Here is a 56,068-nt window from a genome sequence, read left to right on the forward strand (position 1 = left end):
GGCGATCAAGCGCACCTGGGCCTACTCGCGGGCCGACGGCGTCGCCATGCTGGCGACGCTGCTGCTGACGCTCTTCCATGGCGTGGAGAGCGGCATCCTGGCGGGCGTGGTCCTGTCGCTGGGCCTGCATCTGTATCGTACCAGCCAGCCGCACAGTGCCGTGGTGGGACGCGTGCCGGGTACCGAGCACTTTCGCAATGTGCGTCGCCATGAGGTCGAAACCGATGAGCGGTTGAGCATTCTGCGGGTCGACGAGAGCCTGTATTTCGCCAATGCGCGCTATCTCGAGGATACCGTGATGGCACTGGTCGCGCGGCAGCCGGGGGTCGCGGATATCGTGCTGGCCTGCCAGGCGGTCAATCTGATCGATGCCTCGGCGCTGGAGAGCCTGGAAGCCATCAACAGTCGGCTCCGGGATGCCGGGGTGAGCCTGCATCTCGCCGAGGTCAAGGGGCCGGTCATGGACCGCCTGGAGCAGACCGATTTTCTTCACGAGCTGACGGGGCAGGTCTTCCTGAGCACCTTCAGTGCCTGGTGCGTCCTGCATGTGGCGGACGACCGGGAAACCAGCGGACGGGGCGTTTCCCCGGCCACTTCATGCCACACGGAGTCTTCGTATGAAACACAATATCGGTCGCCTTGATAAATGGCTGCGGATTGCCTTCGGGGTGGTGCTCATTGGGCTGACGCTTTCGGGCACGCTGGGTGTCTGGGGGTGGTTGGGGGTGTTGCCGATCCTGACCGCCCTGATCGGCTCCTGCCCGCTCTACTCTCTCCTGGGCATCAGGACATGTCGCACCAAGTGACCATGAAGGAGGGCAATTGATGGAGTCGAGTCTCGTGCACGGCCTGGTCGGGGGTGTCCTGATCGGGCTTTCGGCGACCTGGCTGATGGCCACCCTGGGCCGCGTGGCGGGCATCAGCGGGATTATCGGCACCCTGCTGACGGAGCGGCCGAGGGGCGACAGCGCCTGGCGTCTGGCCTTCGCGCTGGGGCTGGTGAGTGGCCCGCTGTTGGTCGTGCTGCTGGGCGGTGAGCTGGGCAATGTGGCCGGTCGTGCCGGTGCCGTCGTCGGTGAGCCGGCGGGTGGCGTGGCCCTGATGCTGGTGGCCGGCCTGCTGGTGGGCGTGGGCACCGGGATCGGCAGTGGCTGCACCAGTGGTCATGGTGTCTGCGGTCTGGCGCGTCTTTCGATGCGCTCGCTGACGGCTACCCTGGTGTTTCTGCTGACCGCGATACTCACGGTGATGGTCGTTCGGCATCCATGGGGAGGAGGCGCATGAAATCCCTGATGGCGTATCTTGCCGGGCTGCTGTTCGGCCTGGGCCTGGCGATCTCGGGCATGACCGACCCCGCGCGGGTGCTTGGCTTTCTGGATGTGCTCGGGGACTGGGACCCGACGCTGATGTTTGTGCTGGGCGGGGCCGTGGTGACCAACTTTATCGGCTATCGGTTGGTGTGGCGGCGTTCTCATCCCCTGCTGGCGGCGCGTTTCCAGTTGCCGACTCGCCAGGACCTGGATGCCCGATTGCTCTCCGGTGCCGCCCTGTTCGGCATTGGCTGGGGGCTCTCCGGGTATTGTCCCGGGCCGGCGTTGGCCTCGCTGATCGGGCTTTCGGTGCCGTTGGCCGCCATGTTGGTGGCCATGGTAGTGGGCTGGTTTGTGGCCCGGGCAGTCGCTGCGGATGACTAGCGGCCAGAACCTGGCCTGACATCTCCCTGGCGGATATGAAAAAGCCGCCTCCCGGTCGGGAGGCGGCTTACATTCGGGCCCGTCATCTGGGGCTGTGTCGTCGAGGCTCAGGCCAGGTCGAAGCGGTCGGCGTTCATGACCTTGTTCCAGGCGGCGACGAAGTCCTTGACGAACTTCCGCTGGGCATCGTCCTGGGCATAGACCTCGCTCAGAGCGCGCAGCTGCGAATTGGCACCGAAGACCAGGTCGACCCGGGTGGCGGTCCACTTGACCTCACCGGTCTTGCGGTCGCGGCCCTCAAAGACGTCTTCCTCGTCGGAGACCGCCTTCCAGTCGATGGCCATGTCCGTCAGGTTGACGAAGTAGTCGTTGGTCAGGGTGCCGGGACGGGTCGTCAGGATGCCGTGCTTGACGTCACCGTGGTTGGCTCCCAGGGCACGCATGCCGCCCATCAGCACCGTCATTTGCGGGGCGCTGAGGCCCAGCAACTGGGCGCGGTCGAGCATCATTTCTTCGTCACGAACGGCAAACTTCGTGCGGCGATAATTGCGGAAGGCGTCCGCTTCGGGTCGCAGCACCTCGAAGGAGTCGGCGTCGGTCTGCGCATCGCTGGCGTCGGTGCGACCCGGCGAGAAGGGCACTTCGATGTCCTGACCGGCCTCGCGGGCGGCCTTCTCGATGGCCGCGGCACCGCCGAGCACGATCAGGTCGGCCAGCGAGACGCGCTTGTTGCCGGACTGACCGGCATTGAAGTCGTCCTGGATGCCTTCCAGGGTCTCGAGCACCTTGGCGAGCTGCTGCGGCTGGTTGACCTCCCAGTCCTTCTGGGGCGCCAGGCGGATGCGTGCGCCGTTGGCGCCACCGCGCATGTCGGAGCCGCGGAAGGTGCTGGCGGAGGACCAGGCGGTATAGACCAGCTCGCTGACCGTGAGGCCGGAACCCAGCAGCTTGCGCTTGAGCTCGGCGATATCCTGGGCATCGACCAGCTCATGATCCACGGGCGGTACCGGGTCCTGCCAGATCAGGTCTTCACTGGGAACTTCCGGTCCCAGGTAGCGGTCCTTGGGGCCCATGTCGCGGTGTGTCAGCTTGAACCAGGCCCGGGCGAAGGCATCGGCGAATTCCTGCGGGTTCTCGTGGAAGCGCCGCGAGATCTTCTCGTAGGCCGGGTCGTAGCGCAGCGACAGGTCGGTGACCAGCATGGTCGGGGCACGACGCGGGGAGTCGGGCTCGGGCCCGGGCATCTCGTCGCCTCGCGCATCCTTGGCGACGAACTGGTAGGCACCGGCCGGGCTCTTGGTCAGTTCCCATTCATAGCCGAAGAGGTTGTCGAAGAAGTAATTGCTCCACTGGGTGGGCGTCTGGGTCCAGATGACCTCGGGGCCGCCCCCCATGGTGTCTTCGCCCATGCCCTTGCCGTGGCGGCTCTTCCAGCCCAGGCCCATCTGCTCGAGGGGCGCGGCTTCCGGTTCGGCCTCGACCTGTTCTTCGGTGCCGGCGCCATGGGTCTTGCCGAAGGTGTGGCCGCCGGCGATCAGGGCCACGGTCTCTTCGTCGTTCATGGCCATGCGCTCGAAGGTCTCGCGAATATCATGAGCGGCCTTGGCCGGGTCGGGTTCGCCTTCGGGGCCCTCGGGGTTTACATAGATCAGCCCCATGTGGGTTGCGCCCAGCGGGTTCTCGAGCTCGCGCCCCTGGTTGTCGGTGATACGCTCGTCGCTGCCGAGCCATTCCTTCTCGGCGCCCCAGTAGATGTCGTCCTCGGGTTCCCAGGTATCCACGCGCCCACCGGCAAAGCCGAAGGTCTTGAGGCCCATGGATTCCAGGGCCACATTGCCGGCGAGGACATAGAGGTCGGCCCAGGAGAGCTTGTTGCCGTATTTCTGCTTGATCGGCCAGAGCAGGCGGCGCGCCTTGTCGAGGTTGACGTTGTCGGGCCAGCTGTTGAGCGGCGCGAAGCGTTGCTGGCCGCCACCGGCGCCGCCACGGCCATCGCCCATGCGGTAGGTGCCGGCGCTGTGCCAGGCCAGGCGAATCATCAGTCCGCCATAATGACCGAAGTCGGCCGGCCACCAATCCTGAGAGTCGGTCATCAGGTTGGTGAGGTCCTTTTTGACCGCGGCCAGGTCGAGCTTCCGGAATTCCTCGGCGTAGTTGAAGTCCTCGCCCAGCGGGTTGGTGTGGGCGGTGTGTTGATTGAGGATGCCGAGGTTCAGCTGATTCGGCCACCAGTGGCGGTTTTCCGGCCCCTGGCCTCGAACACTGGTATTACTGCCGTGCATGACGGGGCACTGGCCGGCGGCCCCGCTGTTATGTTGCTCGCCCATGGTGTATCTCCTTGTTGCTGACGGTCCTGGATATGACGCCGCGTATAGGGTCGGCTGCCGGGTTCGGCGCGCTGCTCGTGAGCGCTCGAAGCCGGGGCGTTGGCTTTCAATCTCAATGTACTCGCTATACTTAGGGTCTGACCAACTGCCTTTGCCAACCATCGTGATAGTGGCGCTTTATAGTTGGCGAGAGCCTGGCTTGCCGACGTCGTCCCTGAGACCCTGGCTCGAGGCACCGACTATTGGCGCGTTGTCCGGGGCCAAGCCGTGTGGGTAGACTCTATTGCCTCCGCTTTTCTATCAGAGTGGTACAAGATGTCGCGCTTGGACTGTTGAACCCGTGCAAGCACGACAATGCCCCGGCAACCCTTGGAGGATCAGGCTCATGAGCGTGCGCGATATTCCCCTCTACCTCGATGGCGAGCCCGTCATCTCGCGAAGTCAGCAATGGCAGGATGTGGTCAATCCGGCCACCCAGGCCGTGGTGGCCCGAGTGCCCTTCTGTACGCTGGAGGAGGTCGATCACGCCGTGGCGAGTGCCCGGCAGGCCTTCAGGAGCTGGCGCAAGGTACCGCTGGCCCGCCGTCAGCGCATCATGCTCGAACTGCAGGCGTTGATTCGCGAGCACAGCGAAGAGCTGGCCGAGCTGATCACCGAGGAGCACGGCAAGACGCTGCCGGATGCCGCCGGCGAGGTGGGGCGGGGCCTGGAAGTGGTCGAACATGCCTGCTCTATCACCTCCCTGCAGCTCGGCGAGCTGGCCGAGAATGCCGCCAGCGAGGTGGATGTCTATACCCTCAATCAGCCGTTGGGTGTTGGTGCCGGTATCACGGCGTTCAACTTCCCGATCATGCTGCCCTGTTTCATGTTTCCGCTGGCCATCGCCACCGGCAATACCTTCGTGCTCAAGCCTTCCGAACAGGACCCCAGCGCCACCATGCGGTTGGTCGAGCTAGCCCATGAGGCGGGGGTGCCGCCGGGTGTGCTGAATGTGGTGCATGGTGGGCCGGAGGTCGCCAATCGGCTGTGTGACCATCCGGACATCAAGGCGATGTCGTTCATTGGCTCGACCCATGTGGGCACCCAGCTCTATCGGCGAGCCAGCGAGGCCGGCAAACGCGCCCAGGCGATGATGGGTGCCAAGAACCACTGTGTTGTCATGCCGGATGCCAATCGCAGTCAGGCCATCAATAACCTGCTGGGTTCGGCCTTCGGCGCCGCCGGGCAGCGCTGCATGGCCAACTCGGTGGTGGTGCTGGTGGGCGAGGCCCGCGAGTGGCTGGCGGAACTGGCCGAGGGCGCGCGCCGCATGGTGGTCGGGCCCGGTACGCAGCGCGATGCCGATCTCGGGCCCCTGGTCTCGCCGGCGGCCAAGGAACGGGTGGAGGCGCTGATTGCCGCGGGGCAGGGCGAAGGGGCCACGCTGCTGGTCGATGGTCGCGGCTGCCAGGTGGAGGGCTACCCGGACGGCAACTTCGTCGGCCCGACACTGTTCAGCGATGTCACCGCGGAGATGACGATCTATCGAGAGGAAATCTTCGGGCCAGTGCTCTGTGTGGTGGCGGTCGAGACGCTGGATGAGGCCATCGACTTCATCAATGCCAACCCCAATGGCAACGGTACCTCGATCTTCACCAACTCCGGCTGGGTCGCGCGGCGCTTCGAGTCCGATATCGATGTCGGTCAGGTGGGCATCAATGTGCCGATTCCGGTGCCGGTGGCCTATTTCAGTTTCACCGGCTCGCGTGGTTCCAAGCTCGGTGACATGGGCCCCAACGGCAAGCAGGCCGTTGCCTTCTGGACACAGACCAAGACCGTTACCGCCCGTTGGTTCGAGCCCGAAAATGTTTCCAGCGGCATCAACAGCACCATATCGCTGAGTTGATTCGCCGCATCATGATTCGTCTGCCAGGTAAGGTGGTATGCAGGATTCGTTATCAAAGCTGGGCCACAAGGGCACACCGGAGCTCGGGCCGTCATTGCTGGGTGGGGTGAGTCTGCCGGCGGCGGTGCTGCATGAGACGGCACTGGCTCATAATCTGGCGTGGATGCAGCGCTTTGCCGAGTCGCATGGCGCCCGGCTGGCACCCCACGGCAAGACCAGCATGACCCCGGCGCTCTTCCATCGCCAGCTCGAAGCCGGTGCCTGGGGCATTACCCTGGCCACCGCGCCTCAGTGTCGCGCGGCCTTTGCCAGTGGTGTCTTGCGGGTGCTGATGGCCAACCAGCTGGTGGGCCAGGCTAACATGGCGATCATTGCCGATTTGCTTGAGGCGGGCGCTGACTTCCATTGCGTGGTCGATAGCGAAGCCAACGTGCGGGATCTAGGGCGTTTCTTCGCCGAACGCGACCTGACGCTCAAGGTGCTGATAGAGCTGGGCATCGCGGGCGGTCGTACCGGTTGCCGCTCCGTGGAGGCGGTCAGGGAACTGGCGCGGGTCGTCGATGCCGAGCCGGGGCTGGCCCTGGCCGGCATGGAGGGCTACGAAGGCGTGGTGCATGCCGCGGACCCGGTACCGGCGATTCGCGCTTATGCCACGCGGCTGGTCGAGGCGGCGCGTTGCCTCGACGACGAGGGGCGGTTCGCCGCGGACCACCCCATCATCACCGCCTCGGGGTCGGCCTGGTACGATCTGATCGCCGAGGCTTTCGATACGGGCGAGCTGCGTCGACGCTTCACGCCGGTGCTGCGTCCCGGCTGCTATGTGGTGCATGATCATGGCATCTACCGTCGGTCCCAGCAGGGTGTGCTGTCACGCCGTCCCGATCTGCATGAAGGCTTGCGCCCGGCGCTCGAGGTCTTCGCCCAGGTGCAGTCGCTGCCGGAACCGGGGTTGGCCATCGTGGCGCTTGGCAAACGCGATATTGGCGCCGATCAGTTGCCCGAACCATTGCGCCGTTATCGGGAAGGCGGCGCGGTGGGCGAAGTACTGAGCGTCGACGGCTGGGAGGTCACCAGGCTGATGGACCAGCATGCCTTCATGCGCCTGCCGGACTCGGCCGATGATGTGCACATCGGCGATGTGCTGGCCTTCGGCGCCTCGCATCCCTGTCTGACCTTCGACAAGTGGCGACGCCTCTGTCTGGTCGATGAACGTCTGGCTGTCACGGAGGTCATGGCCACCACCTTCTGAATCCTGGATTCATAGAATAACGGCAGCATCCTGGAGCATGAGGTAGGGGCAGGGCGGCCGTTTCTCGACGCGATCGGTCGCTCAGTTAGCATTGTGCTGCGGATGTGGCATCATGGGCGCGTCGTTGTCGCCGACCTGTCCCGGTCCTGATCCGGTCAGGTGCCGCGCAACGCCTCACAATTCAATTCACTGTCGCCAGGGGAGCCCTACCGTCAAAGCGGGGCTGAGAGAGCGCACGACGCTGACCCTGGAACCTGATCCGGTTGATACCGGCGGAGGAAGTGCGACATGCCTTACCTGACGTCTGCCGTGCTGGGCGCGGCACTGCTGTGTTTTGCCTACCTGGGCCTGCGGGCTCGACGGGCCGATGGCCCCCTCGATGACTATGTCACGGCGCGCAACTCGCAGAGCGCGCGCTCGCTGGGCGTCTCCTTCCTGGCCTCCGGCATGGGAGCCTGGATTCTCTTTGCACCTCCCGAAATCGGCGCCATGGTGGGGCCGCTGGCGTTGCTCGGCTATGCCCTGGGATCGGCCCTGCCACTGATCGTGCTGAGCTTTTATGGCCCGGTGATCCGACGTCATCTGCCCGAGGGGCGCAGTATCGGCGAGTTTGCCGAAGCCTGTTACGGAGCCGGGGTACGCCGCTGGGTCACCCTGGTGTCGATTCTTTACATGGGCTGTTTCCTGGCCGCCGAGCTGACCGCGATCGGTGCCATTGCGGCGCTGCTCTCTGAGGTGCCGGCAAGCGTGGTGGTCATCGGGGTGGCTCTGGTCACCCTGGTCTACACGGCGGTCGGCGGGCTGCGTGCCAGCCTGGCCACGGATCGCTGGCAGGGCTGGTTGTTGCTGGCGTTACTGATCCTGGTGACGGCGGTGGTGCTGTGGGTGCTGCCGCCCATGCCCGAGCAGGCCAGGATGCCTCAGACACCGCCGCTGGATGCGCTGTCGGTGGCCCTGACCCTGGTGATTGCGGTGACCGCGGCGGAGCTCTTCCATCAGGGCTACTGGCAGCGGGTCTGGGCTGCCGAGGATCAGCGCGCTCTGGGCCGTGGCGCCCTGCTGGGCGGTGCCGGTGTGCTGATGGTGGTCATGGCCATCGGTGGCCTGGGCATGCTGGCGGTCATGCATGGACTGCCGCTCGGCGAGCCGCCCATTCCCTTCTTTGCCCTGCTGTCCGAGGCGCCGGGCTGGTTGGCCATTCCGGCCCTGGTGCTGGCCGTGACGCTGGTTTCCTCGAGTGTCGATACGCTGCAGACGGCCATTGCCTCGCTAGTGGTGGCCGGCTCGGGGCGCCGCGGCCTGTCGGTCGCCACGGCGCGTCTGGTGACGGTCGGGCTGATGGTGCCGGTGGTGCTGATCGCCCTGCAGGAGCTTTCGGTGCTGCGCCTGTTCCTGATTGCCGATCTGCTGTGCGCGGCGACCATCGTGCCGGTCCTGCTGGGTGTCTGGCAGCGCATGGGGTCCCCGGCGGCCATGGTCGGTGGCCTGGCCGGGCTGGTCGGTGCCATCCTGCCCGGCTGGTGGGCTCAGGGTAGCCTGCTGGCCGGGATTCAGGCGGCCAGTTTCCCGGGTGGCATACCGGCGCTGGCCCCCTTTGTCGGGGCGCTGCTGGCGTCGGCGCTGGTCAGCGTGGTGATCGCCCTGGCCTGGCCGGCGAAGCCGCGCACGGCCTGAGCGAGGGCGGCGGCCAAATACCGGCTCCATGGGGTTGCCAGATGGCCCGTGTCGCGCCACCCTTCAACGTTTGATCCGTGACTCGAGGAGACTCCCCCATGAGCGATGCACCAGGTGACTCACGCCGTCGTTATTCCGCCCCGGTGGTCGACGGCGTCGGCAAATCGGCCAGCCGCGCCATGTTGCGTGCCGTCGGTTTTACCGATGAAGACTTCACCAAGCCCCAGGTCGGCATTGCCTCGACCTGGAGCCAAGTGACGCCGTGCAACAGCCATATCGCCGAGCTGGCCGATCAGGCTCGAGACGGTGCCGATGCGGCCGGTGGCAAGGGCGTGATCTTCAATACCATCACCATTTCCGATGGCATCGCCAACGGCACCGAGGGCATGAAGTATTCTCTGGTATCGCGGGAGCTGATCGCGGATTCCATCGAGGCCGTGGCGGGCTGTGAAGGATTCGATGGCGTGGTGGCACTGGGGGGCTGCGACAAGAACATGCCGGGCTGTGTGATGGGCCTGGCGCGTTTGAATCGCCCGGGTGTCTTCGTCTATGGCGGTACCATCATGCCGGGTGCCAACCATACCGACCTGGTGTCGGTGTTCGAGGCCATGGGGGCGCACAGCCGCGGCGACATGGATCTGATCGACGTCAAGCAGATCGAGGAAACGGCGATTCCCGGCCCGGGTTCCTGCGGTGGTATGTACACCGCCAATACCATGGCTTCGGCCATCGAGGCGCTGGGCATGAGCCTGCCGGGAAGCTCGGCGCAGAACGCCATCTCGGACGACAAGCGGGCGGACAGCCAGGCGGCCGGCGAGGCGGTGCTGAATCTGCTCGAGAAGGACATCAAGCCGTCGGACATCATGACCCGTGAGGCCTTCGAGAATGCCATCACGATGGTCATCGCCCTGGGTGGCTCGACCAATGCCGTGCTGCATTTGATCGCCATGGCCGACACCATCGGCGTGTCGCTGAGTCTCGAGGATTTCACCGAGATCGGCCGCCGGGTGCCGGTGCTCGCCGATCTGCGCCCCAGTGGCCATTACATGATGAGCGAGCTGGTCGCCATCGGTGGAATTCTGCCGTTGATGAAGATGCTGCTGGAGGCCGGGCTGCTGCATGGCGACTGCCTGACGGTCACCGGCAGGACCCTGGCCGAGAACCTGGCGGACGTGGCGCCGTACCCGACTGACCAGTCGATCATCGCGCCGCTGGAGGCTCCGCTGAAGAATGAAAGCCACCTGCGCATTCTCTATGGCAATCTGGCGCCGGAAGGGGCCGTGGCCAAGATTACCGGCAAGGAAGGCACGCACTTCACCGGCAACGCTCGGGTCTTCGGTTCCGAGGAGGAGGCGCAGGCGCGCATCAATGACGGCGTGGTGGTGGCCGGGGATGTCGTGGTCATTCGCTATGAAGGGCCGCGGGGCGGCCCCGGCATGCGCGAGATGCTGACGCCGACCTCGGCGATCATGGGGCGTGGCCTGGGCGATCAGGTGGCGCTGATCACCGACGGGCGCTTCTCGGGCGGCAGCCACGGTTTCGTGGTCGGCCATGTCACGCCGGAAGCCTTCGATGGCGGCCCGCTGGCGCTAGTGGAGGATGGCGACACCATCACCATCGATGCTGAGGCCAATACCATCGAGGTGAGCCTTGACGAGGCGGAGCTGAAGCGGCGTCGGGCGGCCTGGCAGCGCCCCGAACCGCGCTATACCCGTGGCGCCCTGGCCAAGTACGCCAAGGTGGTCAGCTCGGCTTCCATGGGGGCGGTGACCGACCGGCTGGACTGAGCCGCAAGACGCACCTTGCAGCAAAAAAGGGCCCGATGAGCGGGCCCTTTTTTGTGATTGCCCGGTACCGGGCGCGCGCAGGTCGCTTACTCCGAAACGGCGGAGCGCATCATGTCCTCGAAGGACTTGGCGTTCTCGGGCAGCTCGAAGATATCTGCCGCCGGGGTGCTGTCGGACAGCTCGGCAAGCTGGAAGCGCTCGCCGAAGCGCAACATGCCCAGTTCACGGTCTTCCAGCTCCTGGGCAATGGGGTCCGGTTCATCGGTCATGCTGCGCTGGTAGTCATGGAAGGCCGCCATCATTTCGCGTACCTGGGCGTCATCCGTCAGTACGAGCTCGTCGTCATGGCTGGTGCCGCTCTTGTCGGTCCACTGAATGTTGTAGACCTCACCTTCCAGCTCGGCAATGGTTTCGGTCTCGCCGGTAGCTTCCAGTGAGTCGACCTGCTTGGCCTGTTGGCCGGTCATGGTGTCGGCCTGTCCGTTGCCCATGCTCTCGGCCATTTCCTTCATTCTGGCCATGTCCATGACCATGGTCTGCCCCTGCATCTCGGTGACCATGTACCCCTTGCCGTCACGCAACAGCATGAATCCCGCCTGGGACTGGTCGGGAAAGTCCATGCGCAGCTTGTCGTCGGCCCAGCGGACCTGCATGTTGACGTTGCCCTGGTCGGACTGGGCATTCAGCGTGGCCTGGCCGTCGGCCAGGGCCGGGGTGGCAACGGCCAGGGCCAGGCCGCAGGCGATCAGGCTGGTGGCGAAATATCGCATGGCGCGTTTCCTCTTGAAGCAGGTCGTGGCATGGCGTTTGAGCCGGGTGTGCGGGCGTTGAGACTGCGCACGCAGGTTCAGCTCGTCGAGAGTTCATGGTCGATGGCTTCCCGCAGGGTCTGCAGTTCTTCCAGCGAGAGCTGTTCCAGGCGGCCGGAAAGCAGGTCACTGACCTTTTGCATCGGCAGGCCGGCGCGGCGAGCGATGTCGCGGCTACCCAGGTCGGAGACGGCAATCAGCCGGGTGATGATGCGCATCAAGCGGGCGCGTTGCTCCAGGTCCCTGACATCGAGGTCAGGGCAACTTCGTGGAGGGGGATCACTGGGATCCGATTCGCAGGTCTCACTTACCGTACTCATGAGGCTCCAGTTGAACGAGTCGATGGTGACAGCATGCATATTTTTTCACACGTTCGCCAGCCTTGTGCAAGCTTGTGGTGTCACGCGCTGATGAGTAGCGTTGTAGCGTCGGTCACCGGGCCTTTCTGCCCGGTGCTGGGGACGCGAGGCAGACAATGCACGATTTCATCATCATCGGTGGCGGCATCCTCGGGATGTCGACCGCCATGCAGCTCCAGCAGGCCCATCCGCAGCAGCGCATGGTGGTCCTCGAGAAGGAAGAGCAGCTCGCCCGGCACCAGAGCGGCCACAACAGTGGCGTGATTCATGCCGGGGTCTATTACACGCCGGGCAGTCTCAAAGCGCGCTTCTGTCTGGAGGGTAACCGGGTGACGCGTGATTTCTGTGCGTCACATGGGGTTGACTACCAGGTCTGCGGCAAGCTGCTGGTGGCCACCAGCGAGACGGAAATGCAGCGCATGCGGGCGCTCTGGGAGCGCACCGCGGCCAATGGGCTGCAGCGCGAGTGGTTGAGTGCCGAGGCGCTTCGCGAACGCGAGCCCAATGTCACCGGTCTGGGCAGCATCTTCGTGCCTTCCAGCGGCATTGTTGATTATGCGGCCGTGACCCGCGCCATGGCCGACGAATTTCAGCGACTGGGCGGTGAGATTCGTCTGGGAGCGCCGGTCAGCGCGCTGCAGGAAAGGCGCCGGGAGATGGTGGTGACCACCCCTCGGGAGGAGTTTACGGCACGCTATGTGGTCAGCTGTGCCGGGCTGATGGCCGACCGGGTGGTGCGCATGCTGGGGCGTGACCCGGGATTCTCCATCTGCCCCTTCCGTGGCGAATACTATGCCTTGCCGGCGCGCCACAACCGGATCGTCGACCATCTCATCTACCCGATTCCCGATCCGGCCAGGCCGTTTCTCGGTGTGCACCTGACGCGCATGATCGATGGCAGCGTAACCGTTGGCCCCAACGCCGTGCTGGCCTTCAAGCGTGAGGGGTATCGGCGCCGGGATCTCTCCTGGCGGGATCTGGCGGCCATGGCCAGGGATCCGGGGATTCGCCGTGTGCTGGCCGACAACCTGGGCCCCGGACTGGTCGAGATGAAGAACTCCCTGCACAAGCGCGGCTATCTGGAGCTGGTACGCCGTTATTGCCCGAGCCTCGAACTGGACGATCTGACGCCCTATCCGGCAGGGGTGCGTGCCCAGGCGGTATCACCGGATGGCAAGCTGGTCGACGACTTTCTGTTCGTGCAGACGCCCCGCAGCCTTCACGTCGGCAATGCGCCCTCGCCGGCGGCGACCTCGGCGCTGCCGATCGGGGCGCATATCCTCGCCACCCTCGAGCAGCAAATGGTGGATTGACGCCCTGTCAGCCTCGCTCTACGACCTTGGGAGACTTGCGCGAAACGCGCTGACGGGTGCAAATGATCGGGTTATCACTTGTTTCTGCGGCGGCCAGCGTGGAATGACGGACTGGCTGTCCGGGTGAGGGCCTGCTAGCGTTTTCCAGGGTAGCCGCGGCTGCCGCCGACATCACCACCACAGGACGTGATCGGGCCCTTGTCCGATTGCATCGAATGCCAGATCGCAACGGAGGTCACACATGCGCGTTATTCATTACGCTCTCGCGGCATCAATGCTGGTTGCCGCGCCGGCGGCCATCGCTCAGCAACAGCTGTCCATCGCCACCGGTGGCACCGGTGGCACCTATTATCCCTATGGCGGTGGCCTGGCCGAGCTGATCAATGAACACATTGAGGGCTATGATGCCGTGGCCGAAGTGACCGGCGCCTCGGTGGAAAACATGGGCCTGGTCTGGCGCGGGGATTCCGACATGGCGCTGGCGCTGGCCGATACGGTGTATCAGGCCTACAACGGCACCGGTGACTTCGAGGGGCGCCAACTGGACAACATTCGCGCCCTTGCGTCCGTCTATCCCAACGCCGTGCAGATCGTGACCATGGCGGACTCGGACATCGAGTCGCTCAGTGACCTGACGGGCAAGATCGTCTCGGTCGGGGCCCCCGGCAGTGGCACCGAACTCAATGCCCGTGCGCTGCTGGAGTCCAACGGCATCAGCTATGACGACTTCGAGGAGCGCCGCCTCAATTTCAACGAAACAGCCGATGCCCTGCGTGACGGCGATATCGATGCCGGCTTCTGGAGCGTGGGGCCGCCCACCAGCTCGATCATGAACCTCGCCACCACCCGCGACATCCGCTTGATCGGGCTGAGCGACGAGGAAATGGCCAACGCCCAGGATGAAGTGCCGGTGTTTGCGCCCTATGAGCTGCGTGCCGACCTCTATGAAGGCATGGAGTCAGCGGTGCAGACCATCGGCATCCCCAACATCCTGGCAACCAGCTCCGAGCTGGACGAGGAACTGGCCTACCAGATCACCAAGACCCTGTATGAGCACACGGATCAGTTGATCGCCATTCACCCGGCGGCCAATGACACCACCGTGAAGTTCAGCGTCGACTCCACGCCGATTGCCTTCCATCCGGGCGCGCTGCGCTATTACGAAGAGCAGGGTGTCGAGATCGCCGACCGTCAGCGTCCCTGATGGACCCATGGCCATGGCAGTCCGGTCGGGCGGCGAGATCCGCTCGGCCGGCGCTTTGGGTGCAGGTCGCTTGCCTGGCGGTGCTGTTGACGGCAGGGCCGGCCGTGGCCGGCGCCCCTGCGCATCAGTTGCGGGTCATCGATGCGCGGGGCGACCTGCTGGTCAGCCTGCCCATGCCGCCGGGCGCTGGCTGGTGCCTGGCCTGGAATCATTCGGTGGAAGGCTTCACCGTGCATGACTGTTATCGCAACCGCGATGGCCGCATGGTGCTCGAACGCAGTCATCTACCGGACTTCGCGGCCGGGCTCGATCATATTCCCGGTCGCGGGCGCCAGGTATCCGACGGGCAGGGCGGTTACTGGATCGAGGGAATCGACGAGCCGGTGCCCGGCGATCAGTACCGTTTGCGCGTGGGCGACGAGGCGGTCAACCACCGCCTGGTCAGCCATGGCGAGCCGAGCCTGCGCCGCCTGGTCCAGTGTGGTCGGTCGGCCGGGGGCGAGGTGGTGCTCCCTAATCCGGTGGGGCAGGCACCGCTGACCATCCGCCTCAGCCGTCTGGCGGCCGACGAGGCGGTTACCCTGGGGCTGTATCCGCCCGACTAGTCCCTGCCAGGGCCTGGTTTCGCAATTTTCTTGATCACTCCGCAGAAGCCGGGGTGATCCGACCATTCGCTGCTGCGAGAGAACCTTCATGAGCGAAACGGGCAATTCTCCCATCGTCCCCGGCAGCCAGGCCCCGCATTCACGCCCCGTGTTGTGGCTGATCACCCTGGTGGCCGTGGTGTTGTCATTGTTTCAGCTGTATTCCGCGGGTATCGAGCCGTTGGGGCTCTTCTATCAGCGCAGTATCCACCTGGCGCTGATCATGATGCTGGCTTTTCTGATGTTTCCGGTCTTCGGGCCGGGCCGGCCGCGCGGCGCCATCGGCTGGCTGGTCGATGTGCTGTTCTTCGCCGGGGCGGTGATCACCGGGGGCTACCTGGTGCTGTATCTTGACGAGATCATCAATCGCGCCGGTTTCTGGACCCAGACCGATATCATGATCGGCTGTATTGCGACGGTGACCGTTCTCGAAGCCAGCCGTCGAGCGGTTGGTCTGGGCATGACGATCATCGGCCTGTTGGCCATTCTCTATGCGTTCGCCGGGGCGCGGGGGGAGCTGCCCTGGCTGGGCGAGTGGCTGCCGGGGATCCTCGAGCATCGCGGTTACAGCCTGGACCGCCTGGTGGGCCAGCTCTACCTGGGTCAGGAAGGCATCTTCGGCCTGCCCATCGGGGTGGCGGCCACCTATATCTTTACCTTTGTGCTCTTTGGCGCCTTCCTGGAGATCACCGGCGCGGGCAAGTTCTTCATCGACCTGGCCTATGCCGCCACCGGCAGGCAGCGAGGCGGGCCGGCCAAGGCCGCCGTCATCGCCTCGGCCGGCATGGGCTCGATCTCGGGCAGTGCCATCGCCAATGTGGTGACCACCGGCGCCTTCACCATTCCCTTGATGAAACGCCTGGGCTATCGGCCGCACCAGGCGGGCGGCATTGAGGCGGCGGCATCCACCGGCGGGCAGATCATGCCGCCGTTGATGGGCGCCGGGGCCTTTCTGATCGCCGAGTACACCCGCATGCCCTACCTGGAGGTGGTCAAGGTCAGCATCCTGCCGGCGGTCATGTATTTCGGCACCGTCTATCTGTTCGTGCACATCATCGCGCTCAAGCAGGGCATGCAGGGCATGAGCAGGGACGAGCTGCCCAAGGTGCGGGATGTCATGGGTACTGGCTGGCATTTTCTGCTGCCCCTGGCGGTGCTGATCTGGTTGCTGGCCATCAACCTGTCGCCCTCGCGGGTGGGCTACTACGCCATTCTGACCATTCTGCTGGTGACGGCCCTGCGCTTTATCATCTGGATGGTCTTCGTGGGCCCCAGAAAGGGCCAGCCGGTCACGGCGAGTGCCGTCATGCTGGCGGTGCGCAATGGGGCGCTCAAGGTGCTCGAGGGTCTGGAGCTCGGCGCGCGCAATGCCGTGGCGGTCTCCATGGCCTGTGCGGTGGCCGGCATCATCGTCGGGGTGGTGGGCCTGACGGGCCTGGGCCTGAAGTTCTCGGCGATGATGATGGCCTTCTCCAACGGCCATCTGCTGCTGGCGCTGGTGATGGTGCTGCTGGCCAGTCTGGTGCTGGGCATGGGGCTGCCGGTGACGGCGAGCTATATTGTGCTGATCGTCCTGGTGGGGCCGGCCCTGACCGCCGAGTTCGGCGTGCCGCTGCTGATCGCGCATCTGGTGGTGTTCTGGTACTCCCAGGATTCCAATGTCACGCCTCCGATCGCCCTGGCAGGTTTTGCGGGCGCGGCGATCGCCGGGTCCAAGCCCATGGACACCGGCTTCCAGGCCTGGAAGTTTGCCAAGGGGCTTTATCTGATCCCGTTGTTCATGGTCTACAACCCGGAGATCATTACCGGGGGGCCGGTGCCGTTGCTGGTGTGGACGGCGCTGACCGGCTTCCTGGCGCTGGGGGCCTTCGCCGCGGCCCTGGAAGGCTATCTGTTCACGCGCATGTCGTGGCCCGTCAGGGTCATCCTGGCCCCGGCCATGGTCGCGGTCTTTTACCCCAGCCTGGTCGCCGAGATGGTGGGCGCGGCCGTGATGCTGGCGCTGATCGTCGGCAACTGGCTGGCCAGCCGGCGCGAGGTGGCGGTCGCCGGCTGATTCAGTCGGCCATGTAACAGTTTGGCGCCGCGTGGCGGGGCCGGGCTGAAGCCGGTCAGGAAGTGCCGCTCACTGAGCCGGTTGTTCCGCCTCGCCGGAACTGTCCGGCGTGGGCTCCTGCATGTCGGTGGCCTGCTCGTTGACCTCGTCCAGCGAGTCGGCCGTGTCACCGGAGGCTTCGGCGTTTCGGGCTTCTTCCTGGAGCATGGCTTGCTGGGCTTCCTGCAGGCTGCTGCCATCCGGGGTGGCATTGACGGGCTCCAGCACCAGGGTCACCGGGCCCTGTTGGGCCTCGGCGCCGACCTGAACAACATGCCGCGATGTGGTGGTCCACAACAGTTCGCCCTTGTCGCCATGCAGGGCGGCGCGCAGGCTGTGGGTGTGCTCGGGGGTCACCTCGCCGCTGGCGTAGTCCAGCCCGAAGGTCACCGGTCCTCGGTTGCCGGGGGTGACCTCGGTTTCGGCGATGGTGGTCGCCGGGCTGTCGGCACGCGAGATATCGCGCAAGCTGATGGTAATGCTGGCGCCGTCCGGCAGTGGAATATCCGTGGCGGAGAACTCCAGTTCGCCTTCCAGGCGACGGGCCACGGATTCGCTCGGGGTGTCGTTCGAGGTACCGGCGGTCTGGGTCGAGTCCGATTCCGTCGAGGTGGATTCCGAGCCAGAGGTGTCGGCAGTGTCCTGCTGCGCCTGCTTGGCGTCATCGCAGCCCGCCAGGGCAAGTGTCCCGGTCAGGGCGGCGATCATTAGCAGGTGGCGTTTCATGGGCATACTCCGTGACGGCATTGAATCCTGGACTCGCTTTGTGACCAGATATTAACAATCTAGTTCGCTGAAGGCATGCCGTCAGTGCCGCCAGTGTGCTGGAGTGAGCAGCATCGCCTCGATGTCGTTCGAGTTGGCCCGACATCCGGGCGCGCGGGTTAAGGAAGGCTCGCCCCGGCTCTGCTAGAATGCGGGATTTTGCACCATTCCGGCATCCGACTTTGTTTCCCGCGGTGCTGCCGGATTCGGCCAATTGTTGTTTCGCGAGGAGCCTTGAATGCCAGCTAACGACTCGCCGCGCGTCGGCGTCATCATGGGATCCCAGTCCGACTGGCCGGTCATGGAGTATGCCGTCGACATGCTCGAACGCCTCGGGGTCGCGCACGAGACGCGGGTGGTCTCGGCTCACCGTACGCCCGACCTGCTGTTCGATTACGCCAAGACGGCTGCCGAACGCGGCCTGCAGGTGATCATTGCCGGTGCCGGCGGGGCCGCACACCTTCCGGGCATGGTGGCGTCCCAGACGGCACTGCCGGTGCTGGGGGTACCGGTGGAGTCCAAGTCCCTCAAGGGCATGGACTCGCTGCTCTCCATCGCCCAGATGCCCGGCGGTGTGGCCGTGGGCACCCTGGCCATCGGCAAGCCGGGCGCCATCAATGCCGGCCTGCTGGCAGCGCAGATCGTCGGCCTGCAGGATGCCGCGGTGCGCCGGGCGGTGGAGAGCTTCCGTGCCGAGCAGACCGACAAGGTGCTGAACAACCCCGACCCGCGTCCCCATTCAGAGTGATCTCAGCGAGGTAAACCAAGCATGAATATCGGTGTACTGGGCGCCGGCCAATTGGGCCGCATGCTGGCCCTGGCGGGCTACCCACTGGGCAATCGCTTCACCTTCATGGATACCACCGGCAATCCGAGTGCCGGCATCGGTGATGTCATGGTGGATACCGATCAGCAGCACCTGGCGGAGTTTCTGGCCAAGGTCGATCTGGTGACCTATGAATTCGAGCACCTGCCGGTACCGCTGGTGCAGGCCATTGAGGAACACAAGCCGGTGCATCCCTCCAGCGAGGCGATCCGCGTCTGCCAGAACCGCGCCGAGGAAAAGGCCTTGTTCGACCGGCTCGCCATTCCCACGCCGGCTTATCGCCTGGTCGAGAGTGCCGAGGCCCTCGAGGCGGCGGTGCAAGAGCTGGGCACGCCGGTGGTCGCCAAGTCGGTGACCGACGGCTATGACGGCAAGGGCCAGGCGGTGATCAAGGATCCGGCCGATGCCGCTGAGGCCTGGCGCTCGATCAGTCACCCCCGGCTGATCGTCGAGGCCTTCGTCGACTTCGTGCGCGAGGTTTCGATCATCGCCGTGCGTGGCCGCGACGGCCAGGTGGTCTTCTATCCGATGGCCGAGAATCTGCACGTCGACGGTATTCTGCGCTATTCGCTGGCGCCCATGCCGGACCTGGATGCGGCCGTTCAGCAAACCGCCGATGAGTACATTCGCGCCCTGCTCGACGAGCTCGACTATGTCGGTGTCCTGACCCTGGAGCTCTTCCAGGCGCGTGACGGTAGCCTGTTGGCCAACGAGATGGCGCCGCGCGTGCACAACTCGGGCCACTGGACCATGGACGGCGCGGTGACCAGCCAGTTCGAAAACCATCTGCGCGCCATTCAGGGCCTGCCGTTGGGCGACACGGCGGCCCGCATGCCGTCCTGCATGGTCAATGTGATCGGTCAGGAAGGCGAACCGGCGCGCCTGCTCGAGATCGAGGATGCCCACCTGCACCGTTACGGCAAGAGTGAGCGTCCCGGCCGCAAGCTGGCCCACGTCAACCTGCTGGCACCCAGCCATGCGCAACTGGTCGACAAGGTGCAATGCTGCGCCGAACTGCTTCCCGGTGCCCCGACACCCCGTTTCAGCTTCGAATGACGCTGACGCCCGGGTATTCTGCCCGGGCGCTTCAATCCCGGTGCCGCAACAACCGCAGTCCGTTGCCGATGACCAGCAGGCTGGAGCCCAGGTCGGCGAATACCGCCATCCACAGGGTCGCCTGACCGCTGAAGGCCAGGACCAGGAAGACGGCCTTGATGCCGAGTGCCAGCACGATGTTCTGGATCAACACGCGGTGAGTGGTGCGTGCCAGGCGCAGGAAACTCGGTAACTTGCCGAGGTCGTCGTCCATCAGCGCGACGTCGGCGGTCTCTATGGCCACATCGCTGCCGGCCGCTCCCATGGAGAAGCCGATATCGGCGTGTGCCAGGGCGGGCGCATCATTGATGCCGTCGCCGACCATGCCGGTCACGCCGTGGTGGCTGTGTTCCTCGATGATGGTGAGCTTGTCCTCGGGCAGCAGCTCTCCCCGGGCGCTGTCGATGCCGGCTTCCGCGGCGATGGCGGCCACGGCGTGGCGGTTGTCGCCGGACAGCATCAGCGTCTTCACCCCCAGCCGGTGCAGGGCCTGGATGGCGGCCAGACTGCTGGGCTTGAGCGGGTCGCGCACGGTGAAGAGGGCCATCACCCGGTCGGCTGAGCCGAGCGCCACGACGCTGGCGCCGTGCCGCTCCAGCGCCTCGAGGCGTTCGGCGAGCGTCGCGTCGAGCAGGCCCCGGGCATCGGCGAGCCGGCGATTGCCCAGCCAGAGTGCCTGGCCATCCAGCTGGCCTTCGACGCCCTGGCCCGGGCGTTCGCGGAGGTCGTCCACCCGACCGTCGTGTGAATCCTCGGCGAGGGCACGCTGAATGGCGGCGGAGACGGGGTGGGTCGAGCGCCCGGCCAGCAGTGCGGCTTGCCGCGCCAGGTTCTGTCGGTGTGCCGCCGAGGTGTCGCCGAGCACTTCCCAATGCTCCAGTGCCGGCTCGCCCTGGGTCAGGGTACCGGTCTTGTCCAGGGCCAGCCAGGTCAGACGCCGCCCCTGTTCGAGGAAGCGTCCGCCCTTGATCAGGATGCCGGCCCGGGCCGCGGCAGAGAGGCCGCTGACGATGGTGACCGGGGTCGAGATGACCAGCGCGCAGGGGCAGGCGATCACCAGCAGCACCAGGGCGCGGTAGATGCCGTCCAGCCAGGCGCCGCCGACGAGCCAGGGCCAGGTCAGGGCGGTGAGTATGGCCAGCACGAAGACCACGGGCGTGTAGACGGCGGCGAAGCGGTCGATGAAACGCTGGGTGGGCGCCTGGCTGGCCTGGGCCTGCTCGACGGCATGAATGATGCGCGCCAGGGTGGTGTCGCTGGCCTCCCTGGTGGTGCGGATGTCGAAGTCGCCGTCGTGGTTGATGGCACCGGCGAAGACGCTGTCGCCCGGGGCCTTGTCGACGGGCAGGCTCTCGCCGGTGATCGGCGACTCGTCCAGGCTGGGATGGCCGCGCACGACCTCGCCGTCCAGCGGCAGGCGTTCGCCGGGCAGGATGCGCACGACTTCGCCGATGGCCACGTCCTCGGCGGCCACGCTTTCCCAGTCTCCCGCCGCTGTGCGGCGCCGGGCCTGGCGGGGCGCGCTGTCGAGCAGGTCACGGATGGCGCGGCGGGCGCGTTCCAGGGAGCCGGCCTCGATGCGCTCCGCCAGGGTGAACAGGACCATGACCATGGCGGCTTCCGACCAGTGGCCGATCAGAATGGCACCGGTCACCGCCACACTCATCAGGGCATTGATATTGAGGGTGCGATGACGAATCGCCACCCAGCCCTTGCGCCAGGTCGGCAGGCCCACCAGTGCGATGGCCGGCAGGGCAAGCAGCGGCGAGAGCCAGTCGGTCCAGAGCCAGGGCGTCCAGCCGACGATCTCGGCGGCCAGGGCCAGGAGTGCTGCCAGTATCAGCCGCCCCCAGGGCGTGTCGTCGCTTGCCGGCGGCGCGTCGCTCGAGTCGTCATCGACCTCCAGGGGGCGAGGCGTCATGCCCAGGTCGCGCACACGCGCCTGAAGCGCCTCGGTATCGGCGTCGTGATGGTGGATGCTCAGTACACGGCCCATCAGGTCGAACTCCAGGGCGGCGACGCCGGGTGCCGAGGTCAGGGCCTTGCGCAGCAGGGCTTCCTCGGTGGGGCAGTCCATTTCCTGGATACGCAGGCGCAGGGTGTCGCTGTCCGCCGGGGCATTCGCGGTCTCGCCAGGTTCAGCTTGATGGCCGCTGCAGCAGCCATCTTGCGGAGAGGTGTCATCGGACATCTCGGGCTCCGTTCGTGGTATTTTGCCGTCATCACACACCCTATAGCCTGTATAGGGTCAAGCCAGGCAGGAGGTCGACGATGAAAATCGGAGAGCTGGCGACTCGCACGGGATGCCGGGTCGTGACGATTCGGTACTACGAGCGGGAAGGGGTGCTGCCTGAGCCGGCGCGAAGCGAAGCCAATTACCGACTCTACAGTGAGGCGCATGTCGAGCGTCTGTCCTTCATTCGGCATTGCCGGGCGCTGGACATGACGCTGGACGAGATTCGGGCCCTGCTGGCCTGTCACGATCATCCGGAAGGCGCCTGCCATCGGGCGGATGCCCTGGTCGATGAACACCTGCAGCACGTCGAGGCGCGTATCGAGCAATTGCAGACGCTCAAGGCCTCGCTCGAGGCCCTGAAGGGGCGTTGCCAGGGCCAACGCCCGGTGGCGAAATGCGGCATTCTTTCCGCGCTGGCACAGCCACCGCAAGCCGAGCATGCCGCAGACGCGGCCGACCATGTTGCAGGGACTCATCCGCGTTTCTGACAGCGAAAGCCGTCGTTATACTCTGAACGCAAAACGGCCCCGCCGAGGCAGGGCCGTTGGATCATGACCGGGTGGTCATGAGGTCATGGCCGAGGCCATTATTCGCTGAAGTACCTGGTGTGAATCTCTTCGTAGGTGCCGTTTTCCTTCAGCGTTGCCAGGGCCTCGTTGAAGGCTTCCGCGAGGGCTTCGTCACGCTGACGGAAGGCGATGCCGAAGCCTTCCCCGAAGTATTCCTTCGGTTCGGTGATCTTCTCGCCGACGGTCTGGTAGTTACCGGCCTCACTGTCGAGCAGGGTGGACTTGCCAATCGGGAAGTCGAGGAAGACGATGTCGAGGCGGCCGGAGTCCATGTCCAGCACCATGTCATCGGCGGTGGCGTAGCGGTTGACGTCGGCCACGTCGCCGTACATGTCGGTTACGTAGTTGTCCTGCAGGGTGCCACGCTGCACGCCGACGGTCTTGCCTTCCAGGGTTTCCTCGTTGGGCGTCTCGATTTCGGTGTCGGTCGGCGCGAACCAGGCGGAAGGCGGCGTGATGTAGGGCTCGGAGAACAGCACCTGTTCACGACGCTGCTCGTTGATGGTCATGGACGACATGATGGCGTCGTACTTGCGTGCCTGGAGGCCGGGGATGATGCCGTCCCAGCCCTGTACAACCCACTCGCACTGAATGCCGATCTCGGCGCACATGGCGTTGCCCAGGTCGATATCGAAGCCGGTCAGCTCGCCGTCCGGCGTGCGGTACTCCATGGGCTTATAGGGCACATCGACCCCGATGCGGATATCACGCACTTCGGCGTTGGCAACGCCGGCAACCATGCTGGCGCCGAGAACGCCGATGCTCAGGAGCTTGCTGAATTTCATAGTGTTATCCCTTCTTGTTGATCGTTGCACCGCTTGGGTGGTGACTTTCCTACCATAGCCGAAGGCGACATGGCTCGAAAGACGGTTGGGTGTGGTTTTGAACCAACGCTTGTTCGACGCTCCCCCGCCGGGCCCGCGACCCTTCAGCCGCTGGCCGGCTTGAGGTGGGCGAGCAGGCGCTTTTCCAGATAGCGGAACAAGTAGATGATCCCGAAGGTCAGGCACAGGTAAATGGCCGCCACGAACAGAAAGGCATCGAAGGGCGCATAAAAGCGTGCGTAGACGAAGCGGGCCGCCCCGGTCAGGTCCATGATGGTCACCACGCTGGCAATGGCACTGGCGTGCAGCATAAAGATGACTTCATTGCCGTAGGCAGGCAGGGCACGACGGAAGGCACTGGGCAGCACAATGCGCCGCAGCATCAACGCCCATGACATGCCATAGGCGCGGGCTGCCTCGATCTCACCCCGGGGGGTCGATTTGATGGCACCGCGGAAGATTTCGGTGGTGTAGGCACAGGTGTTCAGGGTGAAGGCGATCAGAGCCGGCACGAAGGGTTTTTCGAGAATGACCCAGAGCCAGGTGTCCTGAATGCCCTCGACGAAGACCACGCCATAGTAGATCAGGTATAACTGCACCAGCAGGGGCGTGCCGCGGAACACATAGCAGTAGAAGAAGATCGGCAGACGAATCCAGGCGCGTTTCGATCCCCGGGCCAGGGCCAGGGGGATGGCCAGCACCAGGCCGATGATCAGTGACAGGAAAACCAGCTGCACCGTGGTGACCAGGCCATCTCCGTAATAGGAGAGCGTCTGCAGAGTGAAAATACTGTTGTCGGCCAGCAGGTTATCCAGCCAGTTGGTCAGGCTTTCCATCAGTTCACCTCCTCGAAGCCGACGTCATAGCGTTTCTGCAAGCGTGCGAAGCCCCATTCGGAGACGCTGGCGATGAGCAGATAGATCGCCGCGACGATGATCATGAAGGTGAAGGGCTCACGCGTGGCCTTGGAGGCCTCGGCGGCCACGCGGACCATGTCCGACAGGCCGATCACCGACACCAGGGCCGTGGTCTTGAGCAACACCATCCAGTTGTTGGAAAGCCCGGGCAGGGCATGGCGCATCATCTGCGGAAAGCGGATACGGCGGAATACCAGGGCATGCGACATGCCGTAGGCGCGACCGGCTTCGATCTGACCGCTTTCCACCGCCAGGAAGGCCCCTCGGAAGGTTTCGCCCATGTAGGCACCGAAGATCAGGCCGATGGTGCATACGCCGGCGACGAATTCGTTGACGTTGATGAAGATGTCGATATCGAACTGGTAGTAAAGCCAGTCGGTGAACATGTTGATACCAATCTGGCCGCCGAAGAACAGCAGCATCATCAGCACCAGGTCGGGGACGCCGCGGATTACCGTGGTGTAGACGGTGCCCAGGCGGTGCAGTACCCAGTTGCGTGACATCTTGGCGCTGGCAGTGGCCAGGCCCAGCAGGACGGCTAGGATCAGCGACAGCACTGCCAGTTCGATGGTGACCAGGGCGCCTTCCAGCAGGCGCGGGCCATAGCCGTGCAGGTCGATCATGTGAGTCTCCTCATCCGGGTCACCTCAGTGCTTGGGCGCCAGGAACTGCTTGAGTCGTTCGGAGCTCGGGTTGCCGAGCACCTGGTCGGGCGCGCCGGCCTCTTCGACCTGCCCCTGATGGAGGTAGATCACCTGGGTCGAGACATCGCGGGCGAAGGCCATTTCGTGTGTCACCACGATCATGGTGCGGCCTTCCTCAGCGAGGTCGCGCATGACTTTTAGCACGTCGCCGACCAACTCCGGATCCAGCGCTGAGGTCGGTTCATCGAACAGCATGACCTCCGGGTCCATGGCCAGGGCGCGGGCAATGGCGCCGCGCTGCTGCTGGCCACCCGACATCTGGGCCGGATAGTAGTCGGCACGGTCGCCAAGGCCGACACGCTCCAGTAACTGACGGGCATGCTCGGTGGCTTCCTGCTTCGATTTGCCCAGTACATGCACCGGGGCCTCGATGATGTTCTCGAGCAGTGTCATGTGGGCCCAGAGATTGAAGCTCTGAAAGACCATGGCGAGCTTGGCGCGCATGTTGACGACCTGTTTCCAGTCAGCCGGTTCGCGCCCCTTCTTGGTTTCCTTGAAGCGGATGGACTCGCCGTGAACGATAAGCTCGCCCTGGTCGGGTTGTTCGAGCAGGTTCATGCAGCGCAGAAAGGTACTCTTGCCGGAGCCCGAGGCTCCGATGAGGGTGATTACATCACCTTTCTGGGCCTGCAGTGACAGGCCTTTAAGGACTTCGGTGTTGCCGAAGCGCTTGGTGATATCGCGCACTTCCAGCGGAATCGGGGTATCGGCCATGAAGCGGACTCCAGTTCGAGTAGGTCGCCAGTGTCGGCAGGATCAGGGTGCGGGCCAACGAGAAAGGTCAGCGATTCTAACAGCTCGTCGGCCAGGTGGCAGGCCATGGGGGCCTGACGGTTCGCCAGCGCGGGGCTTGAGAAGCGGTTCGGTGGTGCATGACGACTCCAGCTTGTTGTAATTCTGCGGCCGGGCTATGCGTTGACACAATGTTCAATCACCCGACCGTGGGGCGTCGGTCGCGGTGACCAGTAGCGCGGCGCGGGCGCCCAGCTCGACCCTGGCATTGGGGAAGACCACGCGCAGGGGAGTCTCGCCGACCGTGAAAGCGCCGGCCTGGGCATCCTCGGCGAGGCATGTGCCGGGTGCAAACTCGGTGAAGTTCGGGGTGTCATCGTCAAAGCATAGACGGAATGCTTCGCTGTGACGGAACAGCTCGTGCTCGACCCGGAAGTAGGTCATGCGCGAGGCATCGGCCTTTCGGGGGGTGTCCCCGGCCAGCAGGGCATCGAGCATTTGGCCCATGGGCGCCAGGGGCGCAAGGTCATTGTCGCCGAAGGGCAGGGCGCGCCCCAGTTCGAGCGTGAAGGCCTGGGCCGCATGATAGTGCTTGCTGTAATGGGAAAAGGTCCAGCTGTGGGTATGCTGGTGCAGTACTGCCTGGATATCCGCACCGGCCAGCCATTGCCACTGTTCCGGTGTGGTGACGGCCGCGCCATGTGGTTCGACCACGAACCTGGGGTACTGACTGCCGCGAATGGCCGTGTGCAGGTCGTAGTGCAATCGGCGGCGCGTGGCATGGTGCGCGAAGAAGGCATCCACTGCTGCCATCAGGGCGCGGGCCCGGTCAGCTTCCATGCCGGTCTCGGCCAGGTCGCGGCGAAACAGGCGGTTCAGGTTGGTTTCGACGAAGCGGGTGCCGGCGCGGATGGCCTCGAGGTTGCCGAGTATCACCAGCACCGGACTGCCCAGCGTCAGCAGGCCGGCTTCCAGCCGAGCCAGGCTGGCGCCCAGCAGCTCGATGGGCGCCGTTTCATTGCCATGAATGCCCACCGACAGCACCACGGCGGGTGCCTCCGGCGCGTCACTGAAGGGGGTGAGTTCCAGCATACCCGGGCCCGGCATGTGAAAGCGCCCGCCGGCAAGCTCGCCATCCCGGGGCATCGAGGCGTCCCCCGCCAGGCTCTGCTCCAGCCACTCAGCCAGCATGGCAAGCCTCCTCAGGATGCTGTCGGCTGGCGTTGCAGCGGCGTCGAGAATAGGCCGTGGTGATCATGTCGCTCCCGTTGTGGCGTTGTTGTAATAACGCCACCTTCCCCAGAGTCTGCCACCGGATCAAGCTCCGGCGTCGGCTTGATGAAAGCCCGGGGTGCGATAATGAAAACTCGGCGCTCCGTGGCTCAGCGCCAGTCAGCGCAGGCCTTTCCTTGCTCGACCTTGATCAGCTCGTCGGTGGGGAAGTCGTGCTCGGCGGCGCGCTGCACGAGGTCGCGATAGGTGGCGTCGGGCAATGTGGGGGTCCGCGACAGGATCCATAGATAATCGCGGTTCGGGCCGGCGACCAGCGCCCACTGGTAATCAGTGTCGAGCGCCATGATGTTGTAGCCGCCGTAGAAGGGACCGAAGAAGCTGACCTTGAGGCGGCCGACATCGGTCGAATCGATGAAGTAGGCCTTGCCCTCGGCGACATCGGCTTCGCCTTCCTGAAGGTTGACGCCCCGGTTGATGACACTGACGCCGCCGTCCTCGCGCATGGCGTACTCGGCGGTGACGCAGTCCAGGCCGCGCTCGAAGGAGTGATCGAGGCGCGCGATCTCGTACCATTGGCCCAGGTAACGGTCGAGTTTGAAGCCCTGGATGGGCTCCACGCCCTCCGGAATCCCGGTGCAGGCGCTCAGGCTCAGGCTGGAAGCTGCCAGCAAGGGCAGCAGGTATCGGCGGGGTGTCAGCATGGTGGCAAGGCTCAATGGGAATGAATGATTCGACGGCAAACGACACGTTTGCCTGCTCGCATCATACACTGACATTTCCCGTCGCAAAGTCGACAGGTGGTCGAGGTGGCCTCCATCAACAGACAAGACTGCCAGGGTGCGGCGCTCTGGCTGAGCAATTGCAATGCCGTGTATCATCTTGGTCGCTTTCCACACTGGCGGGTGTGTCGCGTATCATGAGACGCGGGAAAGCTCGGTATAGCCGCCGATGTCGCGTTGTGTCCTCACAGGAGAGTTTCCGCAGTGAATGTGCTGATGTTCACCAATACCTATTACCCGATTGTCGGTGGGGTCAGCGAGTCGGTACAGCGTCTCAAGTATCAGTTGTGCCAGGCCGGCCACCGTGTGCTGGTGGTGGCACCACGCCTGGAGGGCCAGCCCGAGGATGAAGCGGATGTGGTCCGGGTCACGGCCGTCCAGCACTTCAACGGCAGCGACTTTTCCTTGCCGGTGCCCATGCCCGGACAGCTCTATGAAGTCATCGAGGACTTCGAGCCGGATATCGTGCACTCCCACCACCCCTTCCTGCTGGGCGACACCGCGGCCCGGGCCGCCGAGACCTATGGCCTGCCGCTGGTATTTACCCACCACACCCTCTACGAGCATTATACCCATTATGTGCCCGGGGACTCGCCGCGCATGCAGCGTTTTGCCATCGCCCTGGCCACCCAATATAGCTGGTTGTGCGACAGCGTCATCGCGCCGAGCGAGAGCATTCGCGACCTGTTGCTCGAGCGTGAGGCCAACTCTGCGGTGCGGGTCGTGCCCAGCGGTGTCGACACGGCGCGCTTTACTCTGGGCAGTGGCGAGGCCCGCCGGCAGCATCACGGCATTCCCGCCGAGGCCTATGTCATCGGTCACCTGGGCCGACTGGCTCAGGAGAAGAACCTGTCATTCCTGACCGAGGCGGTCTGCCTGACGCTGAGCCGGCAGCCTTACGCCCACTTTCTGGTCGTGGGCGATGGCGATGCCTCCGATGCCATGCAGGGCATCGCCGAGCAGCATGGGGTCGGTGATCGGGTGCACTTCACCGGGCGCCTGCATGGTGACGCCCTCATCGATGCCTACCATGCCATGGATGTCTTCGCCTTCGCGTCGCACAGCGAGACCCAAGGCATGGTCGTGGCCGAGGCCATGGCCGCCGGCCTGCCGGTGGTGGCTGTAGCGGCGCCGGGGGTGGTGGAAGTGGTCGAGGATGGCCGGAATGGTCGCCTCTTGCCGGAGGACGACGAAGACGCCATGGCCGAGGCGCTGGATGACCTGGCCGAGGCGGGTGTGCGAGCCCCGTACCGGGAAGCGGCGCTAGAGACGGCCGCGGATTATGACGAACAGCGTTGTGCGCGGCGTTGTCTGCTGGTCTATCGCGAGATCGTTGCACGGGGCGGCCCCTTCACGCATGCCGATGATGGTGGCTGGGACCGGGTGCGTGGGCGCCTGGGCGCCGAGTGGCAGATGCTGCGCTATCGGGGACGGCTGTTGCGTCACATGGTGCAGGGCGAGTGGGATCAGGAACGCCCCAACTGGTGGCCGGGCGGCCGGCATGATGAGCCGGGGATGCCCCCGGAGTGATCAGCCACGGCGCTGACGGCGCTGCGACCAACGCTTGAGGGCAAACAACACGCCTACACCGGCCAGCAATCCGAGCAGGGCCAGCACCACCTCCTGGGTATTGTTCGCGGTCACCAGTTCCCCCAGCTGGCTGCCCAGTAGCGTGACTCCCGCCAGGCCGGGCGCGATGCCAAGCGTCGAGCCGATCATGTAATCGCGAAAGCGCAGATGAAAGGCGCCGGCCATCATGTTGGTCAGGGTGAAAGGGGCCAGTGGCAAGAGGTTGACCAGCGTCATGGTGCGAATTCCGCGGCCGGAGAGGTAGCGCGACAGCCCCTTGAGGTGCTTGCCGCCATAGCGCATCAGGGCATCCCGTCCCAGTCGACGGCCGACCCACCAGGTCAGCATCGAAGCCGCCAGTGTGCCTGCCAGGGAGTAGGCAAAGCCCCACCAGGGCCCAAACAGCAGGCCGGTCAGGGCCACCAGCAGGCTGAGCGGAAACATGACCAGTGACGCCACCGCGTAGACCGCCATGACCACCAGCACCGCCCAGCTGGCATCGCGCCAGGCAAGCGACCCTCGGGCCAGCTCGCGCAGGTTGTCGAGGGTCAGTAGATCCTGCATGGCAAGCCATTGCCAGAGCAGGCCCAGCGAGACGAGTGCGAGCAGCACGAGGGCGAGGATGCTGAGTGGCCGAGACATGATACGGACAGTTTCCTGGTGAATGACTGGCGACAGCATACGTCAGAGAGCCCCACTGCCAAAGCGTGTGGCGCTGTTTTATGTCCGGTCCTGCACTGGCTGCCCCGGCCAGCTCGGGGCTTGTCCATTTTAATCGTCCCGTGCCAGCACGCGCGGCCGCGACTCCAGTTTAATCGTCCCGTGCCAGCACGCGCGGCCGCGACTCCAGCATGTCGAGGTGCAGATAGATGCCCCGCAGGTGTCGACGCCCGCTGTTGGGATTGAAGACGTAGCGCCCGGGCAGTACGCGGCGGTTGTCGAAGGCGACCATCTCGCCGGGTTTGAGGGTCTGTCGTCACCAGGCGGCCGGGTCCTGACGGAAATACTGTGACAGCAGGCGGTAGAGGGCCGGGTAGGCGGCCAGCAGGGGCCGCGGTGAGGTGAAGAAGTATTCGCAGGCGACCGCGAAGCATTCACCCGGATGGCTGGCCGCATAGTCGTCGATGGGCGTGGTCTCGACGTTCTCGATACGCGCCTGTAGATCCTCCCAGGTGGACATGAAGACCCGGTACCACTGGCGGGGATCCATGTCGCCGGGCAAGGGGGGATAGCCATCGGCGTCCAGCGAGTTGCCCATATCGAGCTTGTGCGACAGTTCGTGAATCAGCACATTGAAGCCGTCCAGCCCGCCACTGGCCATCAGGTCCGGATAGGCGACCACCACCGGCCCCTGGTGAGAGGTTTCCCCGGCTCGCTCGTCGTCGTATTCATGCATGACGCCGAATTCATCCATCTCTTCGACCCGTCGCTGAAAGGCTCCGGGCAGGATCAGCAACTCGTGGACATTGGCGAAGGCATCAAGGTGGTCGCGCTCCCGCCAGCCAAGGGTCAGCAGGCAGGCCTGCCCGGCCAGCGCCAGATGACCGGGCGTGTCGAATTCAATGCCTTCCTCGCGCAGCGCTGGATGCAGGCTGATGCGCTTGCGGTGCAGAAAATGCCAGGCCCGACGCCCCAGTCGCTCGGCCGGTTCGTCGGGCAGCAGGGTGAGCAGGGGCACTCGACGCTGCGCCACCTGCCAGTCGGCCTCGGGGAAGGGGTGTCGGGCCTCGAAGCGGGCTCTCCGCCAGCGATTCAGGAAGGCCAGCACGCGATCAGTTGTCCTCGGCGCCCAGACGGCCCCCGGACTTCCAGGACCAGTCGCGCCAGCGCAGGTCGAAGAGGTCCTGGCGGCGATCCTTGAGATTGGTCACCGAGCCTTCGTTGCGCACGACCTTGAGCCGGCTCAGATCCAGGTCGGAGAACATGATCATCTCGGTATTGGGCGTGGTCTCGGCCAGCACGGCATCATGCGGGAAGGAAAAGTCCGAGGGCGAAAAGACCGAGGACTGGGCATACTGGATGTCGAGGTTCTCGATCGACGGCACATTGCCGACACTACCGCACAACACCACGTAGCACTCGTTCTCGATGGCCCGCGCCTGGGCGCAGTGACGCACCCTCAGATAGCCGTTCTTGGTGTCGGTCCAGAAGGGCACGAACAGAATATCCATGTCCTGATCGGCCAGCAGGCGCGAGAGCTCGGGGAACTCGACGTCGTAGCAGATCTGGATGCCGATGCGACCGGCGTCGGTCTCGAAGACCTGGAGCTCGTCGCCGCCCTCGATGACCCAGTCTCGCCGCTCCTGGGGGGTGATGTGAAGCTTGGCCTGACGTTCCACCGAGCCATCGCGGTGGCAAAGGTAAGTGACGTTGTAGAGTCGGTCTTCCTCGCCGACCTCGATCATCGAGCCGGCAATGATGTTGATGTTGTAGGAGACCGCCATGCGCGACAGCTCGGTCTTGAAGCGTTCGGTGAACTCGGCCAGGAAGCGAATGGCAGCCAATTGATCCTGCTGGGCGGCCCGATCCTGCAGGCCCATCAGCGGGGCATTGAACAGCTCCGGGAAGACGGCGAAATCGCTCTGGTAGTCTGCCAGGGCATCAACGAAGTATTCCACCTGCTGCAGTACCGCCTCCACCGAGGCGAATTCGCGCATCTGCCACTGCACGGCTCCCACGCGAACCTGGGTACGGCGTGTTTCCAGCACCCGCTCGGCGGGCTCGAATAGGATGTTGTTCCACTCCAGCAGGGTGGCATAACCGCGCGACTTCTCGTCCTCGGGCAGGTACTTGGTGAGCAGTCGCTTGACCTGAAAGTCATTGGCCAGCTGGAACGACAGAATGGGGTCGTGGACTTCCTTGCGGGCCACCTTGTCGATGTACTCGGCCGGGGTCAGTTCGTCGGCGTACTGGTGGTACTGCGGAATGCGCCCGCCGGCGAGGATGGCCCGCAGGTTCATCGAGCGGCACAGTTCCTTGCGTGCCTCATACAGGCGCCGGCCCAGCCGGTAGCCGCGGTAGGCCGGATGAATCAGCACGTCGAGGCCGTACATCGCATCACCCTCGGCATCGTTGAGGATGATTTCGCGCTGATCGATGAGGTCATCGTACTTGTGCGGGTTGGAAAAGCCGTCGTAATCCACCCGCACGGTGAGGGCCACGCCGACCAGGCGCCCGTCGTCCTCGATGCCGATCTGCCCGTCGGGAAATTCCTGGATCAGGCGCTCCATGGTGTGTTCGGGCCAGGCGCCGCCCAGGTCGTCATAGACGGCATCCATCAACGCCTTGAGCTGGGGGTAATCCTCGGGTGACAGGTTGCGCAGATTGAGCTGGAGATCGTCTAGCGACATGGAATGTCCTTTGAACGGTAGTGGCCTCGAATGCCGCCAGTCTATCACGTGGATTTCCCCGCGCCCGACTGGCCAGTCAGCGGCAGTTCATTGAGCATGCCGAACAGCGACAGCTCGGGGCGCTAACTGTCGATAACCTACCCCTTGACTTGACCAGGCTGATGCCGGGGTGGAGTGAGGGGGAAGTTGTGAAGGGTGAGGAGTGAGTGGTGAGGGGTGAGTTGTGAAGGGTGAGTTGTGAAGGGTGAGGAGTGAGTGGTTAGGGGTGAGATGTCATGGGTGAGGCTTGAGACGATATGAGGGGGCAGAGGTGAGGGGTGAGATGCCGGCGGGGGAGAAATCGGTCAGCGCAGCTGGCTGTCCTTGCTGGCGCGTCGGTTGACGCCGGAGCGGGCGTTGTCACGCTTGTCCTGTTCGGCCTGGCACGCGATGCACAGGCGTACCCCCGGCACGGCCGCGCGGCGTGCTTCGGGGATTGGTTCATCGCACTCCTCGCAATACGTGAGGCTCTCGCCGCCGGGCAGCCGACTACGCGAGCGCTCCACCGCATCCTCGACCGTGCTCTCGATCTGTTCCTGGACGCTGCCGTCCTTTGCCCAGCCACCTGCCATGTCTGTCCTCCGGCGTTGCCTCACGGGTCCTGCATGCCTTTCCAGTCTAGCGAGAGCGGCTGGGCTGAGCCAGCGCTCGTGTTGTCCCAGGCCCATCGTATCGCGCAGGAGGGCAGGCCTGCCTGCTCGGCCTTGTCTTGACCGCATTGGCGAGGCCGAGCGTTTCTTGGCACTATCGAAGGTCTGCTTTGCAAATACTAGGAGCCAGAATGACCCGCGTGCTTTATGACCTCTGCGGTATTGATGAGTCTTTGCGTTTTTCCCCCTTCTGCTGGCGGGTGCGTCTGGCGTTGGCCCACAAGGGACTGGATGTCGAGACGCGGCCCTGGCATTTCCACGACAAGGAGGCACTAGCCTTCGCCGAACACGACAAGGTGCCGGTGCTGGTCGATGGTGACACGGTAGTCACCGAGAGCTATGACATCCTGTGCTATCTCGATCGCACCTATCCCGAGGCACCGCTGGTCGGCGATGCGCTGGCCGAGGCCCGGGCGCGTTTCTTCAAGCATTACGCCGAACGCTCGCTGGCGCCCCCGATCATGGCGATTATCATCATGGATCTGCTCAATGCCATCCATCCGGATGATCGTGCCTACTTCCGCGAGACCCGCGAGAAGCGCTTCGGCCGCACCCTCGAGGAAGTGCACTCGCCGGTGAGAGGGCTGAGCCAGCTCGATACTGCTCTGGCTCCCTTGCGCGGCCGCCTCGAGGAAGCCCCCTTCCTGGACGGCGATGCCCCGGGCGCGGCCGACTACCTCGTCTTCGGCAACTTCATGTGGGCGCGCTGCGTCTCCACCGCCGACCTGGTCTCCAATGCCGACCCGGTCCATGCTTGGCTGGAGCGCATGCTCGATCTGCATGACGGCCTGGGCCGTCAGGCCCCCCGGATCACCGATATTCAGGGCGCCTATCGCTGACGGTCCTGGCGCCGGTGCCGCTCGACAAGCCACCCGGGGCGACCGGCAGTGATGGTGACCTCAAGGAGCTTCCATGACGGAAAACACCTTGCCGCTTGACCCCGGTGACCCGGAACGGGTGCGTCGCTGGTTGATTCAGCTCAGTGAAACGGCGGTCGCCGCGGTGCATCCGCAGTCACTGGTCTTTGACGCGCTTCCCGAGCCCCCGGCAGGTCGCACTCTAGTGGTGGGGGCTGGCAAGGCGGCGGCCGCCATGGCCACGGCGCTCGAGCGAGCCTGGCAGGCGCACTGCCCCGAAGCACCGCTGAGTGGTCTGGTGGTCACCCGCTACGGCCATGGCCCCCAGGGCGGTGCCGATGCCTGCACTCACATCGAGGTGCTGGAGGCGTCGCACCCGATGCCGGATGACCTCGGTGAGCGGGCGGCGCGGCGTATGCTGGATGCCCTGGAAGGGGTGGGCAAGGACGACCGAGTGATTGCCCTGATCTCGGGTGGCGGGTCGGCGCTGATGACCCTGCCGGCAGCGGGTATCGAGCTGGCCGAGAAACAGGCCCTTAACAAGGCACTGTTGCGCTGCGGGGCGCCGATCAGTCAGATCAACACCGTGCGCCGTCATCTGTCGGCCATTAAGGGCGGGCGCCTGGCGGTAGCGGCTCATCCGGCCCCAGTGTTGACCTGGTTGATCTCGGATGTGCCCGGCGATGATCCGTCTCTGATTGCATCGGGACCCACTCTGCCGGATGCCAGTACCCCCGCGGATGCGCTGGCGATACTCGAACAGCATGGCATTGCCATCTCGCCGGCCGTGCGTTACCACTTGAACTCTGCCGGTGATGCGCCGCGTGCCGAGGATGCGGAATTCCGGCGGGACCGGCAGCAGGTGTTGGCGCGAGCCCGGGATGCGCTTGAAGCGGCCCGGCAGTCCGCGGTGGCCGAGGGCATCGCGGTTCAGTGGCTGGGCGATGACCTGGAAGGCGAGGCGCGTGAACTCGGGCGCACCCAGGCGAAGCTGGCGTTTGACGCCCAGCGAGACGCTTCGCGGCCCTGCCTGCTGCTGTCCGGCGGCGAGACCAGCGTGACCCTTCAGGGCGATGGCCGCGGTGGTCGTAATGTCGAGTATCTGCTCGGGCTTTTCAGTGCCCTCAAGGGCGCTCCGGGTATCCATGCACTGGCCATCGACACCGATGGCATCGATGGCTCGGAAGACAATGCCGGTGCCATCTTCGGGCCGGGCTGTTGGCAGGCGCGTGAAAGGCTCGACCTTGATCCTGACGACTATCTGTCACGTAATGATGCCTATACTTTCTTCGCGGCCCTGGGCGACCTGATCGTGACGGGCCCGACGCGCACCAATGTCAACGACTTTCGAGCCATTCTGGTTTTGCCGAGGACTTCATGACACTTCCCCCCCATGCTCCGATTCACGAGCCGATTCGCCGCACCAAGATCGTCGCCACTCTCGGCCCGGCCAGTGACCGGCCCGACGTGCTCGAGCAGATGATCGCCGCCGGCGTCGATGTGGTGCGCCTCAACTTCTCCCACGGCGCGCCCGAGGACCATCGCCGCCGCCTCACCCAGGTGCGCGAGATCGCCGACCGGCTGGGCCGCAGCGTCGCCGTGCTGGGCGACCTCCAGGGCCCCAAGATTCGCATCGCTCGCTTTGCCGACGGCCCGGTGGAACTCGAGGGCGGCCAGGCCTTCGTGATCGACGTGGCGCTCGACGGCGAAGCCGGCGACGCCACCCGCGTGGGCTGTGACTACAAAGCGCTGGCCGACGACGTGGCGGCCGGCGACCGCCTGCTGCTCGACGACGGCCGGCTGGTGCTGGACGTGGTCCGCGTGGACGGCACGCAGATCCACACCACCGTGGAACAGGGCGGCAAGCTCTCCAACAACAAGGGCATCAACAAGCAGGGCGGCGGCCTCTCTGCTCCGGCGCTGACCGACAAGGACAAGACCGACCTGAAGACCGCCATGGAGATTGGCGTCGACTACCTGGCGGTGTCCTTTCCGCGCAGTGCCGCCGACATGCACGAGGCCCGCGTACTGCTCGGCGAGGCCGGTGCCGATATCGGCCTGGTGGCCAAGCTGGAGCGCGCCGAGGCGGTGGCCGATGACGCCACCCTGGACGGCATCATCGAGGCCAGCCAGGCGGTGATGGTGGCTCGTGGCGATCTGGGCGTGGAAATCGGCGACGAACAGCTGATCGGCACCCAGAAGCGCATTATCAAGCACGCGCGCACCCTGAACCGGGCAGTGATCACCGCCACCCAGATGATGGAGTCGATGATCGAGTCGCCGCTGCCCACCCGGGCCGAGGTGTTCGATGTGGCCAATGCGGTGCTGGATGCCACCGACGCGGTCATGCTCTCCGCCGAGACCGCCGCCGGCGACTACCCGGTGGAAACCATCGAGGCCATGGCGCGCGTCTGCCTGGGGGCCGAACGCGAGCGAGTGGCCCAGGCCTCCGGCCATCGCATCCATGAAGGCTTCTCGCGCATCGACGAGACGATCGCCCTGTCGGCGATGTATGCCGCCAACCACCTCGCCGGCGTGGCGGCCATCGTCTGCATGACTTCCACCGGCTACACGCCCTTGATTGCCTCGCGGATTCGTTCGGGGCTGCCGATCGTCGGGCTGGCGCACAACCCGGTCGCCCAGCGTCGCATGGCGCTGTATCGGGGCGTGGTGTCGCTGCCCTTCGATACCAGCCAGATGACCGCCGACGAGCTCAACGACCGCGCCATGGATGTGCTGGTCCGTCATAGCATTGCCGAGCCGGGCGACCATGTCATCCTGACCCGCGGGGATCATATGAATGCCCATGGCGGCACCAATACCCTGAAGATTCTCGATGTGGGTACCCACCATGGCCAGCATTGAACGAGCGATGAGGCTAGCTGCCGGGGGCGCCTCGGGAGGTGGCCCCCGGGCTCCCGACCCGACTCGGCGGCGCCTGTTACAGGGCCTGGCCCTGTTGCCACTGGCCCTTGGCTGGCAGCCGCTGGCCTGGGCGGCGTTCCTGCCGACCCGACCCTTGACCATTCACAGCCGCCAGGGACCGCACCGCCTGACGGTCGAGGTGGCCAACAGCTCCTCGGAGCGCAGTCAGGGCCTGATGGAGCGCCAGTCCCTGGCGCAGGATGCCGGCATGCTGTTCCTCTACGACGTGGCTCAGCCCGCGCGCAGTGGCTTCTGGATGTATCGCACGCGGATTCCGTTGGATATTGCCTTCCTGGATGCCGAGGGCCGCATCAACGAGATTCACCGCATGCAGCCCTGCCGCTCCGATTCGCCGGGCGACTGCCCGGTCACTCGCGCCAGTAAGGCCTATCATGCGGCGCTGGAGGTCAATGCCGGTTACTTCGAGGCCAGGGATATCCGTCCCGGCGACTGTGTCAGCTGGCCCGGGCAGGATGGCGGGGCATGCGGCTAGAAGCGTCGCTGGTATCTGATCTTAGGCTTTGTCTGAAAAGTCGACGAGCGAAGGTTAGACAAGGCGAAAATCTACGAAAACGCGGAGTTTACAAGGGGTAAATGAGCATTTTGATCGGACTCGCGCGCGAGAAGATTTTCAACGCCGTATAACCGAGCGCAGACAGTTTTCGGACAATGCCTAGGGTGTCTCGCCATCTTTCCGGTCCTGGGTCCGCGGGTCCGGGGTTTCCTCGTCCAGCCAGGTGCCGCAGCGCAGGCAGTAATAGGCCTTATGGTCATGACGGTCATGGCCGCAGCCGGGGCAGGCTTCCTCGGAATAGCGGTCGGCTCGAATCGAGCGGATGACCTCGGCGGAGAAGACGCCGGTGGGCACGGCGATGATCGAGTAGCCGATCAGCATCATCATCACCGAAATGGCCTGACCGAGTGGCGTGACCGGCGCGATGTCGCCATAACCGACCGTGGTCAGGGTCACCGCCGCCCAGTAGATCGAGGTGGGGATGCTGGTGAAGCCGGCCTCGGCGGGCTCGATCAAATACACCAGTGAAGCAAAGATGGTGATCAGCATGCAGACCGTGAACAGAAACAGAAAGATCTGATGCGAGCTGCGTTTCAGGGCATCGATCAGTAATCGGCCTTCACCAACGAATTCCATCAGGCGCAGCACACGGAAAATCCGCAACGTTCGCAGCAGCCGGACCACGACCAGCGACTGGGCGCCCGGCACGATCAGGGCCAGCCAAGTGGGCAGGATAGCCAGCAGGTCGATGACCCCATAAAAGCTGCGCAGGTACTGCCAGGGCCGGTCCAGGCAGTAGAGCCGCACGGCCAGCTCGGCCGTGAAGAGGATCGTGAAGCCCCATTCGAGCCAATGGAAGAGCGCGCCATGGCGCTCGCGCAGCGGCACCACGCTTTCCAGCATGACCACCAGCACACTGCACAGGATCAGGCCGATCAGGGCGATATCGAAGGCCTTGGCGGCCGCTGTGTCGGACTCGAAAATGATCTGGAAGATGCGCGTGCGCAGACCTTCCCCCGCAGGTTTCCATTGGCTCACGAGAAAGGGCGTCCTTGTGGTCGTGGGTCAGCCGAGCTGAGCGTCACCGGACAGGCGGCGCGCAAGCGCCAGGGCATGGCCACCAAAGGCCGCATCGAACCAGTCAGGGCTTTCCAGCGCGTCGGCCAGCCAGCGCGCACTCTTCGCTGTATCGTCGCTCAGGCAGGCCAGTTGTTGAAAGGCCTCGCGCGCCTGGTGGCGCCATGCCGGGTCATGGCTGTCCGCCAGGGCATCCAGGGCGACAGTGGCGCGATGGAACCAGGCGGCCGGGCTGCCGCCCTCGGGCAGTGTCCAGCGGCCAAGCAGCAGGGCGCCGCCGCGTGCCGCCTTGCTGGTATCCGAGGGGCGCAGCGCTACGCCGGCGGCCAGGTCGCGGGCCAATGCCTGCAGGGCACTTGGCTCGCCGTCCTTCAACTCCAGTTCCAGCTCGCGAATGGTCACCCGGGCATCGCCGGCGCGAATCTCGCCGCAGTCCAGCGCGACCTCGATATCGGCCCTTGCCGATGTCAGCCGCCAGGTGCGACGCGTGAAGTCGGTGGAGAAGCGTGGCTCGAGGCGGGCGAGGGTCGCCTCGCCCAGCGCGGCCATGGGCGGTATCTCCGCGAGGCCGGCGATATCCAGGCCGGGGCCGCTGATGGGCCATTCCCACTCGCCACGGCTGGAAAGGCCGCCACCGCCGTGCCCACGTGTTTTCACCGTCTGCAGCAGATGCTGGCCATCACGCCGCAGGCGCAGGGCGCTGCGCGCGGCTTCCAGGGCACCCTCCGGGGTGTCGTAGTAGGTGTTCCCCAGTTGGCTGACCTGCGGTTCCAGTGTCGCCAGGCTCGGGTGGCGAGGCAGCGTATCCGGACCGGAAGGCGCGAGTGCCAGCTTGAGTTCAATTTCACTTGCCATGACCGAAGGCCTGTGTGGTTTGTATGAATTTTGCGTGAAAGTTTTATGAATTTTTCATGACGTCGCCGGGGGCAGTCACTATACTGTGGCCGCCATTTTCCAAGTGTTCAGATGCCCCATGGTGACACCCAATCCCTTCTCCGCGATGTTTGGCCGCTCGCCATTCCAGCCGCTGCTGGCCCACATCGTCAAGGTCAACGACTGTGCCGAGCAGTTGCTGCCGTTCTTTGAAGCCAGCCTCAATGGCGAGTGGCAGCAAGCCGGCGTTTGCCGCGAGTCCATCACGCGCCTCGAACATGAGGCGGATGAGCTCAAGACCGAACTGCGCCTGAACCTCCCCAATACCATGTTTCTGCCGGTCTCGCGCTCCGACTTGCTGGACCTGATCAGCGTCCAGGACAAGATCGCCAACAAGGTGCGCGATATCACCGGCATCATGCTGGGCCGCAGCATGCAGATGCCGGAGTCGCTGGCCGAGCCCATGCGTCATTATATGCAGACCTCGGTGGCCTGCGTGGCCCAGGCGCGCCAGGCCCTGGAAGAGCTCAAGGACCTGCTGGAGTCGGGCTTTGGACGCAATGTCTCCGATGTCATGCAGAACCTGATTCGTGAGCTCCATACCCTCGAGCAACAGACCGATAGCCAACAGGTCGCCATCCGGCGGCAACTGTTCGCGCTGGAAGACAGCCTGCCCCCGGTGGAGGTGATGTTTCTCTACAAGATCATTGATTGGGTGGGGGAGCTTTCCGATCTTGCCGAACGGGTCGGCAGCCGCCTTCAGATCATGACTGCCAACTGATCGGCAAACCCGCGCATTTCCTGCCTCCATCCTGACCGCAGAAGGACACCGTCCTATGTCGATTATCGCGCAACACGGCGACATCTTCATCTTCATGGCCTGTGCATTCGGCCTCTTCATGGCTTGGGGCGTCGGTGCCAATGACGTGGCCAACGCCATGGGCACCTCGGTGGGCTCCAAGGCCATCACCATCAAGCAGGCGATCCTGATCGCCGTGGTCTTCGAATTCCTCGGTGCCTGGTTGGCGGGCGGCGAGGTGACCAATACCATCCGCAAGGGCATCATCGACCCCACCGCGCTGCAGAATGATCCGCAATTGCTGGTCTACGGCATGCTGGCGGCCCTGCTGGCGGCGGCCACCTGGCTGTTGATTGCCTCCATGCGCGGCTGGCCGGTATCGACCACACACTCCATCGTCGGGGCCATTGTTGGTTTTGCCATGGCGGGTCTGGGGCTGGATGCCATCGGCTGGGGCAAGGTCGGCCAGATCGCCGCCAGCTGGGTGGTCTCACCGCTGATGGCGGGCTCCATCGCCTTCATGCTGTTTCGCTCGATTCAGCACCTCATCTTCGAGAACCATGACCCCTTCGCGGCAGCCAAGCGGTATGTACCCATGTATGTCTTCCTGGTGGGCTTTATCATCGCCATGGTGACCTTTACCAAGGGGCTCAAGCATGTGGGGTTGGAACTCGGCTTTGGCGCCAGCCTGCTTTACTCCATTCTGGTCGGGATGGCCCTGATGGCGCTGGGCGTCTGGCGGGAACGCCGGGTTGGCGCCGGCGAGCGGCATAATGATGCCTTCGGCTTTGGCGGGGTAGAGCGGGTCTTCGGCGTGCTGATGCTGTTCACAGCTTGCGCCATGGCCTTTGCGCATGGCTCCAATGATGTCGCCAATGCGGTGGGGCCCCTGGCGGCCGTCATCAGCGTCGTCGAAAGCGGCGGCACTATCGGCGGTGAAGCCCTGGTGCCCTGGTGGGTATTGATGCTCGGTGGCGGCGGTATTGTCATCGGCCTGGTGACATACGGCCATCGCGTGATCGCCACCGTGGGCACCGGCATCACCGAGTTGACCCCCAGCCGTGGCTTCGCCGCGACCCTCGCTGCCGCTACCACCGTTGTGCTGGCCTCCGGCACCGGCCTGCCGATCTCGACTACCCAGACCCTGGTCGGGGCGGTGCTGGGCGTCGGCCTGGCCCGCGGCATGGCCGCCCTCAACATGCGTGTCATTGGCACCATCGTGATGTCGTGGCTGATCACATTGCCGGCCGGCGCCGCCCTGGCGATCATGTTCTTCTTCATGTTCAAGGGGATGTTCGGCTGACGCCGCTGAAAGAAGGAAGAACGGCGCTTAGCGCCTTTAAGAGGGAAGAAAAACCCTTGACCTCGAAGAGGCTGAGGTGAAGCTGGTTCTTCCTTCTTCCTTCTTCCTTCTTCCTTCTTCCTTCTTCCTTCTTCCTTCTTCCTTCTTCCTTCTTGTGATCGGCGACTTGCAGCCTTGCTCACCTACCGGCTTTGCGTCTGGTATAGTCCAACCACGTGCTTTCTTTCACTTGCTGCCGGAGCGCGGCCTTGGACACTCGCTTTCCCTTCGTCGATTGGTTTCGCAATTCCTCGCCGTACATCAACGCCCACCGAGGCCGTACCTTCGTCATTCTGATCGAGGGCGAGGCGATTGCGGAGGGGCGGGGTGAACAGCTCATCCAGGATCTGGCCCTGCTGCACACCCTGGGGGTGCGTCTGGTGGTGGTGCTGGGGATTCGGCCCCAGGTGAACGAGGCCCTCGAGACGGCGGGTGTCACCCCCACTCGGCATGATGGCCGCTGGGTCGCCAATGACGTGGTGATGCATCATGTCGAGCGGGTCGCGGCCGAACAGCGCCTGTGGCTGGAATCGCGCCTGTCCCTGGGGCTACCCAACTCGCCCCTGCATGGCGTGGAAATGACGGTGGTGTCGGGCAATCTGGTCATGGCCAAGCCGCTGGGGGTGCGCGACGGGGTCGACTTTGCCCGCAGCGGCGAGGTGCGCCGGGTGCGTGACACCGCTATCAACGGGCTTCTGGGGCAGGGCTCGCTGGTGCTCCTGCCACCCCTGGGATACTCGAGTACTGGTGAAGTGTTCGACCTGGATGCCGCGGAAGTCGCCCAAAAGGTAGCCACCGCGTTGCAGGCCGACAAGCTGATCCTCCTGGGGGCCGCCTGTGGCCTGGTCGATGAACGGGGCCAGCTGCAGCGCCAACTGACCCCGGATGAGGCGCATCGGTGGCGTGGCGATGCCGCACCGGGTGATGAAATGCCCCGCCACCTCAAGGCGGCCAGTGCCGCTGCCCGTCGTGGCGTGGCGCGCACGCACCTTCTGTCCTGGCGGGATCATGATGCGCTGCTGGCCGAGCTCTTCACTCGGGACGGGGTGGGCACCATGATCTCGCGTCATCACTATGAGCAGCTGAGGGCTGCGCAGGTTGCCGATGTCGGAGGCCTGCTGGAGTTGCTCGAGCCGCTGGAGCAGCGTGGCATGCTGGTGCCGCGCTCTCGCGAGCGTCTGGAATATGAAATCGATGATTATGTAGTCATCGAGCGCGACGGCATGGTGATCGGCTGTGCCGCCCTGCATGGCTTCGCCCAGGCGGCCATGGGCGAGCTGGCCTGTGTCGCCGTGCATGTCGACTACCGTGGCGGCCTGCGTGGCGACCTGCTGCTCGAGGAAGTGGAGCGCCGCGCCCGGCAGCAGGGGCTCGACGCACTGTTTGCCTTGACCACCCACACGGCCCACTGGTTTTACGAGCACGGCTTTCGTGTCGCGCAACTGGCCGATCTGCCGCCCCTCAAGCGGGATATGTACAACCACGCCCGGCAGTCAAAGGTGCTGGTCAAGTCACTCCGCTGACCCCTCAATCGCCTTGCCACCCCTGCTTGTCACTTTTTGGCGACGTGCTATCTCGTTGTTTTTCGGTCTTTTTACGGTTTTGTGGCGATTACCTGTCGCCTTTATGCGACAGATAGACGACTACCTGGTCATTCTGAGCTATGCTGATGGCTCCCTTCAGTCCAGGCGGGTATTTTATCTTATTGTTTTTGAGTTATTTATGAGATTTTTGGCATGAAGCTCGCATCGTATTGGTCGAGCGACATGCAACGATTCTCACGGCTCGAATCGTTACCGGCTGTAACAGGGGTAACCATCACTGCCCTGTGTGTCTTGCCCTGATGCAGCTGTTGTCTGCTCCAGCGATGTGTGACTTAGGTTGCGATGAGACGGTACCGACTCGCGTCACGGAGGTGTACCGACAAGAGCATGGATGCTCTGGCATGGATGCCAAACCCCGATTCGGGATAATGGCTTTCGGTTATCGCCTGGCGGCGGTAACCCAGGTCGAAGCAGGGCGGTTCGCTGTCCTGGTGTCTGGAGCCCGCCCCTGGTGGCAAAGGGTTTCAGGCATCTTCGAGGGCCTTGTTTGGGGCCCGAAAAGTCAACCTGCAAATGGAATCAGGTCTGTTTGTCGGGTGCTTTTCTACCCTTCAGTTCCCTGCGTATTGGGCCGGCCCTGCCGGCCTTTTTTTTGGATGGTGCGGTTGGCGTTGCTGTCCTGCGATAGCCACCGGGCGAGTGATGTGCTGCATTTCTGGTATTCTCGGGCGTTACAACAGTGCTTTCCAATGTTCTCCCGCATAGAACACTTGCCATGCCCTCAGCCGTTTCTCGCCGCTGGCGACCCCGCTCTCTGCTGCAGCTGGTGCTGCTGGCCTTTCTCATGGTGATGCTGCCGCTGGCGGTGCTGATGTTCCAGGCAGGGCAGGCGCTATCCGAGCTGTCTCGCTTGGCCGATGTGAGTGCCCACCAGGCCGTCGAGGAAACCCGGCGGGCACGCACCCTGGGTGCCCTGGCCTTGAAGATGGAACGTGCCGCCCGTCAGTACGCGGTGGTCGAGGATGACAGCCTGCTCGACATCTATGACGAGCGCCTGGCGGAGTTCCGCCGTCTGCTGGCCAGTCAGCGCTCGCTATTGCCCGATGATCCGGATGTGCGGGCACTGGGCGATCAGCTGGACCAGCTGGCCGAGTTGCCGGATCTGCCGCTTGAGGCGTTCAAGGAGCGGTTGACCGCCTTCCTGTCGCTTGCCGACAAGACCGAGGCCATGCAGGCAGCCACCAATCAGCGAATCGACCGGCGCCTCGACGACATCCGTCAGCGGGCGAAGGACGTTCAGACGCGCCTGTGGTGGCAGACCGCGGCTCTGGTTTCGGCCAGCCTGTTGTTGATGCTGCTGTTCACGGGGCTGATCATCCGGCCCATACGCCAGATTGAGCGGTATATTCTGGGCATCGGCAGTGACGACCAGCATCAGGCGAAGGTCGCGGTGCAGGGGCCCGCCGAGCTGGTGCGGCTGGGGGATCGCCTGGACTGGCTGTCATCCCGTCTGGATGAGCTGGAGGAGCAGAAGCAGCAGTTTCTCCGGCACATGTCCCATGAGCTCAAGACGCCGCTGGCCAGTGTGCGCGAGGGCTCTTCCCTGCTTACCGATGGTGTCGCGGGGGAACTGACCCAGCATCAGCGCGAGATACTCGAGTTGATCGATGCCAGTGGGGGAGAGCTTCAGCAACTCATCGAGCAACTGCTGGACTACAACCTGCTGCAGCATAACCGGCGTTTGGAAAGCGAGCTGCGGGATCTGGCGACGCTGGTCAAGGAGGTGTTGGCCAAGCATCGACTGGCCCTGCAGAACAAGGGGATGCAGGTCGAGTGTTTCGATGGACCGTTGAATGGGTGGATAGACCCTACGGCGACAAGCCGCATACTCGATAATCTGGTCTCCAATGCGATTGCCTATGGTGAAGATGGAGGCCAGCTGGAAATTCGGGGTCGTTCCTGCTCGACATCCTTGACGCTCGAGGTGGCCAACAGCGGCGAGGCCATTGCCGAGGAGGACCGCCAGCACCTCTTCGAGGCATTCTATCAGGGACGCATTCGTCGCAAGGGTGCCTTGAAAGGTTCCGGGGTGGGGCTTGCCGTGGCGGCGGATTGTGCGCGCCTGCAGGAGGGCACTCTGGAGCTTGTCGAGGATCGACTGGCGGTCTGTTTTCGCCTGACGTTACCGCAGACCGACGAAGAATGGCACCGAGAATAATATCGCATGACCTTCCTTCGGGGAGAAACGCGAGGAACTGAACCATGCCAAAGCGCGTCTTGATGATCTGTCTGACGGTTCTTGGTCTGTCAGGCTGTCAGTGGCTTCCGATGGCGCCTGACGATGACCGGGAAGCGGCGGCACCTGAACAAGAAGCCGTGCTATGCGACGCCGAGGTTCCCGGCTTCAAGGATGCCGGTTGCATGCTTCAGGAATGGGTGGCCCTGGGTCTGGCTTCGCAGCGCGGCGACAAGGAGTGGCGCAGCGACATGCTGGCGCGTCTCGATGGCGAGCAGTCGGAAACGCGCCTGGCCCGAGCAGTCACGCTGGCATGGGGGCCGGTTTCCCAGTGGAAGCAGGCCTCCGAGCTGCTCAAGGCTGACCTGGAGGCGGCGCCCCCGCGTCTTCAGCCCTTGTTGCAATTCTGGCTCAACGAGCTGGAGCGTCGCCGCGAACTGCAGTACCGCCTGTACAAGATGGTGCAGGAGAGTGAAGCCTTGGAAACCGAGAAGCAGGCCCTGGATGAGAAACTGGATGCCATGACAGATATCGAGCGCAATATCAATTCGCGACAGTGAACCGAATAATCCGGAGACACTTATGACCCCTGGCGGAACCCCGACAGCCACGACCGATCAAGCCGCCCACATCCTGTTGGTGGATGATGACGTCAGCCTGTTGAAGCTGCTGGGCATGCGGCTCGAGAGCCGCGGATATCGCGTGACCACGGCCGAAAGTGGTCCTGCGGCACTTAAGCAACTGGAGGCGGAACGACCGGACCTGGTGTTATCCGACATGCGCATGGATGAAATGGATGGCATGGCGCTGTTCCAGGAAATTCAGCGGCGTCTGCCGGGCCTGCCGGTGATCATCCTGACGGCCCATGGCTCGATCCCGGATGCCGTCAGTGCCACCCGCCAGGGGGTCTTCGGTTTTCTGGCCAAGCCGCTGGACCGGGAAGAGCTGTTTGCCACCATCGAGGATGCCCTGTCGCACACCCAGGCGGCCAGTGGCGAGGATGATAGCTGGCGCGAGGCGATCATTACCCGCAGCCCCGATATGGAGCGGGTGCTGGAGCAGGCCAGAATGGTCGCCGCCTCGGATGTCAGCGTGCTGGTGACCGGGCCTTCGGGTTCCGGCAAGGAGCTCATGGCCGGGGCCATTCACAAGGCCAGCCGGCGGGCCGACAAGCCCTTCATTGCCATCAATTGTGGCGCTCTGCCGGAGCAGTTGCTGGAGAGCGAGCTCTTCGGCCACGCCAAGGGTGCCTTCACCGGTGCCATCAGCGATCATCAGGGGCTCTTCCAGGCCGCTGATGGGGGCACGCTGTTTCTCGATGAAGTCGGCGACATGCCGCTGACATTGCAGATCAAGCTGCTGCGCGCCCTGCAGGAGCGGCAGATCCGTCCGCTAGGCTCGACGCAGTCCATTGCCGTCGATGTGCGCCTGATCTCGGCCACGCACCGTGACCTGACACAGGCCATGGAAAGCGGCGATTTCCGCGAGGATCTCTTTTATCGCCTGAATGTCGTCAATCTCCGCCTGCCTGCACTCAAGGAGCGTGCCGAGGATGTGCCGCTTTTGGCCAAGCATCTGGTCGCCCAGGCCGCCGAGCGCCACAAGCCCTTCGTCAAGGGGTTCTCTCGGGAGGCGATCAACCTGTTGGCGTCCAGTGCCTGGCCGGGCAATGTGCGGCAGCTGGTCAATGTGGTGGAGCAGTGCGTGGCGCTGACCAGCTCGCCGATCATCCCCGAGGCGCTGGTATCCCAGGCGCTGGTGGCCGAGGAAAATGCCCTCCCGACCTTCAATGACGCCCGGGCTGGCTTCGAACGCAGTTATCTGGTCAAGGTATTGAAGATCACCGAGGGTAATGTGACGCAAGCAGCGCGTATTGCCGGGCGCAACCGCACCGATTTCTACAAGTTACTGGCGCGTCATGAGCTCGAGCCGTCGTCGTTCAAGCACTGAGTCGGCGGGACACTGCCGCTCTGGACCAGTGAGCCATCTTCCGAGGACACTACTTCGAGTGTCAGGCGACCCTCCCCGAGCCTAGCCGATAGCCGCTCGCCGGGCCTGGCCTGCCGGGCCTGCTTGATGACCCGGCCCCCCGAGGTCTCCAGGATCGAGTAGCCGCGGCCCAGCACCGCCAGCGGGCTGACGGCCTGCAGTTCACGCGAGACAGCCGCGAGGCGCTCGCGATGGCGCATCAGAACCCTGGGAATGGCGCTTTCGAGCCGTCGTGCGGCCTGTGAAAGTCGCTGCTCGGCCTGTTGCAACTGGCGTTGTGGTGAACGCACCTTGAGGCGCTGGTGAAGCTGGCCAGCATGCTGGCGCTGTTGGCTGAGACGTGACTGCATGGCGCGATACAGTCGGCCCTCGAGCTGCTTGAGCTGATTGCTCCGAAAGCTCAGGACATCCCCGGGGTGGCGCAGCCTGGCGCGCAAATGGTCGAGTCGCTGCCCGCGGGCATTCAGCTGGGCCCGCAGGGCGCGACCCAGCTGGGCCTCCAGTTGCGTCAGCCGTTGCCGCAGGGCGATGCCATCGGGCACGAGTCGTTCGGCAGCGGCCGATGGGGTCGGGGCGCGTTGGTCGGCGGCAAAGTCGGACAGGGTGACGTCCACTTCATGGCCAACCGCCGCCATAACCGGCAAGCGTGAGTGAAAGATGGCGCGGGCCAGGTGTTCGTCGTTGAAGGCCCACAGATCCTCCAGGCTGCCACCGCCGCGGGTTATCAGGATGGCATCGCGCTCGGGAGACAGAGCCGCCTGACGATTGAGCAAACCCAGCGCCGCGATCAGTGCCGGTGCCGCTTCATTGCCCTGCACCGGTACCGGGATCAGGGTCACCTGCACCAGTGGCCAGCGTGCCTTGAGAACGGCCAGCACATCCCGAATGGCGGCTCCCGTTGGTGAACTCAGGATCAGCAGTCGCTGCGGCGGAAAGGGCAGCCGTCGCTCATTGGCGAAGACCCCTTCGGCCTGCAGTTTGGCCTTCAGACGCTCGTAGGCGGCCAGCAGCTCGCCTGCGCCGGCCGGTTGCACGGCCTCGGCAATCAGCTGGAAATCGCCGCGCGGCTCGAACAGCGAGACCTGGCCGCGCACCTTGACCCGGTCGCCGTCGCGCATCGGGGCCGTCACGAAGCGGGCGCGCTGGCGAAACATCGCGCAGCGCAATTGGGCGTTTTCATCCTTGAGAGTGAAGTAGACATGCCCGGAGGCCGGCCGCGAAACATTGGACAGCTCGGCCTCGACCCAGGCTTCTCCGATGCCGCTCTCGAGAAGCTGGCGGGAGCGGCGATTGAGTTCACTGACGCTGAGTGGTGTGTCGTCGTTGACCGGCATGGGCTGTCTCACGGCAATGGAGCGTTGGGGCGTACTGTAGAGGACTTGACGGGCGCCGGCCATGCTCACGGCCGGCTGCGACGTCTGGCCGGACATCGTGCCGCCACCCTTTGGCTTGCCAGCGGCGGCGCCTGGATCGTCGGACATCGCGTTCGGAGCGAGCCAAGCAAGCAAGGATGGACCGTCGTCGATCACATTGCCCGAAATCGGGTGCTCACGTTATAATGGTTGATTAATTTTACCTCCCTCCACAGCTCACGGGTGTTGCCTCTATGCTACGTATGGCCCAAGAAGCTCTTACGTTCGACGACGTACTCCTCCTGCCCGGCTACTCTGATGTCCTGCCCAAGGATGTTAGCCTCAGAACGCGCCTGACCCGCAACCTCTTTCTAAACATTCCGATGGCCTCGGCGGCCATGGATACGGTCACCGAAGCCCGCCTGGCCATTGCCATGGCGCAGGAAGGCGGTATCGGCATTGTTCACAAGAGCATGACCATCGCCCAGCAGGCGGCCGAGGTTCGCAAGGTCAAGAAGCATGAGAGCGTCATCGTCAAGGACCCGGTAACGGTCGGGCCCAAGGCCAAGCTGGCCGATCTGCTGTCCATGGCCAGGGAGTATGGCTTCTCGGGCTTCCCCGTGGTGGAAGGCGAAACTCTGGTTGGCATCGTGACCGAGCGCGACATGCGCTTTCAGCCCAACCATGGCGACAGCGTGGCGGATATCATGACGCCGCGCGAGAAACTCGTCACGGTTCCCGAGGGCACCAGCCTCGAGGTCATCAAGTCCAAGATGCAGGAGCACCGCGTCGAGAAGATGCTGGCCGTGAACGATGCCTTCCATCTGCGCGGTCTGATCACCTTCCAGGACATCGAGAAGGCTCGCACCTTCCCGCATGCCGCCAAGGATGCAGACGGCCGCCTACTGGTCGGCGCCGCAGTGGGCACCGGCCCCGAAACCGCCGACCGCATCGCGGCCCTGGTCGAGGCCGGTGTGGATGCGGTCATCGTCGATACCGCACATGGCCACTCGAAAGGGGTGATCGACCGAGTGGCCTGGGTCAAGGAGCATTTCCCGCAGATCCAGGTCATCGGCGGCAACATTGCCACCGCCGAGGCAGCCAGGGCGCTCGCCGAGGCCGGCGCCGATGGCGTCAAGGTGGGCATTGGCCCGGGCTCGATCTGCACCACCCGGGTGGTGGCTGGCGTGGGGGTGCCCCAGATCACGGCCGTTTCCAATGTTGCCGAAGCCCTCAAGTCCTACGATGTACCGGTGATTGCCGACGGAGGTATCCGCTACTCCGGTGACCTGGCCAAGGCCGTGGCCGCAGGTGCCAGCTGCGTGATGGCCGGCGGGCTGCTGGCCGGTACCGAGGAAGCGCCGGGCGAGGTCGAGCTCTATCAGGGTCGGACCTACAAGGCCTATCGCGGCATGGGCTCCATGGGCGCGATGTCACAGACCCAGGGGTCCAGTGATCGCTACTTCCAGGATAAGAGCGAAGGAGTCGAAAAACTGGTACCGGAAGGCATCGAAGGCCGGGTTCCCTACAAGGGCCTGATGGGCGCCATCGTGCACCAGATGATGGGCGGGCTGCGTGCTTCCATGGGCTACACCGGTTGCCACAGCATCGACGAGATGCGCACCACGCCGGAGTTCATCAAGATCACCGGAGCCGGCTTCAACGAGTCGCATGTGCATGATGTGCAGATTACCAAGGAAGCCCCAAATTATCGGGCGGGCTAAGGCCCGCCCGAGAATGAAGATGTAAGAGATAAGAGGGAAGAAGAGGGGGAGGAGGCGCTCTGGGTGTCTCTTCCTTCTTCATTCTTCCCTCTTTGTTCCGAGCAGACCGTGACCCAAGCCGCGATGCTTGAGTCCACAACGGCGGTGGCCATTTCATGCAAGACATTCACGCCCACAAGATCCTGATTCTCGACTTCGGTTCCCAGTACACCCAGTTGATCGCCCGTCGGGTTCGCGACATCGGGGTGTACTCCGAAATTCGCGCCTTTGATATCACGGAAGAGGAAATCCGTGAGTATGCGCCCAACGGCATCATCCTTGCCGGGGGGCCCGAGTCGGTCACCGAACTGGGCTCGCCACGCGCACCGCAGTGCGTGTTCGAGATGGGCCTGCCGGTGCTGGGTATCTGCTATGGCATGCAGACCATGGCGGAGCAGCTCGGCGGTGCCGTGGAGGGCTCGAACCAGCGCGAGTTCGGCTATGCGCAGATCCGCCTCGATGGCCAGAGTGCCCTGTTCGAGGATATTGCCGACCACATCGAAGCCGATACCGGCAAGCGCCTGCTGGACGTGTGGATGAGCCACGGTGACAAGGTGGCCCGTGTGCCGGATGCCTTCAGTGTCGTGGCATCCACTGCCAGCTGTCCGGTTGCCGCCATGGCCTGGGAAGAGAAGCGGTTCTACGGCGTACAGTTCCACCCCGAGGTGACGCATACCCTCCAGGGTCAGCGGATCCTTGAACACTTCGTGCTGGGCATCTGCCAGGCGGAGCGCTGGTGGACCCCGGCGCAGATCATCGAGGACCAGGTAGCGCGGGTGCGTGAGCAGGTCGGTGACCGTCATGTGCTGCTGGGGCTCTCCGGTGGTGTCGACTCCTCGGTGGTGGCCGCGCTGCTGCACAAGGCCATCGGCGACCAGTTGACCTGTGTCTTCGTCGACAACGGCCTGCTGCGCAAGAACGAGGGCGATCAGGTCATGAAGACCTTTTCCAGCCATATGGGCGTGCGCGTGATCCGGGTCGATGCCGAGGACCAGTTCCTGACACTGCTCGAGGGTGTGGATGACCCCGAGGCCAAGCGCAAGATCATCGGCAACACCTTCATCGATGTCTTCGATACCGAGGCCGCCAAGATCGAAGGCGTGGAGTACCTGGCCCAGGGCACCATCTATCCGGACGTGATCGAGTCCGCCGCCAGCAAGACCGGCAAGGCGCATGTCATCAAGTCTCACCACAACGTGGGCGGCCTGCCCGAGACCATGAAGCTGCAGCTCGTCGAGCCGCTGCGCGAACTGTTCAAGGATGAGGTGCGCAAGCTAGGTGTCGAGCTTGGCTTGCCCTACGACATGGTCTATCGCCACCCCTTCCCGGGGCCGGGGCTTGGAGTGCGCATCCTCGGCGAGGTCAAGAAGGAATACGCCGACATCCTGCGCGAGGCCGACGCCATCTTCATCGAGGAGCTGCACAATGCCGGCTGGTATCAGAAGACCAGCCAGGCCTTTGCCGTCTTCCTGCCGGTACGCTCGGTGGGTGTCGTCGGTGACGGCCGCCGTTACGAATGGGTCATCGCCCTGCGTGCCGTGGAGACCATCGACTTCATGACCGCCCGCTGGGCGCACCTGCCCTACGAGCTGCTGGAGAAGGTCTCCAACCGCATCATCAACGAGCTCTCCGGCGTCTCTCGCGTCACCTACGACGTCAGCAGCAAGCCGCCCGCCACCATCGAGTGGGAGTAACCGGCCCTGTCCGGCCACGCAGGATGACACGCCCCGGGGCGTGTCACTGCCCGCTGCAAGCGGGCGTCTCAAGGCAGCGGATCATCGCGCATCCGCTGCCTCCCACCAGGACTCCAATCCGATGATCGATCACTGACGCCCAGGGGCGCAGGCTGATCCCGTGTGCGTGGCAAGCCCGCCTGCCTCCATCTCACCGGCACCCTCGAGACACTGAAAATTCATACACAAGACGAATGTCTAATTCCTTTATGAAAGCGGTTTCATGATCATCAGCAGGGCATCCATTTGCGGTTTTGTCCGCCCGTAAATGAAAGCGCTTTCATTTGCTCAAGTCTTCTACCTGGTGGAGTTACCATGAAACTAACAAAAATGACTCTCGCATTTCTGGCTGTCTCGGCGGGCGTGACCTCCACGCCGGTCTATGCAGAAAAGTCACAGGGATTCGAGTTCCACGGCTATTTCCGAGCGGGCGTTCTGTTCAACGCCAATGACGACTTCAAGCGCTCCAAGTTTCCCGGCTCCAAGGAGCGGCTGGGTCGACTGGGGATCGAGTCGGATAATCACTTCGAGCTGGCCCTGCAGAAGAACTTCGAAAACGACAAGGGACAGCAGGTGCGCATCAAGACCCGCGCCGGTGCCGATAATTCGCAATATGCCACCAACCAGCTGGGGGCCAATGCCGACGCGGCCAACAGTGAAATCGGCATGATCGAGACCTTTGTCGAGTTCGACGGGTACACCGAGACCGGCACGGTGTGGGGCGGCAAGCGGTTTTATGGCAAGGACAACTACATCTTCATGACCGACTTCTTCTACACCGACATGTCAGGTACTGGCGCAGGGGTGGAAGGCATCGAGCTGGGCGGCAACAAGTGGGATTTTGCCTACATCGCCAGTGATGACTCGGGGGATACCGGGTTCTGGGGCGACGGCAACAATGTCATGCACGCCGTGCACGTGGGGGTGGACCTCGGCGGAGTCGAACTGCATGCCATGGGCAAGCACCTGCCCGACAACATCGTGGAAGAGAACGGTGTCGCCAATGAGTATGCCTCCAGTGGCTATGACCTGAGCGCCATCGTGCACTCGGAGAGTGTCTATGGCCTGTCCGACAAGGGCTTTACCAAGTATATCGGCCAGGTGGGCCAGGGCCTGGGGTCCGGGCAACTGCTGGGCGGTACGCTCACCACCTATAACACCTACGCGCCGGGCAGCAATATCACCGGCAACAAAATCACCGGCACCGCCTGCGGTACCTCATGCGTGAAAGCCGTGGAAAGCGGGGACATGTCCACTCGTGCCCTGGTCTGGGGCGGTTATTTCTTCGATAACGGCGTCAGCGTGTTCCATTCGCTGCAGGGGCAGTACAACGACAAGGAAAACGGCAGCATCGATAGCTGGGCCTCGGCGATGGTGCGTCCCACCTTTCCGATCAGCGACAACCTGGATTTTGTCACCGAAGCCGGTTACCAGTATAACCGCCAGGAGGATGCTTCAGGCGTAAAATCAAACAGTTATGATTACAAGTTGACGGCCGGTCCCAAGCTCAAGGTCGACACCGGTTTTGGCCCGACGCCGGAAACCCGCTTCCTCGCCACCTATCTGGATGGAGATCAGCGTAACGAAAGTGATCTTATTGTGGGCGTGCAAGCCGACATGTGGTGGTAAACCCTGCCTGATTCGCAATATCCTGTTTGCTGTTTCCGAGCCTGCTGGCAAGCAGGCTCTTTTTTTACCTCTGGCAAGTGCTCGGGCCCGTGGCCCGGCTTCAAGCCGCATGATGGGTGTTGATGACATGCAAGTGACAGGCTTCAAGGCGCTGGTATGCCCGCTGGATGGTGGCCCGCTGACGCATGCCGAGCGTGCCTGGCGTTGCACGGCCGGCCACAGTTTCGATGTGGCCCGACAGGGGTATGTGCACTTGCTGCCGGTGAACAGCAAGCGCTCCCGTGACCCGGGTGACAGCAAGGATATGGTGGCATCACGGCAGCGCTTCCTGGAAGCTGGTCACTATCGGCCCATCGCCGAGGCGGTGAGTCACAGCGTTCTGTCAGGCGTCGCCGATGAGGCCACGCTGAGTTGCCTCGATGCCGGCTGTGGCGAGGGCTACTACCTTCGCCAGCTGGTCGAGGATGCGGCAGAGGCTCCCATCGCACCGCCACTTGCCCTGTTGGGGGTGGATATTTCCAAGTGGGCCGTGCGCGACGCCGCAAGACGCTTGAAGGCGGCCACCTGGGTCGTGGCGTCCAATGCACATCTACCGGTTGCAACAGCCAGTCTCGACCGTGTGCTCTGTCTGTTTGGCTTTCCTGCATACGCGGAGTTTGCCCGCATTCTCAAGCCCGGCGGTGAGCTGCTGCTGGTCGAGGCCGGGCCGGATCATCTGCGCGAGTTGCGCGAGATCATCTATCCCAGCCTCAAGCCACCCCGCAAAGACGACAATGCCGCGCCCGAGGGCTTTAGCAGACATTCGAGGGAGACGCTGCGCTATCGACTCGAGCTTTCCGGCCCCGAGCCCATCGCCGATCTGCTGACCATGACGCCACATCTTCACCGTGCCAATGCCGAGGGGCGTGAAAGGCTGGCAGCCCTGACTTCCCTGGCGCTGTCCGTGGAGGTACACCTGACACGCCTGGCGAGAGCCTGCCCGGTTGAATGACGCAAGCGCCGAGCCGGATATTGTGAAAACCTAGCGTCCAGCTTGATAGGGCGCTAACTTGTCCCCATTAACGTTGTGTGTGTCAGTACGGCAACCATTGTGATCGAGGAGAGGGCATGAGCCAGGACAACACCTATACACCACCCCGGGTCTGGACCTGGGAGCAGGCCAGTGGTGGTCAGTTTGCCAGCATCAACCGCCCGATTGCCGGGGCGACCCACGAAAAAGCATTGCCGGTGGGTGAGCCCCCCTTCCAGCTCTATTCCCTGGCGACGCCGAATGGCGTCAAGGCCACGGTCATGCTCGAGGAACTGCTCGAGCTTGGCCATACCACGGCAGAGTACGATGCCTGGTTGATCCGGATCGGGGATGGCGAGCAGTTCGGCAGCGGCTTTGTCGAGGTCAATCCGAACTCCAAGATCCCGGCCCTCATGGACCATTCCACCGAGACGCCGACGCGTGTCTTCGAGTCCGGCGCCATCCTGCTGTATCTGGCCGAGAAGTTCGGGGACTTCCTGCCGACAGCTTTCAAGGCACGTACCGAGGCGCTGAACTGGCTGTTCTGGCAGATGGGCAGCGCTCCCTTCGTGGGGGGTGGCTTCGGCCATTTCTATGCCTACGCACCGGAAAAGCTCGAATACCCCATTGATCGCTATGCCATGGAGACCAAGCGTCAGCTGGATGTCCTCGATCGGCATCTGGCCGAGAATCGGTATCTGGCGGGAGACGACTACAGCATTGCCGACATTGCCAACTGGCCCTGGTATGGCCAGCTGGTGCTGGGCCGTCTCTACGACGCGGGCGAGTTCTTGCAGGTACATACCTACGAAAACGTGGTGCGTTGGGCACAGGACATCGACGCTCGACCGGCGGTCCAGCGCGGCCGCATGGTCAACCGAACTTTCGGGGAGCCGGAGATGCAGCTGCATGAGCGTCACCACGCCAGCGACTTCGCCCAAAAGACCCAGGACAAGCTCGAGCCCCAGTCCTGATCGCGTAACCTGATATAGGTTGCTTGAGAGGCCGGCGTCCCACGCTGGCCTTTTGCGTCATGCGTCGCGGATAACCTACTCAAGGGGTGAGTGGCTCAACGTTTGTGTCAGCCGCTCCATCAGT

At 64.0% G+C, this 56,068-nt stretch carries 51 protein-coding genes and 1 riboswitch (2 of these 52 only partly in view); of the genes, 31 read left to right on the forward strand and 20 right to left on the reverse strand.

The window, feature by feature from the left end; all coding sequences use genetic code 11:
• The 4 genes in view from QWY74_RS00985 to QWY74_RS01000 are tightly spaced (at most 19 nt apart) and all read left to right on the forward strand, a layout consistent with a single transcriptional unit that may run on beyond the window.
• Positions 1-643: the final stretch of a SulP family inorganic anion transporter gene (locus QWY74_RS00985; protein ID WP_290313584.1), read on the forward strand. The gene continues 1,154 nt to the left of window position 1, outside the view; 643 of the gene's 1,797 nt are visible here — the last part of the coding sequence; its start codon lies beyond the left edge, outside the window; the stop codon is at positions 641-643.
• Positions 618-806, forward strand: a complete 189-nt coding sequence (locus QWY74_RS00990; protein WP_264826634.1) for a YgaP family membrane protein — start codon at positions 618-620, stop codon at positions 804-806. The genes QWY74_RS00985 and QWY74_RS00990 overlap by 26 nt, the downstream gene beginning before the upstream one ends.
• A 19-nt stretch (positions 807-825) precedes the next feature.
• A complete protein-coding gene (locus QWY74_RS00995) occupies positions 826-1,284 on the forward strand; it encodes a YeeE/YedE family protein (RefSeq protein WP_435389095.1) in 459 nt (152 codons plus the stop codon).
• Entirely contained in the window at positions 1,281-1,694 is a 414-nt protein-coding gene (locus tag QWY74_RS01000; protein WP_264826630.1) for a DUF6691 family protein, read from the forward strand. Before QWY74_RS00995 ends, QWY74_RS01000 begins: the two co-directional genes overlap by 4 nt.
• A gap of 107 nt (positions 1,695-1,801) precedes the next feature.
• On the opposite strand, the gene katG is transcribed toward QWY74_RS01000, so the two are convergent.
• Positions 1,802-4,021 (reverse strand): catalase/peroxidase HPI, encoded by a 2,220-nt coding sequence (katG, locus tag QWY74_RS01005; protein ID WP_290313585.1) that lies wholly within the window; start codon positions 4,019-4,021, stop codon positions 1,802-1,804.
• A gap of 385 nt (positions 4,022-4,406) precedes the next feature.
• On the opposite strand from katG, the gene QWY74_RS01010 reads away from it, so the two are divergent.
• From QWY74_RS01010 to ilvD, 4 genes are all read left to right on the forward strand, one after another.
• Entirely contained in the window at positions 4,407-5,906 is a 1,500-nt protein-coding gene (locus tag QWY74_RS01010; RefSeq protein WP_264826618.1) for a CoA-acylating methylmalonate-semialdehyde dehydrogenase, read from the forward strand.
• Positions 5,907-5,943: 37 nt separating this feature from the next.
• Positions 5,944-7,155, forward strand: coding sequence for an amino acid deaminase (locus tag QWY74_RS01015; protein ID WP_264826616.1), 1,212 nt, complete (start codon positions 5,944-5,946; stop codon positions 7,153-7,155).
• A 187-nt stretch (positions 7,156-7,342) separates the two neighbouring features.
• Positions 7,343-7,454, forward strand: a riboswitch (TPP riboswitch).
• The gene (locus QWY74_RS01020) at positions 7,444-8,829 is read left to right on the forward strand and encodes an SLC5/6 family protein (protein WP_264826615.1); all 1,386 of its coding nucleotides are present in this window, start codon (positions 7,444-7,446) and stop codon (positions 8,827-8,829) included. (Overlaps the previous riboswitch by 11 nt.)
• Before the next feature lie 98 nt (positions 8,830-8,927).
• On the forward strand, positions 8,928-10,616 hold the full coding sequence (ilvD, locus tag QWY74_RS01025) for a dihydroxy-acid dehydratase (protein ID WP_264826614.1): 1,689 nt from the start codon (positions 8,928-8,930) through the stop codon (positions 10,614-10,616).
• Positions 10,617-10,702: 86 nt separating this feature from the next.
• Here ilvD and QWY74_RS01030 read toward each other — a convergent pair whose 3' ends face one another.
• Positions 10,703-11,386 carry a hypothetical protein gene (locus tag QWY74_RS01030; protein ID WP_264826613.1) on the reverse strand — a complete coding sequence of 228 codons (684 nt, stop codon included), beginning with the start codon at positions 11,384-11,386 and terminating at the stop codon, positions 10,703-10,705.
• Between the two features lie 77 nt (positions 11,387-11,463).
• Positions 11,464-11,745: a helix-turn-helix domain-containing protein gene (locus QWY74_RS01035; protein WP_264826612.1), complete on the reverse strand. Its 282-nt coding sequence runs from the start codon at positions 11,743-11,745 to the stop codon at positions 11,464-11,466.
• Between the two features lie 155 nt (positions 11,746-11,900).
• On the opposite strand from QWY74_RS01035, the gene lhgO reads away from it, so the two are divergent.
• The 4 genes from lhgO (at position 11,901) to QWY74_RS01055 (ending at position 17,001) form a co-directional block, all read left to right on the forward strand.
• Positions 11,901-13,097 carry an L-2-hydroxyglutarate oxidase gene (gene lhgO / locus QWY74_RS01040; RefSeq protein ID WP_264826611.1) on the forward strand — a complete coding sequence of 399 codons (1,197 nt, stop codon included), beginning with the start codon at positions 11,901-11,903 and terminating at the stop codon, positions 13,095-13,097.
• 241 nt (positions 13,098-13,338) lie between these two features.
• Positions 13,339-14,301, forward strand: a complete 963-nt coding sequence (locus tag QWY74_RS01045) for a TAXI family TRAP transporter solute-binding subunit (RefSeq protein WP_264826610.1) — start codon at positions 13,339-13,341, stop codon at positions 14,299-14,301.
• Positions 14,302-14,360: 59 nt separating this feature from the next.
• Positions 14,361-14,906 (forward strand): DUF1850 domain-containing protein, encoded by a 546-nt coding sequence (locus QWY74_RS01050; RefSeq protein ID WP_264826608.1) that lies wholly within the window; start codon positions 14,361-14,363, stop codon positions 14,904-14,906.
• Positions 14,907-14,994: 88 nt separating this feature from the next.
• On the forward strand, positions 14,995-17,001 hold the full coding sequence (locus QWY74_RS01055) for a TRAP transporter permease (RefSeq protein WP_290313586.1): 2,007 nt from the start codon (positions 14,995-14,997) through the stop codon (positions 16,999-17,001).
• Between the two features lie 69 nt (positions 17,002-17,070).
• On the opposite strand, the gene QWY74_RS01060 is transcribed toward QWY74_RS01055, so the two are convergent.
• Positions 17,071-17,766 (reverse strand): YbaY family lipoprotein, encoded by a 696-nt coding sequence (locus tag QWY74_RS01060; RefSeq protein WP_264826606.1) that lies wholly within the window; start codon positions 17,764-17,766, stop codon positions 17,071-17,073.
• Between the two features lie 277 nt (positions 17,767-18,043).
• On the opposite strand from QWY74_RS01060, the gene purE reads away from it, so the two are divergent.
• Both purE and QWY74_RS01070 read left to right on the forward strand, forming a co-directional pair.
• Positions 18,044-18,553 carry a 5-(carboxyamino)imidazole ribonucleotide mutase gene (gene purE / locus QWY74_RS01065; protein WP_290313587.1) on the forward strand — a complete coding sequence of 170 codons (510 nt, stop codon included), beginning with the start codon at positions 18,044-18,046 and terminating at the stop codon, positions 18,551-18,553.
• Positions 18,554-18,574: 21 nt separating this feature from the next.
• Complete coding sequence (locus QWY74_RS01070; RefSeq protein WP_264826603.1) at positions 18,575-19,687, forward strand: 5-(carboxyamino)imidazole ribonucleotide synthase; 1,113 nt, start codon at positions 18,575-18,577, stop codon at positions 19,685-19,687.
• A 31-nt stretch (positions 19,688-19,718) separates the two neighbouring features.
• Here the strand turns inward: QWY74_RS01070 and QWY74_RS01075 are convergent, their stop codons facing one another.
• Positions 19,719-21,917 carry a heavy metal translocating P-type ATPase gene (locus QWY74_RS01075; RefSeq protein ID WP_290313588.1) on the reverse strand — a complete coding sequence of 733 codons (2,199 nt, stop codon included), beginning with the start codon at positions 21,915-21,917 and terminating at the stop codon, positions 19,719-19,721.
• Positions 21,918-21,997: 80 nt separating this feature from the next.
• Here QWY74_RS01075 and cadR point away from each other — a divergent pair, with 80 nt between their 5' ends.
• On the forward strand, positions 21,998-22,450 hold the full coding sequence (gene cadR, locus QWY74_RS01080) for a Cd(II)/Pb(II)-responsive transcriptional regulator (protein ID WP_264826601.1): 453 nt from the start codon (positions 21,998-22,000) through the stop codon (positions 22,448-22,450).
• Between the two features lie 98 nt (positions 22,451-22,548).
• Here cadR and QWY74_RS01085 read toward each other — a convergent pair whose 3' ends face one another.
• The 6 genes from QWY74_RS01085 to QWY74_RS01110 form a co-directional block, all read right to left on the reverse strand.
• On the reverse strand, positions 22,549-23,316 hold the full coding sequence (locus QWY74_RS01085) for a transporter substrate-binding domain-containing protein (protein WP_264826600.1): 768 nt from the start codon (positions 23,314-23,316) through the stop codon (positions 22,549-22,551).
• Between the two features lie 143 nt (positions 23,317-23,459).
• Positions 23,460-24,191 (reverse strand): ABC transporter permease, encoded by a 732-nt coding sequence (locus QWY74_RS01090; RefSeq protein ID WP_264826599.1) that lies wholly within the window; start codon positions 24,189-24,191, stop codon positions 23,460-23,462.
• Positions 24,191-24,895 carry an ABC transporter permease gene (locus QWY74_RS01095; RefSeq protein ID WP_264826598.1) on the reverse strand — a complete coding sequence of 235 codons (705 nt, stop codon included), beginning with the start codon at positions 24,893-24,895 and terminating at the stop codon, positions 24,191-24,193. Before QWY74_RS01095 ends, QWY74_RS01090 begins: the two co-directional genes overlap by 1 nt.
• Positions 24,896-24,919: 24 nt before the next feature.
• Positions 24,920-25,690, reverse strand: a complete 771-nt coding sequence (locus tag QWY74_RS01100) for an ABC transporter ATP-binding protein (RefSeq protein WP_264826597.1) — start codon at positions 25,688-25,690, stop codon at positions 24,920-24,922.
• 213 nt (positions 25,691-25,903) lie between these two features.
• Positions 25,904-26,899 (reverse strand): succinylglutamate desuccinylase, encoded by a 996-nt coding sequence (locus QWY74_RS01105; protein ID WP_264826596.1) that lies wholly within the window; start codon positions 26,897-26,899, stop codon positions 25,904-25,906.
• 191 nt (positions 26,900-27,090) lie between these two features.
• Positions 27,091-27,642 carry a lipocalin family protein gene (locus tag QWY74_RS01110; RefSeq protein WP_290313589.1) on the reverse strand — a complete coding sequence of 184 codons (552 nt, stop codon included), beginning with the start codon at positions 27,640-27,642 and terminating at the stop codon, positions 27,091-27,093.
• 282 nt (positions 27,643-27,924) lie between these two features.
• Here QWY74_RS01110 and QWY74_RS01115 point away from each other — a divergent pair, with 282 nt between their 5' ends.
• The gene (locus QWY74_RS01115; RefSeq protein ID WP_264826594.1) at positions 27,925-29,250 is read left to right on the forward strand and encodes a glycosyltransferase; all 1,326 of its coding nucleotides are present in this window, start codon (positions 27,925-27,927) and stop codon (positions 29,248-29,250) included.
• Here the strand turns inward: QWY74_RS01115 and QWY74_RS01120 are convergent, their stop codons facing one another.
• The 5 genes from QWY74_RS01120 to QWY74_RS01140 form a co-directional block, all read right to left on the reverse strand.
• Entirely contained in the window at positions 29,251-29,931 is a 681-nt protein-coding gene (locus QWY74_RS01120; RefSeq protein WP_264826593.1) for a TVP38/TMEM64 family protein, read from the reverse strand.
• 169 nt (positions 29,932-30,100) lie between these two features.
• Entirely contained in the window at positions 30,101-30,241 is a 141-nt protein-coding gene (locus tag QWY74_RS01125) for a hypothetical protein (RefSeq protein ID WP_353960312.1), read from the reverse strand.
• A 24-nt stretch (positions 30,242-30,265) separates the two neighbouring features.
• Entirely contained in the window at positions 30,266-31,057 is a 792-nt protein-coding gene (locus tag QWY74_RS01130) for a M90 family metallopeptidase (protein ID WP_264826592.1), read from the reverse strand.
• A 4-nt stretch (positions 31,058-31,061) separates the two neighbouring features.
• Entirely contained in the window at positions 31,062-32,639 is a 1,578-nt protein-coding gene (locus tag QWY74_RS01135) for a bifunctional GNAT family N-acetyltransferase/carbon-nitrogen hydrolase family protein (protein WP_264826591.1), read from the reverse strand.
• 344 nt (positions 32,640-32,983) lie between these two features.
• Positions 32,984-33,250 (reverse strand): DksA/TraR family C4-type zinc finger protein, encoded by a 267-nt coding sequence (locus QWY74_RS01140; protein ID WP_264826731.1) that lies wholly within the window; start codon positions 33,248-33,250, stop codon positions 32,984-32,986.
• Between the two features lie 209 nt (positions 33,251-33,459).
• Between QWY74_RS01140 and QWY74_RS01145 the strand changes: the two genes are divergently transcribed.
• The 4 genes from QWY74_RS01145 to QWY74_RS01160 all read left to right on the forward strand — a co-directional run bounded on the left by QWY74_RS01145 (position 33,460) and on the right by QWY74_RS01160 (position 37,603).
• On the forward strand, positions 33,460-34,167 hold the full coding sequence (locus QWY74_RS01145; RefSeq protein WP_264826589.1) for a glutathione S-transferase N-terminal domain-containing protein: 708 nt from the start codon (positions 33,460-33,462) through the stop codon (positions 34,165-34,167).
• 73 nt (positions 34,168-34,240) lie between these two features.
• Positions 34,241-35,566 (forward strand): glycerate kinase type-2 family protein, encoded by a 1,326-nt coding sequence (locus QWY74_RS01150; protein WP_264826588.1) that lies wholly within the window; start codon positions 34,241-34,243, stop codon positions 35,564-35,566.
• A complete protein-coding gene (pyk, locus tag QWY74_RS01155; protein ID WP_290313590.1) occupies positions 35,563-37,050 on the forward strand; it encodes a pyruvate kinase in 1,488 nt (495 codons plus the stop codon). The genes QWY74_RS01150 and pyk overlap by 4 nt, the downstream gene beginning before the upstream one ends.
• A 7-nt stretch (positions 37,051-37,057) precedes the next feature.
• Complete coding sequence (locus QWY74_RS01160; protein ID WP_264827782.1) at positions 37,058-37,603, forward strand: DUF192 domain-containing protein; 546 nt, start codon at positions 37,058-37,060, stop codon at positions 37,601-37,603.
• A 180-nt stretch (positions 37,604-37,783) separates the two neighbouring features.
• Here QWY74_RS01160 and QWY74_RS01165 read toward each other — a convergent pair whose 3' ends face one another.
• The gene (locus tag QWY74_RS01165) at positions 37,784-38,662 is read right to left on the reverse strand and encodes an ion transporter (protein WP_264827781.1); all 879 of its coding nucleotides are present in this window, start codon (positions 38,660-38,662) and stop codon (positions 37,784-37,786) included.
• Positions 38,663-38,689: 27 nt separating this feature from the next.
• Positions 38,690-39,556: a CYTH domain-containing protein gene (locus QWY74_RS01170; protein WP_290313591.1), complete on the reverse strand. Its 867-nt coding sequence runs from the start codon at positions 39,554-39,556 to the stop codon at positions 38,690-38,692.
• 118 nt (positions 39,557-39,674) lie between these two features.
• On the opposite strand from QWY74_RS01170, the gene QWY74_RS01175 reads away from it, so the two are divergent.
• The 6 genes from QWY74_RS01175 (at position 39,675) to glrR (ending at position 47,445) form a co-directional block, all read left to right on the forward strand.
• Complete coding sequence (locus QWY74_RS01175) at positions 39,675-40,355, forward strand: TIGR00153 family protein (RefSeq protein ID WP_264827777.1); 681 nt, start codon at positions 39,675-39,677, stop codon at positions 40,353-40,355.
• A gap of 55 nt (positions 40,356-40,410) precedes the next feature.
• Complete coding sequence (locus QWY74_RS01180) at positions 40,411-41,676, forward strand: inorganic phosphate transporter (protein ID WP_290313592.1); 1,266 nt, start codon at positions 40,411-40,413, stop codon at positions 41,674-41,676.
• Between the two features lie 248 nt (positions 41,677-41,924).
• Positions 41,925-43,238 carry an amino-acid N-acetyltransferase gene (gene argA, locus QWY74_RS01185; RefSeq protein ID WP_264827774.1) on the forward strand — a complete coding sequence of 438 codons (1,314 nt, stop codon included), beginning with the start codon at positions 41,925-41,927 and terminating at the stop codon, positions 43,236-43,238.
• Between the two features lie 796 nt (positions 43,239-44,034).
• Positions 44,035-45,477, forward strand: coding sequence for a HAMP domain-containing histidine kinase (locus QWY74_RS01190; RefSeq protein WP_264827772.1), 1,443 nt, complete (start codon positions 44,035-44,037; stop codon positions 45,475-45,477).
• A gap of 44 nt (positions 45,478-45,521) precedes the next feature.
• Entirely contained in the window at positions 45,522-46,055 is a 534-nt protein-coding gene (locus QWY74_RS01195) for a hypothetical protein (RefSeq protein ID WP_264827769.1), read from the forward strand.
• Positions 46,056-46,077: 22 nt separating this feature from the next.
• Positions 46,078-47,445 carry a two-component system response regulator GlrR gene (gene glrR / locus QWY74_RS01200; protein WP_290313594.1) on the forward strand — a complete coding sequence of 456 codons (1,368 nt, stop codon included), beginning with the start codon at positions 46,078-46,080 and terminating at the stop codon, positions 47,443-47,445.
• Here glrR and xseA read toward each other — a convergent pair.
• On the reverse strand, positions 47,412-48,818 hold the full coding sequence (gene xseA, locus QWY74_RS01205) for an exodeoxyribonuclease VII large subunit (protein WP_290313615.1): 1,407 nt from the start codon (positions 48,816-48,818) through the stop codon (positions 47,412-47,414). The genes glrR and xseA overlap by 34 nt on opposite strands.
• Positions 48,819-49,090: 272 nt before the next feature.
• Between xseA and guaB the strand changes: the two genes are divergently transcribed.
• From guaB to yghU, 5 genes are all read left to right on the forward strand, one after another.
• On the forward strand, positions 49,091-50,560 hold the full coding sequence (guaB, locus tag QWY74_RS01210) for an IMP dehydrogenase (RefSeq protein WP_264827765.1): 1,470 nt from the start codon (positions 49,091-49,093) through the stop codon (positions 50,558-50,560).
• Between the two features lie 155 nt (positions 50,561-50,715).
• A complete protein-coding gene (gene guaA, locus QWY74_RS01215) occupies positions 50,716-52,293 on the forward strand; it encodes a glutamine-hydrolyzing GMP synthase (protein WP_264827763.1) in 1,578 nt (525 codons plus the stop codon).
• Between the two features lie 369 nt (positions 52,294-52,662).
• Positions 52,663-53,961, forward strand: a complete 1,299-nt coding sequence (locus QWY74_RS01220) for a carbohydrate porin (protein WP_290313596.1) — start codon at positions 52,663-52,665, stop codon at positions 53,959-53,961.
• Positions 53,962-54,088: 127 nt separating this feature from the next.
• Positions 54,089-54,952, forward strand: a complete 864-nt coding sequence (locus tag QWY74_RS01225; protein ID WP_264827760.1) for a putative RNA methyltransferase — start codon at positions 54,089-54,091, stop codon at positions 54,950-54,952.
• Between the two features lie 116 nt (positions 54,953-55,068).
• Positions 55,069-55,944: a glutathione-dependent disulfide-bond oxidoreductase gene (gene yghU, locus QWY74_RS01230; RefSeq protein ID WP_290313597.1), complete on the forward strand. Its 876-nt coding sequence runs from the start codon at positions 55,069-55,071 to the stop codon at positions 55,942-55,944.
• Between the two features lie 75 nt (positions 55,945-56,019).
• Here the strand turns inward: yghU and QWY74_RS01235 are convergent, their stop codons facing one another.
• Positions 56,020-56,068 carry the end of a LysR family transcriptional regulator ArgP gene (locus QWY74_RS01235; protein WP_264827757.1) on the reverse strand. 821 nt of this gene lie beyond the right edge of the window, so 49 of the gene's 870 nt are visible here — the last part of the coding sequence; its start codon lies off the right edge, out of view; the stop codon is at positions 56,020-56,022.

Origin of the sequence: Halomonas almeriensis (assembly GCF_030409235.1) — a bacterium.
In the GTDB taxonomy this organism is placed as follows: Bacteria; Pseudomonadota; Gammaproteobacteria; order Pseudomonadales; family Halomonadaceae; genus Halomonas; species Halomonas almeriensis.

What these genes read in the sequence shown, in the direction of transcription:
- QWY74_RS00990 (WP_264826634.1), top strand. Translation starts at nt 618, where the DNA reads ATGAAACACAATATCGGTCGCCTTGATAAATGGCTGCGGATTGCCTTC.
- QWY74_RS00995 (WP_435389095.1), top strand. Translation starts at nt 826, where the DNA reads ATGGAGTCGAGTCTCGTGCACGGCCTGGTCGGGGGTGTCCTGATCGGG.
- QWY74_RS01000 (WP_264826630.1), top strand. Translation starts at nt 1,281, where the DNA reads ATGAAATCCCTGATGGCGTATCTTGCCGGGCTGCTGTTCGGCCTGGGC.
- katG (WP_290313585.1), bottom strand. Translation starts at nt 4,021, where the DNA reads ATGGGCGAGCAACATAACAGCGGGGCCGCCGGCCAGTGCCCCGTCATG.
- QWY74_RS01010 (WP_264826618.1), top strand. Translation starts at nt 4,407, where the DNA reads ATGAGCGTGCGCGATATTCCCCTCTACCTCGATGGCGAGCCCGTCATC.
- QWY74_RS01015 (WP_264826616.1), top strand. Translation starts at nt 5,944, where the DNA reads ATGCAGGATTCGTTATCAAAGCTGGGCCACAAGGGCACACCGGAGCTC.
- QWY74_RS01020 (WP_264826615.1), top strand. Translation starts at nt 7,444, where the DNA reads ATGCCTTACCTGACGTCTGCCGTGCTGGGCGCGGCACTGCTGTGTTTT.
- ilvD (WP_264826614.1), top strand. Translation starts at nt 8,928, where the DNA reads ATGAGCGATGCACCAGGTGACTCACGCCGTCGTTATTCCGCCCCGGTG.
- QWY74_RS01030 (WP_264826613.1), bottom strand. Translation starts at nt 11,386, where the DNA reads ATGCGATATTTCGCCACCAGCCTGATCGCCTGCGGCCTGGCCCTGGCC.
- QWY74_RS01035 (WP_264826612.1), bottom strand. Translation starts at nt 11,745, where the DNA reads ATGAGTACGGTAAGTGAGACCTGCGAATCGGATCCCAGTGATCCCCCT.
- lhgO (WP_264826611.1), top strand. Translation starts at nt 11,901, where the DNA reads ATGCACGATTTCATCATCATCGGTGGCGGCATCCTCGGGATGTCGACC.
- QWY74_RS01045 (WP_264826610.1), top strand. Translation starts at nt 13,339, where the DNA reads ATGCGCGTTATTCATTACGCTCTCGCGGCATCAATGCTGGTTGCCGCG.
- QWY74_RS01055 (WP_290313586.1), top strand. Translation starts at nt 14,995, where the DNA reads ATGAGCGAAACGGGCAATTCTCCCATCGTCCCCGGCAGCCAGGCCCCG.
- QWY74_RS01060 (WP_264826606.1), bottom strand. Translation starts at nt 17,766, where the DNA reads ATGAAACGCCACCTGCTAATGATCGCCGCCCTGACCGGGACACTTGCC.
- purE (WP_290313587.1), top strand. Translation starts at nt 18,044, where the DNA reads ATGCCAGCTAACGACTCGCCGCGCGTCGGCGTCATCATGGGATCCCAG.
- QWY74_RS01070 (WP_264826603.1), top strand. Translation starts at nt 18,575, where the DNA reads ATGAATATCGGTGTACTGGGCGCCGGCCAATTGGGCCGCATGCTGGCC.
- QWY74_RS01075 (WP_290313588.1), bottom strand. Translation starts at nt 21,917, where the DNA reads ATGTCCGATGACACCTCTCCGCAAGATGGCTGCTGCAGCGGCCATCAA.
- cadR (WP_264826601.1), top strand. Translation starts at nt 21,998, where the DNA reads ATGAAAATCGGAGAGCTGGCGACTCGCACGGGATGCCGGGTCGTGACG.
- QWY74_RS01085 (WP_264826600.1), bottom strand. Translation starts at nt 23,316, where the DNA reads ATGAAATTCAGCAAGCTCCTGAGCATCGGCGTTCTCGGCGCCAGCATG.
- QWY74_RS01090 (WP_264826599.1), bottom strand. Translation starts at nt 24,191, where the DNA reads ATGGAAAGCCTGACCAACTGGCTGGATAACCTGCTGGCCGACAACAGT.
- QWY74_RS01095 (WP_264826598.1), bottom strand. Translation starts at nt 24,895, where the DNA reads ATGATCGACCTGCACGGCTATGGCCCGCGCCTGCTGGAAGGCGCCCTG.
- QWY74_RS01100 (WP_264826597.1), bottom strand. Translation starts at nt 25,690, where the DNA reads ATGGCCGATACCCCGATTCCGCTGGAAGTGCGCGATATCACCAAGCGC.
- QWY74_RS01105 (WP_264826596.1), bottom strand. Translation starts at nt 26,899, where the DNA reads ATGCTGGCTGAGTGGCTGGAGCAGAGCCTGGCGGGGGACGCCTCGATG.
- QWY74_RS01110 (WP_290313589.1), bottom strand. Translation starts at nt 27,642, where the DNA reads ATGCTGACACCCCGCCGATACCTGCTGCCCTTGCTGGCAGCTTCCAGC.
- QWY74_RS01120 (WP_264826593.1), bottom strand. Translation starts at nt 29,931, where the DNA reads ATGTCTCGGCCACTCAGCATCCTCGCCCTCGTGCTGCTCGCACTCGTC.
- QWY74_RS01125 (WP_353960312.1), bottom strand. Translation starts at nt 30,241, where the DNA reads ATGGTCGCCTTCGACAACCGCCGCGTACTGCCCGGGCGCTACGTCTTC.
- QWY74_RS01135 (WP_264826591.1), bottom strand. Translation starts at nt 32,639, where the DNA reads ATGTCGCTAGACGATCTCCAGCTCAATCTGCGCAACCTGTCACCCGAG.
- QWY74_RS01140 (WP_264826731.1), bottom strand. Translation starts at nt 33,250, where the DNA reads ATGGCAGGTGGCTGGGCAAAGGACGGCAGCGTCCAGGAACAGATCGAG.
- QWY74_RS01145 (WP_264826589.1), top strand. Translation starts at nt 33,460, where the DNA reads ATGACCCGCGTGCTTTATGACCTCTGCGGTATTGATGAGTCTTTGCGT.
- QWY74_RS01150 (WP_264826588.1), top strand. Translation starts at nt 34,241, where the DNA reads ATGACGGAAAACACCTTGCCGCTTGACCCCGGTGACCCGGAACGGGTG.
- pyk (WP_290313590.1), top strand. Translation starts at nt 35,563, where the DNA reads ATGACACTTCCCCCCCATGCTCCGATTCACGAGCCGATTCGCCGCACC.
- QWY74_RS01160 (WP_264827782.1), top strand. Translation starts at nt 37,058, where the DNA reads ATGAGGCTAGCTGCCGGGGGCGCCTCGGGAGGTGGCCCCCGGGCTCCC.
- QWY74_RS01170 (WP_290313591.1), bottom strand. Translation starts at nt 39,556, where the DNA reads ATGGCAAGTGAAATTGAACTCAAGCTGGCACTCGCGCCTTCCGGTCCG.
- QWY74_RS01175 (WP_264827777.1), top strand. Translation starts at nt 39,675, where the DNA reads ATGGTGACACCCAATCCCTTCTCCGCGATGTTTGGCCGCTCGCCATTC.
- QWY74_RS01180 (WP_290313592.1), top strand. Translation starts at nt 40,411, where the DNA reads ATGTCGATTATCGCGCAACACGGCGACATCTTCATCTTCATGGCCTGT.
- QWY74_RS01190 (WP_264827772.1), top strand. Translation starts at nt 44,035, where the DNA reads ATGCCCTCAGCCGTTTCTCGCCGCTGGCGACCCCGCTCTCTGCTGCAG.
- QWY74_RS01195 (WP_264827769.1), top strand. Translation starts at nt 45,522, where the DNA reads ATGCCAAAGCGCGTCTTGATGATCTGTCTGACGGTTCTTGGTCTGTCA.
- glrR (WP_290313594.1), top strand. Translation starts at nt 46,078, where the DNA reads ATGACCCCTGGCGGAACCCCGACAGCCACGACCGATCAAGCCGCCCAC.
- xseA (WP_290313615.1), bottom strand. Translation starts at nt 48,818, where the DNA reads ATGCCGGTCAACGACGACACACCACTCAGCGTCAGTGAACTCAATCGC.
- guaB (WP_264827765.1), top strand. Translation starts at nt 49,091, where the DNA reads ATGCTACGTATGGCCCAAGAAGCTCTTACGTTCGACGACGTACTCCTC.
- guaA (WP_264827763.1), top strand. Translation starts at nt 50,716, where the DNA reads ATGCAAGACATTCACGCCCACAAGATCCTGATTCTCGACTTCGGTTCC.
- QWY74_RS01220 (WP_290313596.1), top strand. Translation starts at nt 52,663, where the DNA reads ATGACTCTCGCATTTCTGGCTGTCTCGGCGGGCGTGACCTCCACGCCG.
- QWY74_RS01225 (WP_264827760.1), top strand. Translation starts at nt 54,089, where the DNA reads ATGCAAGTGACAGGCTTCAAGGCGCTGGTATGCCCGCTGGATGGTGGC.
- yghU (WP_290313597.1), top strand. Translation starts at nt 55,069, where the DNA reads ATGAGCCAGGACAACACCTATACACCACCCCGGGTCTGGACCTGGGAG.